Annotated in this window: 53 protein-coding genes (2 of these 53 running past the window's edge); 30 read left to right on the top strand and 23 right to left on the bottom strand. The window is 44.3% G+C overall.

Annotation, left to right across the window (positions count from 1 at the left end; translation table 11 throughout):
* Positions 1-899 carry the 3' end of a methyl-accepting chemotaxis protein gene (locus AYW76_RS00825; protein WP_067214613.1) on the top strand. It extends 988 nt beyond the left edge of the window, so the window shows 899 of its 1,887 coding nt (coding positions 989-1,887); the start codon falls outside the window, past its left edge; it ends in the stop codon at positions 897-899.
* Positions 900-973: 74 nt separating this feature from the next.
* Here the strand turns inward: AYW76_RS00825 and gltX are convergent, their stop codons facing one another.
* Together gltX and AYW76_RS00835 are read right to left on the bottom strand one after the other, a co-directional pair.
* Positions 974-2,455 (bottom strand): glutamate--tRNA ligase, encoded by a 1,482-nt coding sequence (gene gltX, locus AYW76_RS00830; protein WP_067214614.1) that lies wholly within the window; start codon positions 2,453-2,455, stop codon positions 974-976.
* Positions 2,456-2,634: 179 nt separating this feature from the next.
* Positions 2,635-3,426 carry a 5'-3' exonuclease H3TH domain-containing protein gene (locus AYW76_RS00835; protein ID WP_067214617.1) on the bottom strand — a complete coding sequence of 264 codons (792 nt, stop codon included), beginning with the start codon at positions 3,424-3,426 and terminating at the stop codon, positions 2,635-2,637.
* Positions 3,427-3,535: 109 nt separating this feature from the next.
* Between AYW76_RS00835 and AYW76_RS00840 the strand changes: the two genes are divergently transcribed.
* On the top strand, positions 3,536-4,789 hold the full coding sequence (locus AYW76_RS00840; protein WP_067214620.1) for a hypothetical protein: 1,254 nt from the start codon (positions 3,536-3,538) through the stop codon (positions 4,787-4,789).
* A gap of 205 nt (positions 4,790-4,994) precedes the next feature.
* Positions 4,995-6,311 (top strand): TolC family outer membrane protein, encoded by a 1,317-nt coding sequence (locus AYW76_RS00845; protein WP_067214628.1) that lies wholly within the window; start codon positions 4,995-4,997, stop codon positions 6,309-6,311.
* A gap of 67 nt (positions 6,312-6,378) precedes the next feature.
* Here AYW76_RS00845 and AYW76_RS00850 read toward each other — a convergent pair whose 3' ends face one another.
* Positions 6,379-7,680, bottom strand: coding sequence for a M18 family aminopeptidase (locus AYW76_RS00850; RefSeq protein ID WP_067214630.1), 1,302 nt, complete (start codon positions 7,678-7,680; stop codon positions 6,379-6,381).
* 124 nt (positions 7,681-7,804) lie between these two features.
* Between AYW76_RS00850 and AYW76_RS00855 the strand changes: the two genes are divergently transcribed.
* A complete protein-coding gene (locus AYW76_RS00855) occupies positions 7,805-9,823 on the top strand; it encodes a carboxy terminal-processing peptidase (protein WP_067214633.1) in 2,019 nt (672 codons plus the stop codon).
* 28 nt (positions 9,824-9,851) lie between these two features.
* On the opposite strand, the gene AYW76_RS00860 is transcribed toward AYW76_RS00855, so the two are convergent.
* Positions 9,852-10,061 (bottom strand): DUF2788 domain-containing protein, encoded by a 210-nt coding sequence (locus AYW76_RS00860; RefSeq protein ID WP_067097134.1) that lies wholly within the window; start codon positions 10,059-10,061, stop codon positions 9,852-9,854.
* Between the two features lie 33 nt (positions 10,062-10,094).
* Here AYW76_RS00860 and ybfE point away from each other — a divergent pair, with 33 nt between their 5' ends.
* The 4 genes from ybfE to AYW76_RS00880 all read left to right on the top strand — a co-directional run bounded on the left by ybfE (position 10,095) and on the right by AYW76_RS00880 (position 13,185).
* Complete coding sequence (gene ybfE / locus AYW76_RS00865; RefSeq protein WP_067036077.1) at positions 10,095-10,385, top strand: LexA regulated protein; 291 nt, start codon at positions 10,095-10,097, stop codon at positions 10,383-10,385.
* Positions 10,386-10,395: 10 nt separating this feature from the next.
* Positions 10,396-10,974, top strand: coding sequence for a thymidine kinase (locus AYW76_RS00870; RefSeq protein ID WP_067214636.1), 579 nt, complete (start codon positions 10,396-10,398; stop codon positions 10,972-10,974).
* 3 nt (positions 10,975-10,977) lie between these two features.
* Positions 10,978-11,880 carry a recombination-associated protein RdgC gene (locus AYW76_RS00875; RefSeq protein ID WP_067214638.1) on the top strand — a complete coding sequence of 301 codons (903 nt, stop codon included), beginning with the start codon at positions 10,978-10,980 and terminating at the stop codon, positions 11,878-11,880.
* 144 nt (positions 11,881-12,024) lie between these two features.
* On the top strand, positions 12,025-13,185 hold the full coding sequence (locus AYW76_RS00880; RefSeq protein WP_067214640.1) for a cation diffusion facilitator family transporter: 1,161 nt from the start codon (positions 12,025-12,027) through the stop codon (positions 13,183-13,185).
* Here AYW76_RS00880 and AYW76_RS00885 read toward each other — a convergent pair.
* Positions 13,182-14,492, bottom strand: coding sequence for a DNA recombination protein RmuC (locus AYW76_RS00885; protein WP_067214643.1), 1,311 nt, complete (start codon positions 14,490-14,492; stop codon positions 13,182-13,184). The genes AYW76_RS00880 and AYW76_RS00885 overlap by 4 nt on opposite strands.
* A 52-nt stretch (positions 14,493-14,544) precedes the next feature.
* On the opposite strand from AYW76_RS00885, the gene AYW76_RS00890 reads away from it, so the two are divergent.
* From AYW76_RS00890 to AYW76_RS00900, 3 genes are read left to right on the top strand one after another with little or no spacing between them, the layout of a single operon-like run.
* A complete protein-coding gene (locus AYW76_RS00890) occupies positions 14,545-15,162 on the top strand; it encodes a YigZ family protein (RefSeq protein ID WP_067034223.1) in 618 nt (205 codons plus the stop codon).
* A 2-nt stretch (positions 15,163-15,164) separates the two neighbouring features.
* A complete protein-coding gene (rapA, locus tag AYW76_RS00895) occupies positions 15,165-17,993 on the top strand; it encodes an RNA polymerase-associated protein RapA (protein WP_067214645.1) in 2,829 nt (942 codons plus the stop codon).
* Between the two features lie 3 nt (positions 17,994-17,996).
* Positions 17,997-18,614 carry an RluA family pseudouridine synthase gene (locus AYW76_RS00900; RefSeq protein ID WP_067214646.1) on the top strand — a complete coding sequence of 206 codons (618 nt, stop codon included), beginning with the start codon at positions 17,997-17,999 and terminating at the stop codon, positions 18,612-18,614.
* Here the strand turns inward: AYW76_RS00900 and AYW76_RS19610 are convergent.
* The 3 genes from AYW76_RS19610 to AYW76_RS00910 form a co-directional block, all read right to left on the bottom strand.
* Complete coding sequence (locus AYW76_RS19610) at positions 18,571-18,891, bottom strand: cysteine-rich CWC family protein (RefSeq protein ID WP_197467741.1); 321 nt, start codon at positions 18,889-18,891, stop codon at positions 18,571-18,573. The two genes, AYW76_RS00900 and AYW76_RS19610, sit on opposite strands and share 44 nt — an antisense overlap.
* A 53-nt stretch (positions 18,892-18,944) precedes the next feature.
* On the bottom strand, positions 18,945-20,519 hold the full coding sequence (locus AYW76_RS00905) for an alkaline phosphatase (RefSeq protein WP_067214648.1): 1,575 nt from the start codon (positions 20,517-20,519) through the stop codon (positions 18,945-18,947).
* A gap of 521 nt (positions 20,520-21,040) precedes the next feature.
* A complete protein-coding gene (locus AYW76_RS00910) occupies positions 21,041-21,688 on the bottom strand; it encodes a DUF2959 domain-containing protein (RefSeq protein ID WP_067215140.1) in 648 nt (215 codons plus the stop codon).
* Between the two features lie 189 nt (positions 21,689-21,877).
* Between AYW76_RS00910 and AYW76_RS00915 the strand changes: the two genes are divergently transcribed.
* The 3 genes from AYW76_RS00915 (at position 21,878) to AYW76_RS00925 (ending at position 23,239) form a co-directional block, all read left to right on the top strand.
* A complete protein-coding gene (locus AYW76_RS00915) occupies positions 21,878-22,216 on the top strand; it encodes a zinc ribbon domain-containing protein YjdM (RefSeq protein ID WP_067214650.1) in 339 nt (112 codons plus the stop codon).
* Between the two features lie 97 nt (positions 22,217-22,313).
* Positions 22,314-22,790: a LabA-like NYN domain-containing protein gene (locus tag AYW76_RS00920; protein ID WP_067214653.1), complete on the top strand. Its 477-nt coding sequence runs from the start codon at positions 22,314-22,316 to the stop codon at positions 22,788-22,790.
* 128 nt (positions 22,791-22,918) lie between these two features.
* Positions 22,919-23,239 carry a cupin domain-containing protein gene (locus AYW76_RS00925; protein WP_231872513.1) on the top strand — a complete coding sequence of 107 codons (321 nt, stop codon included), beginning with the start codon at positions 22,919-22,921 and terminating at the stop codon, positions 23,237-23,239.
* 13 nt (positions 23,240-23,252) lie between these two features.
* Here AYW76_RS00925 and AYW76_RS00930 read toward each other — a convergent pair whose 3' ends face one another.
* The 3 genes from AYW76_RS00930 to AYW76_RS00940 all read right to left on the bottom strand — a co-directional run bounded on the left by AYW76_RS00930 (position 23,253) and on the right by AYW76_RS00940 (position 25,763).
* On the bottom strand, positions 23,253-23,513 hold the full coding sequence (locus AYW76_RS00930) for a hypothetical protein (protein ID WP_067214656.1): 261 nt from the start codon (positions 23,511-23,513) through the stop codon (positions 23,253-23,255).
* A gap of 170 nt (positions 23,514-23,683) precedes the next feature.
* Positions 23,684-24,613, bottom strand: coding sequence for a histone deacetylase family protein (locus tag AYW76_RS00935; RefSeq protein ID WP_067214660.1), 930 nt, complete (start codon positions 24,611-24,613; stop codon positions 23,684-23,686).
* 43 nt (positions 24,614-24,656) lie between these two features.
* On the bottom strand, positions 24,657-25,763 hold the full coding sequence (locus AYW76_RS00940; RefSeq protein WP_067214666.1) for an HD-GYP domain-containing protein: 1,107 nt from the start codon (positions 25,761-25,763) through the stop codon (positions 24,657-24,659).
* 130 nt (positions 25,764-25,893) lie between these two features.
* Between AYW76_RS00940 and AYW76_RS00945 the strand changes: the two genes are divergently transcribed.
* Entirely contained in the window at positions 25,894-26,355 is a 462-nt protein-coding gene (locus AYW76_RS00945; RefSeq protein WP_067214668.1) for an EVE domain-containing protein, read from the top strand.
* Between the two features lie 3 nt (positions 26,356-26,358).
* Here AYW76_RS00945 and AYW76_RS00950 read toward each other — a convergent pair whose 3' ends face one another.
* Positions 26,359-27,051: a hypothetical protein gene (locus AYW76_RS00950; RefSeq protein WP_067214671.1), complete on the bottom strand. Its 693-nt coding sequence runs from the start codon at positions 27,049-27,051 to the stop codon at positions 26,359-26,361.
* 190 nt (positions 27,052-27,241) lie between these two features.
* On the opposite strand from AYW76_RS00950, the gene miaB reads away from it, so the two are divergent.
* Genes miaB through lnt form a run of 5 tightly spaced genes read left to right on the top strand, consistent with a single transcriptional unit; the run spans position 27,242 to position 32,559 of the window.
* Positions 27,242-28,600 carry a tRNA (N6-isopentenyl adenosine(37)-C2)-methylthiotransferase MiaB gene (miaB, locus tag AYW76_RS00955; RefSeq protein ID WP_067034255.1) on the top strand — a complete coding sequence of 453 codons (1,359 nt, stop codon included), beginning with the start codon at positions 27,242-27,244 and terminating at the stop codon, positions 28,598-28,600.
* An 8-nt stretch (positions 28,601-28,608) separates the two neighbouring features.
* Complete coding sequence (locus AYW76_RS00960; protein WP_067034258.1) at positions 28,609-29,661, top strand: PhoH family protein; 1,053 nt, start codon at positions 28,609-28,611, stop codon at positions 29,659-29,661.
* Positions 29,662-29,663: 2 nt separating this feature from the next.
* A complete protein-coding gene (gene ybeY, locus AYW76_RS00965; RefSeq protein WP_067034261.1) occupies positions 29,664-30,125 on the top strand; it encodes an rRNA maturation RNase YbeY in 462 nt (153 codons plus the stop codon).
* Between the two features lie 11 nt (positions 30,126-30,136).
* Positions 30,137-31,003 (top strand): HlyC/CorC family transporter, encoded by an 867-nt coding sequence (locus tag AYW76_RS00970; RefSeq protein ID WP_067034264.1) that lies wholly within the window; start codon positions 30,137-30,139, stop codon positions 31,001-31,003.
* Positions 31,004-31,005: 2 nt separating this feature from the next.
* Positions 31,006-32,559, top strand: a complete 1,554-nt coding sequence (gene lnt / locus AYW76_RS00975) for an apolipoprotein N-acyltransferase (RefSeq protein WP_082866043.1) — start codon at positions 31,006-31,008, stop codon at positions 32,557-32,559.
* Positions 32,560-32,587: 28 nt separating this feature from the next.
* Here the strand turns inward: lnt and AYW76_RS00980 are convergent, their stop codons facing one another.
* Positions 32,588-32,995, bottom strand: a complete 408-nt coding sequence (locus AYW76_RS00980) for a hypothetical protein (RefSeq protein ID WP_067214674.1) — start codon at positions 32,993-32,995, stop codon at positions 32,588-32,590.
* A gap of 160 nt (positions 32,996-33,155) precedes the next feature.
* On the opposite strand from AYW76_RS00980, the gene leuS reads away from it, so the two are divergent.
* From leuS to AYW76_RS01000, 4 genes are all read left to right on the top strand, one after another.
* Positions 33,156-35,603, top strand: a complete 2,448-nt coding sequence (gene leuS, locus AYW76_RS00985; protein WP_067214677.1) for a leucine--tRNA ligase — start codon at positions 33,156-33,158, stop codon at positions 35,601-35,603.
* A 47-nt stretch (positions 35,604-35,650) separates the two neighbouring features.
* Positions 35,651-36,160, top strand: a complete 510-nt coding sequence (locus AYW76_RS00990; protein WP_067214680.1) for an LPS-assembly lipoprotein LptE — start codon at positions 35,651-35,653, stop codon at positions 36,158-36,160.
* Position 36,161: 1 nt separating this feature from the next.
* Entirely contained in the window at positions 36,162-37,187 is a 1,026-nt protein-coding gene (gene holA, locus AYW76_RS00995; protein ID WP_067214683.1) for a DNA polymerase III subunit delta, read from the top strand.
* Between the two features lie 125 nt (positions 37,188-37,312).
* The gene (locus tag AYW76_RS01000; RefSeq protein ID WP_067214691.1) at positions 37,313-39,328 is read left to right on the top strand and encodes a methyl-accepting chemotaxis protein; all 2,016 of its coding nucleotides are present in this window, start codon (positions 37,313-37,315) and stop codon (positions 39,326-39,328) included.
* A gap of 72 nt (positions 39,329-39,400) precedes the next feature.
* Here the strand turns inward: AYW76_RS01000 and AYW76_RS01005 are convergent, their stop codons facing one another.
* The 3 genes from AYW76_RS01005 to AYW76_RS01015 are packed head-to-tail and all read right to left on the bottom strand — an operon-like array spanning position 39,401 to position 44,180.
* Positions 39,401-40,930, bottom strand: coding sequence for a SpoVR family protein (locus AYW76_RS01005; RefSeq protein ID WP_067214693.1), 1,530 nt, complete (start codon positions 40,928-40,930; stop codon positions 39,401-39,403).
* Positions 40,914-42,209: a YeaH/YhbH family protein gene (locus tag AYW76_RS01010; RefSeq protein WP_067034289.1), complete on the bottom strand. Its 1,296-nt coding sequence runs from the start codon at positions 42,207-42,209 to the stop codon at positions 40,914-40,916. The genes AYW76_RS01005 and AYW76_RS01010 overlap by 17 nt, the downstream gene beginning before the upstream one ends.
* 48 nt (positions 42,210-42,257) lie before the next feature.
* Positions 42,258-44,180 (bottom strand): PrkA family serine protein kinase, encoded by a 1,923-nt coding sequence (locus AYW76_RS01015; protein ID WP_067214698.1) that lies wholly within the window; start codon positions 44,178-44,180, stop codon positions 42,258-42,260.
* Between the two features lie 550 nt (positions 44,181-44,730).
* Here AYW76_RS01015 and AYW76_RS01020 point away from each other — a divergent pair.
* Together AYW76_RS01020 and dapA are read left to right on the top strand one after the other, a co-directional pair.
* Positions 44,731-47,352, top strand: coding sequence for a cyclic nucleotide-binding domain-containing protein (locus AYW76_RS01020; protein WP_067214700.1), 2,622 nt, complete (start codon positions 44,731-44,733; stop codon positions 47,350-47,352).
* A gap of 424 nt (positions 47,353-47,776) precedes the next feature.
* Positions 47,777-48,649 (top strand): 4-hydroxy-tetrahydrodipicolinate synthase, encoded by an 873-nt coding sequence (gene dapA, locus AYW76_RS01025; RefSeq protein ID WP_067214702.1) that lies wholly within the window; start codon positions 47,777-47,779, stop codon positions 48,647-48,649.
* Positions 48,650-48,712: 63 nt separating this feature from the next.
* Here the strand turns inward: dapA and AYW76_RS01030 are convergent, their stop codons facing one another.
* Entirely contained in the window at positions 48,713-50,350 is a 1,638-nt protein-coding gene (locus tag AYW76_RS01030) for an NAD+ synthase (protein WP_067214704.1), read from the bottom strand.
* A 76-nt stretch (positions 50,351-50,426) separates the two neighbouring features.
* Here AYW76_RS01030 and AYW76_RS01035 point away from each other — a divergent pair, with 76 nt between their 5' ends.
* The gene (locus tag AYW76_RS01035; protein WP_067214707.1) at positions 50,427-50,672 is read left to right on the top strand and encodes a PP0621 family protein; all 246 of its coding nucleotides are present in this window, start codon (positions 50,427-50,429) and stop codon (positions 50,670-50,672) included.
* Here AYW76_RS01035 and AYW76_RS01040 read toward each other — a convergent pair.
* From AYW76_RS01040 to AYW76_RS01065, 6 genes are all read right to left on the bottom strand, one after another.
* The gene (locus AYW76_RS01040) at positions 50,666-51,058 is read right to left on the bottom strand and encodes a hypothetical protein (protein WP_067214710.1); all 393 of its coding nucleotides are present in this window, start codon (positions 51,056-51,058) and stop codon (positions 50,666-50,668) included. The genes AYW76_RS01035 and AYW76_RS01040 overlap by 7 nt on opposite strands.
* Positions 51,058-51,957, bottom strand: coding sequence for a hypothetical protein (locus tag AYW76_RS01045; RefSeq protein WP_067214711.1), 900 nt, complete (start codon positions 51,955-51,957; stop codon positions 51,058-51,060). Before AYW76_RS01045 ends, AYW76_RS01040 begins: the two co-directional genes overlap by 1 nt.
* Entirely contained in the window at positions 51,951-52,244 is a 294-nt protein-coding gene (locus tag AYW76_RS01050; RefSeq protein ID WP_197467742.1) for a hypothetical protein, read from the bottom strand. The genes AYW76_RS01045 and AYW76_RS01050 overlap by 7 nt, the downstream gene beginning before the upstream one ends.
* On the bottom strand, positions 52,241-52,741 hold the full coding sequence (locus tag AYW76_RS01055; protein ID WP_067214716.1) for a GspH/FimT family pseudopilin: 501 nt from the start codon (positions 52,739-52,741) through the stop codon (positions 52,241-52,243). The genes AYW76_RS01050 and AYW76_RS01055 overlap by 4 nt, the downstream gene beginning before the upstream one ends.
* A 74-nt stretch (positions 52,742-52,815) precedes the next feature.
* On the bottom strand, positions 52,816-54,099 hold the full coding sequence (locus AYW76_RS01060; RefSeq protein WP_067214719.1) for a DUF5610 domain-containing protein: 1,284 nt from the start codon (positions 54,097-54,099) through the stop codon (positions 52,816-52,818).
* An 80-nt stretch (positions 54,100-54,179) separates the two neighbouring features.
* Entirely contained in the window at positions 54,180-55,040 is an 861-nt protein-coding gene (locus AYW76_RS01065) for an alpha/beta fold hydrolase (RefSeq protein ID WP_067034320.1), read from the bottom strand.
* Between the two features lie 88 nt (positions 55,041-55,128).
* Between AYW76_RS01065 and pabB the strand changes: the two genes are divergently transcribed.
* The 3 genes from pabB to AYW76_RS01080 all read left to right on the top strand — a co-directional run.
* A complete protein-coding gene (pabB, locus tag AYW76_RS01070) occupies positions 55,129-56,523 on the top strand; it encodes an aminodeoxychorismate synthase component I (RefSeq protein ID WP_067214722.1) in 1,395 nt (464 codons plus the stop codon).
* Positions 56,524-56,529: 6 nt separating this feature from the next.
* Entirely contained in the window at positions 56,530-57,180 is a 651-nt protein-coding gene (locus AYW76_RS01075; RefSeq protein ID WP_067214724.1) for an NUDIX hydrolase, read from the top strand.
* 99 nt (positions 57,181-57,279) lie between these two features.
* Positions 57,280-57,671: the 5' portion of a phosphoadenylyl-sulfate reductase gene (locus tag AYW76_RS01080; RefSeq protein WP_067214726.1), read on the top strand. The gene runs 343 nt beyond the window's last position; only the first 392 of its 735 coding nucleotides appear in the window; it begins with the start codon at positions 57,280-57,282; its stop codon lies off the right edge, out of view.

Below are 57,671 nucleotides of genomic sequence, written 5' to 3' on the forward strand. Positions count from 1 at the left end.
AATTTGATTCTCTCTGCGGTTCAGTTAATGAAATGACGACTGGCTTAGGCTCGGTTATTGGCGATGTGGTCCACACGACTGGCGATGTCAGCAATATGGTCAGCCAACTAAACAGTGCCGTGGTCAACATTGCCGACAGCAACCGCTCTGTTAGCGAACAAACAAATTCCTTAGCGGCCGCAACAGAAGAAATTTCGACAACGATCAGCAGCATCTCTCATACCACTGAGGAATTAAGCGATCAATCTAAGAACACGTATGAGTCTGCAAAGGTAGGATCAGAAACCATCAAAGGTGCCCTATCTAGCCTAGGCAAAACAATTGAAGTCGTAAACTTAACTGGACGCCAACTTAACGAGCTGGGACAACTGTCGAAAGACATCGATGATGTTATTGGCATGATCAATGATCTAGCGAATCAGACCAATCTATTAGCTCTGAACGCAGCCATTGAAGCGGCACGTGCTGGTGAAGCGGGCCGTGGTTTCTCAGTAGTTGCTGACGAAGTACGCTCGCTTGCAGAGAAGACCGTCGATGCTACTGCAAAAATTACCGATATCGTCGGCACAATCCAAACGTCGACTCAAACAGCCATTACCACCATGAACAGTGGCCAAGAGAACCTTCGCTCAATTGAAGAGTATAGTGAAAAGGCAGAATTAGCGATTCGTGAAATCGAGCACAATGCTCAAACAAGCTCATTGTCCTCGGTTGATATGGCTCGCTCTATACAAGAAGTGGCCAAAACAGCGGTTCACATGAGTGAAGAAATGGACCGCATTGCTCAGCAGCTTCAACGTGACAGCTCTGACATCGGTAGTATTGAAGGCAATACTCGTGACATTCACGATCAAGTCTCTTCGCTTGAAAAGAAAACCAGCATGTTTACCACTAAGTAAGCCTGCAGTTTTCTGCTAAAACAAAAAAACCGGCTAAGAGCCGGTTTTTTTAGATCAAAACATTATCGGTAAATTCAAAGTTCTGCGAACTCTTTTTCCCAACGTTTTGTTTCTTTCTTAGATGGCCCACCAACCACGTTAACGGCATGACGTAAACGAGCACGAGTCATATCAGGACCTAAGATTGTCATAGAATCAAATACAGAGACAGACGCTGTGGTACCCGATACCGCTACAAACAGTGGCGCAAAGAAGTCTTTCGGTTTCACTTCCATTGCTTGCGCAAGGGATTTCATTTCCGTAAAGATCTTATCTTTTTCCCATGAACGCAGTGCTTCAAGCTTCCAAAGTGCGAACTGAAGGGCTTTACGTAACGTTTCTTCTTCCATTTTAATATCAGAGAAAGAGTCAGCTGTGACATCCAGCTGACCTTTAAAGAAGAAGCCTGCGACATCCGCCACATCAGAGAACGTTTCAACACGCGGAATAATCAATGGCAAAATCGCATTAACGTATTCGCTGTTCAAGCCCCACTCAGAAAACTTCTGAGCAAAATCGGCCACTGACAAGTCTTCGCGAATCCACATGCCGTTTAGCCATTTCAGCTTCTCTACGTCAAAAACTGGTCCGCCAAGAGAAACACGTTGGATGTCAAAGTTATCAATCATCGATGATAAAGTGAACTTTTCACTTTCATCAGGCATCGACCAGCCCATACGGCCAAGGTAATTGATTACCGCTTCAGGTAAGAAGCCCATACGTTGGTAGTAAAGAATCGATGTTGGGTTTTTACGTTTAGATAGCTTGGATTTATCTGGGTTACGCAACAATGGCATATGGCACAATGTTGGAATGTCCCAACCAAAGTATTGATACAACAAGATGTGCTTAGGTGCGGAATTAATCCACTCTTCACCACGGATCACGTGGGTAATCTTCATCAAGTGGTCATCAACAACATTGGCTAAATGGTAGGTAGGTAAACCATCGGCTTTCAACAATACCTGCATATCTACTTGCGCCCAATCGATTTCGATTTCGCCACGTAGCATGTCTTGCACAACACAAGTACCCTCTTCAGGTACTTTCATGCGAATCACGTAAGGTACGCCAGCATCAATCTTCGCTTGCACTTCTTCTTGGCTCAGATTTAAAGCGCGCCCGTCGTATTTTTGCGCTAAGCCTTGCTCTTTTTGCTCAACACGCATTTGATCGAGTTCTTCGGGGGTTTCAAAGGCATAAAAAGCGTGACCTTTTTCAACCAACTCTAGCGCATAGTCTTTGTATATATCGCCTCGTTCGCTCTGGCGGTAAGGGCCATGTGGGCCGCCTACATCCGGGCCTTCTGACCAATCCAATCCTAACCAACGTAACGCATCAAGGATCATCTTCTCCGATTCAGGCGTACTGCGTGTCTGGTCAGTATCTTCGATACGTAAAATAAATTCGCCGCCCATTTTCTTGGCAAAAGCCATATTAAACAGTGCGATGTATGCAGTACCAACGTGAGGGTCGCCCGTTGGAGAAGGCGCGATTCGAGTTCTTACCTCAGACATATCCTATCTCATTAAATTGGGGGTGAGTGATGGGCGTTATTATATGCCTGTTGCCAAACATCGGTAAGAGCTATTCGCGATCTTTTCTGAGTTAGCATGCAACTAATTTGAATTTATTACGCTGCGGCATTTCAAACAAAAAACGCAAACAGATACATTGCTGATTTTTTGATCAATACTTAAATTGAAGTACTACGTCTGATTTCAAGCTGCGATAGCCGTATGCCAATTTCAACATCCAGCTTTAGCGTCACCATAGAACGTGCAAACTGGCAATGACTTAACTGCCCATCTAATAACTTTTGAAATTTAGCAGGATACTCGCTCAAACAATCAAAGACCTGCTCGAGACTGCTTTTATTTTTAAGAATCTCCACCGACGACTTCGGACCTATCCCTTTGACGCCTGGAATATGATTCGTTGTATCCCCTACTAATGCCCAATAATCTGGTAGTAATCGGGGGATGACACCATATTTTTGTTCGACCCAATTGGCATCGTAGCCAAGTTTTGCAAAGTAGTCATATTGTAAAATATGTGGGTATTGCAGTAGCTGCGTATAGCCTTTGTCAGTAGAAACAATCATCGAGCCTATGCCATGTTGGCTGGCTTTAAACGCTAATGTGGCCACTAGGTCATCCGCTTCCCATCCGGTCATGCGTAAGCACGGCCAACCATTAAAGCGAAACACCTTGGCAAACCGCCCCATGGACTCTAATAACGCATCATCCATTGGTGGTCTTCCTAGCTTATATTCAGGAAAGGCTTCGTGACGCCACGTTTTCGCCGGTGAGTCAAAAACGATCGCCATGTAGCTTGGCTCAAATTGATGCACTAGCTTCGCTAACGCATCAATGCATAGACTTTGAGTACGCTCTATTCGACGCTCGCTGTCTGGCTCACTTTCTAACGCCGCATGTAAGCGTCGTATCAGGTTTAAGCCATCAATCAGTAAAAGCCCATTTTTCACTGTCACCTTCCACTTTGTGTCCTACATATAACGAAGCATTCTACGTTATTCTGAAAGCTAATTGGGAATTTGCCAGCTCACGTTTTCCATGTTTAACAGAGGAATGCTTATGGACACTAAAACAATTCTAACCAACGCGACAATGACAGGATTGCTACTCACTTCGATCTCTAGCTTTGCGGCAACTCAAAGTATCGTTATTGAACAGCAAGGCAGCCAAGTAACCGAAGATCTAAAACAAAAATCTGAATTGAGTTTTACTCCGATGGAAGGCTCTATCATTCCAATCGGAAAAAACTATGCACCATTTCAGTTACCCGATTTTTATAATAGTGAACGCCGTGATTGGAGCAATCACTTAGGCCAGCCCATTCGTGTTGAGCATAAAAGCCGTAATTTGTCTTTAGAAGGCACCTTAGAGGCTGTAACCGATCAATACTTCACATTAAGTGTTAAACGCGTCGCAGCAAACTATCCTATTAGTGATTTTTATCTTATACCAAAACTCGCGGCATCAAACACTCGCACGGAATTAAACTATCAAGGCCTACTCACTTACCAAACATCTGATATTCGTTGGCACCCCGAACTCTCAATGGTCATAGACGACCGAAAAATCACTTTGGTACAACAAGCCAGCATTCAAAATAATGCGTCTCAAGACATTGAGCTGGACAGCGCCCTACTGCATTACAGCCAAAACCGAAATATCGGCCGTCCGATGATGATGAAAAGTTCGATGGCAAGCGATATGGCATTAGAACGCTCAGCACCAGAAACAGATTACAATGACAGCGAAATCACACTGGAATTAACTAAACTATCGCTGCCTGCGGCATCAATGACATTAGTTGATCTTGGTAAACACAGCAGTGACATTACCAGTCGTCGTAATGTGAGTAAGGTATTCAGCTACCAGCATTCATCAAAATTGAATTTGAGCTTTGATCAACAGATTCGCTTTGACAGCCCGAAAGATTTGATCCCCGGTACTTATCAAACTCTTTGGCACAAAAGCCCCTACTTCATGAAAGGAAACGCAGTTTCATTAAAAAATATGCGAGAGGGTGCTGAAGTCGAAGTGCTTCTAAATAAAAGCTTGGATTTAACCGGTGACATTACTTTAATCACGGAATCAAAGGCAAAGAAAGGCGCAACTCAGACATGGGAGCTGACATTGAAAAACGTTTCTAAGCAGCCTCAGGATTACCAAATCACTCATCAGCTACAAGCCCCAATTCGGGAGCTGTCTCTGCGCTCTTTGGAGCAGGTCAATGCCAACAGCGTGTCTCTGCATGGAACCATTGCCCCCAACACCACGTATCAAATCCGATACACGGTTGAGCTAGATAACCCTTCATAAAACATTGCCTCAAATCATAAATAACAGCCCACTCTATGTGGGCTGTTTCATTCATACTGTATTTTTACACAATAAGTCAGACTGACTTTAGGATTGATTGTGATATGGTCAGGAGTCATAGAAGTTATAGCAAATTAGGTAGTATTCACTGCCTTTACCGTCAGGTAATATAAATTTATTTCATATCGAGGCAAAAAAGGAACCTATGAAAAAGCATATTATCGCATCGTTTATAGCTGCAGCGGTGGCATTACCGGCTGCGCAGGCAGAAACACTTAACCAAGTATATGACTTAGCTAAAGCACACGATCCTAGCTTGCGAGCTGCCAACGCCTCTTTTCGCGCTGACAAAGAACAAGTTGAAGTGACTCGCGGTAATTTGTATCCCAACATTAGTTTCAGCGGCAACCTTGGCTACACAAAAACCGATCCAGATAATGCTGAGTCGTTTAATAACACGCAGAACCAGCTCGCTTTAAACCTAGATTACCCCATTTACTCTCCGGCATTGGATTACGGTGTTGATGCGGTTGAGCTGACGTTTGCAAGTTCTGGAATTGCTTTAGAACAAGCTCAGGAACAACTCATCTACAACACACTGTCTGATTTCTTTGCGGTCTTAACCGCGCAAGCGACTCTCGACACAACCCGCTCCCAAGTTAAAAGCTACGAAGGCCAGTTAGATCGTGTTAAGAAACAGTATGAAGTGGGTTTGGTTTCTATAACTGACTTACATGATGCGCAAGCGGCCTATGATTCCGTACTCGTAGATGAATTAAGTGCTGAATCGGACCTAACGATTGCCCTTGAAGCCTTATATCAGCGTACCGGTCAAAGTATCGAAAGTATCCCACGTCTATCTGAAGACTATCCGATTGTTGTTGACTCAAGTTTGAATACCGACAACCTTGTTCAAAAAGCGATGGCTGCAAATAAAGACGTTAGAATTTTGGATCTGTCTGTCGACTCGGCCCAAAATAACATCAATATCCAAAAAGCCAGTGGTCGCGTCCCTACCGTTGCAATTACCGGCTCTTTAGCGCGTACAGACAATGACTATTCCGTTGAATCTCAGTCTCGATCAGATGGCGTAACCAACACCTCCTCTATTGGCATTGGGGTATCGATTCCTCTTTATAGCGGTGGCGCAATCAATGCCTCCGTTCGCCAAGCGGTTGCAAGCGCGGAGTCTGCTGTGGAAACACGTGCTAGCTCTATCCAAGATATCGAGTTAAATATTCGTAGTGCTGTATTGAAGCTTAAAACGCTTGCTGCGCAAGTTAGGGCTCAGCAACAAGTTATTCGCTCATCTCAAAGTGCATTAGAAGCAACCCAAGCCGGTTATGATGTAGGGACACGTAATATTGTTGAACTGTTAGACGCCCAATCAACGTTCTTCAATGCTAAAAATACTTATGAGCAGCTTCGCTATAATTTCGTAATACAGCAGATTACGCTTGATCAGCTAACGGGGGATCTAGGCGAGGAAGATATTCAGGCGCTGAACAAATGGTTAATCTAATTTAATCACTTGTATAAAACTTAATAAAAAGCCCAGAATGCTGGGCTTTTTATTAACAAATGCGCATCTAAGCTGAAATCAATTGATCACGTTTTGCAAACGCCACTAAAATCTTGTAAAGATTAAAAGCGTCTACACTGCCTGCAAGCTCTCGGATCGAATGCATAGCAAACGTGGGCAAACCTATATCCAAAGTTGCAACGCCAATCTCTCCGGACGTTATCGGGCCAATGGTACTGCCACACCCCATATCACTGCGCACAACAAATGTTTGTGCAGGTAAACCAAGTTCATTGGCAATGTCTTGGTACACCGCCGCTGTTTCACTATTGGTTGCATACCTCTGATTGTTATTGACCTTAATGACCGCACCTTGGTTGATCAATGGCGCATGCAGTTGATCGTGTTTTGCCGCATAGTTTGGATGCAAGGCATGCGCATTATCTGCAGAGATCAGCATGGATTGCTGAATAGCCTGAGTGTACTGTTCCGGCACAGGCGATAATCGGCGTAATACATCCTCTAAAAATGGACCATTAGCACCACACGATGACTGACTGCCCACTTCTTCGTGATCAGTACAAATTAATAATGTCGGCCGGCTAGCGTCGGCATTCAATAAAGCCTGTATACCAACATAGCAACTTAGCAAATTATCCAAGCGCGCAGCACTGATATAATCACCATGTAAGCCTGTAATCGCCGCTTTCTGTACGTCATATAGACTTAATTCAAAGCTTAAAATCGAGCTGACAGAAATGTCATCGTATTCACTCTGAATTTGCGCAATTAACAACTTTTCTAGATCCAACGTATGTTCTGCACCACACAAAATCGGCAAGATTTCTTCCTGCGGATTTACTTTAAAGCCGTCCGTGTTCACGCCTCGACTAAGGTGGATTGCCAAGTTTGGCACCAGTGCGATAGGGTCTTTAAAGTCAACCAGACGGCTTTTCAAGCTGCCATCCTTTGCTTTAAACGTCACTCTTCCTGCTATCGATAAATCACGATCTAACCAAGTATGGAGCAATACGCCACCATAGACTTCAACGCCTAACTGATGATACCCAAAGCGCTCCACGTGGGCATTTGGCTTTAATTTCAAGCAAGGACTGTCGGTATGAGCACCGATCATGCGAAAGCCTTGATGAGCAAAATCTAACGTGGGTGTGGTGAATGCGATCACTGACGAGTCGTTTCGCGTGACAAAATATTTTCCGCCCTCACTGATGACCCACTCTTGTTGTTCAACAAGCTCTTCATAACCTGCTGCAAGCAGTTCGCGCTTCATCGTTGAAACGGCATGGAACGGTGTCGGGGAATCATCAAGAAATGACAATAAAGAATGATTAAAACTGGCTTGATTCATAGTTTCCTGCTGGGTCAATGATATAAAAAAATGACTTTTTTGCCGCTGGACTGGTCTTGTTGATACGAGTCTAATATGATTTTAGCCAATTAAAGACAAATCAGTTTAAGGGAACCAATCGCGGATGATCTACAAACGCCTGTTGTTAAGTCTACTTCCATGTATCGCGCTAGCCAGCGGTTCCGTTTCGGCGTATGAAAAACTCGAACCGCCACATGACTACGACCGTGTTGCACAAGAGATTGTCGCAACGTTAGAAAACGTCCACTATAACAAAACCCTGATCGACGACGAAGTATCAGAACAAGCATTTGAAAATTATCTCGATGCTCTAGACCCTTCCCGCAGCTTTTTTTTGAAAAGCGATGTGGACACTCTGTCAAAATACCGCAATGACTTTGATGATGCCTTGCGTGACGGCGACTCGCAAGTTGCTTACGACATTTATAATGCCTATTTAGATCGAGCTGAGACACGACTTGAAAAAGTCTTAGCGGGTATTCCAGAGATGGTAAAAAGCTTTCAATACACAGTCGATGAAAGCCTCAACGCAGACCCTGACAAACTAGAATGGGCTGAAACCGATGCTGAGCTCGATGATTACTGGCGCAAACGCATCAAAAACCGCGCATTAACACTCAAGCTCAATGGTGAGTCTGAAGAAGACATTATCAGCGCCATCGAGCGCCGCTATAAGAGTCAGCTTAAACAGATCGATCAAACTAATGCGACCGATGTATTCCAAAGCTTTGCCAACTCTGTAACTTCTGTACTGGACCCACACACCACTTATTTCGCTCCACGAGCGTCAGAAGCCTTTAATATCAACATGAGTTTATCGCTCGAGGGTATTGGTGCAGTCTTGCAAATGGAAGACGACTACACAAAAGTCGTTCGTCTAATCCCTGGTGGGCCAGCTGAAGCGCGTAAAGAGCTGGGGCCCAACGATCGCATCATAGCGGTGGGCCAAGAAGGTGAACCGATGATTGACGTCGTTGGCATGCGCCTCGACGATGTCGTCGATATGATTCGCGGAGAGCGTGGTACCAACGTTATTCTAGAAATCATTCCTGCTAACAGTAACACTCAGAACAGCAAGAAAATCACGATTACTCGTGAAAAAGTGAAACTTGAAGATCAATCCGCGCAGAAAAAAATCGTTGAGGTTGAACGCGGTGGCGAAACCTTTAAAGTGGGGGTCATTGAACTGCCTACATTCTACTCAGACTTTGCCGCGATTCAACGTGGTGACCGTGATTACAAAAGCTCAACACGTGACACAAAAAAACTGATTGAAGAACTGCAAGCAGAAGACATTACAGCTCTTATTTTAGACCTTCGTAACAATGGCGGCGGTTCCCTACAAGAAGCCAACTCGTTAACAGGTCTCTTTATCCCAGCCGGTCCTGTGGTGCAAATTCGTGATGCCTCTGGCCGTGTCAGTATTCTTGGCGACCAAGACCGTGAAGTCACGTACAGTGGTCCTATGGTGGTGTTAGTGAACCGTATGAGTGCATCGGCTTCAGAAATCGTTGCTGGTGCTCTGAAAGACTATGGCCGAGCTATTATTGTCGGCCATCAAACATTTGGCAAAGGCACTGTTCAAGTACTACAAGAAATGGATAAGGGACAACTGAAGATTACTCAAGCCAAATTCTACCGAGTATCGGGTGAGAGCACTCAACACAAAGGCGTGATGCCAGACATTAACTTCCCGTCTCTGCTGGACACCAATCAAGTGGGCGAAAGCGCCCTTGAAAACCCCCTACCATGGGATAAAATTCACGATACTCGTTACCCAGTGTATTGGGAATTCGCTGACTATGTAGATGAACTGACCAGCTTGCATGACAAACGCATCAAACAAGATGCTAACTTTGTTGCGTTAGAAGACCAAATCAACTACGTCAAAGATCAAAGTGAACATTTTAAGTCGATCTCACTTAATGAAAACACTCGTGAAGCACAGCGAGAAGAAAGTGAGCAGAAGCAGCTTGATCGAGAAAATAAACGTCGTAAGGCTTTAGATTTGCCAGTCCTTGAAAACGTAGAAGACATTGAAGCTCCGGAAGATGATGTCTATGCACACGAAGCGGCCGAAGTAGTACTCGACTTTATTGGCTTATATCAGAAAAACCACTAAACCCATCTGGCTAGACAGTCATCACTGTCTAGCCAGATCCCCCTAATATCAGCTCAATCACCACACCTTTTAACACAAAGGCTAGCATTCCTAGGCCTAAACCACCGATAATAATAAAGGTCCCTAATTTTCCGGCATTTGATTTACGAGCTAAGTCCCACATGATGAACAGCATAAACATACAAAAGCCGCTAATAAGTACCGTCAGCATTAAAGATTCAAATTCTTCTATTTCCATTTCAACCTACTGATTAGACATTCAATTTAAGTTATGGCCAAAGCTTCCTCAGACCGCAATACCATTGACCTATTTGGCACGGTACGCGGCCGTCCTCGTACCCACCCATTACCCCGTAAAGACCAACTAAAGGCCAACAAACGAGCACAACGTGAAAAAGAGAAATCGCTAGGGATGAAGCGTGTCGAACTAGTCGTCGATGAGGATACCGTAAAAAAATTGGACATGCTGTGTGAAATGTCAGGTATTAAGCGTGCAGACTGGCTGACCATGCAGGTAGCATTGGCGTTCAATAAAGCTAAAGTGTCAAACAAAGACAGCTAGAGGACCTTTTATGGCGAAGCTCTACTTCTATTACTCTGCAATGAATGCAGGTAAGTCTACGACACTGCTACAATCGGCGCACAACTATCAAGAGCGGGGCATGAACACCCTTCTATTGACCGCTGCACTGGACGATCGCTACAGCCAAGGTACTATTACTTCGCGGATTGGCATTGAAGCCGAAGCGGAATTGTTTAAAGAAAACACCAAGCTCTTTGAACTCATACTCAAACGCCACCACCAAGCCAGTATTGGCTGTGTGTTAGTAGATGAGTCACAATTTTTGACAAAAGAGCAGGTCTATCAATTATCCGAAGTGGTCGACCGGCTGGACATTCCCGTTTTAGCCTTCGGTATTCGAACCGACTTTCGCGGGGAGCTGTTCCCGGGCAGTCAAGCCTTGCTTGCTTGGTCTGACAAACTGATTGAACTAAAAACCATATGTCACTGTGGCAGCAAAGCCAATATGGTGATTCGAGTGGATGCAGAGGGCCGTGCTATAAAAGAAGGCACTCAAATCGAAATTGGTGGTAACGATCGATACATTTCGGTCTGCCGCAAACATTTTAAAGAAGCGATGAAGGATTGATACATGTGGTTTAAGAACTTACAAATATTCCAACTCAAAGACACGGAAAATTTCAGCAGTACTGATCTTATCGCCAAACTTCCTGAACACCCATTACGAGAGTGTGGTTCACAGGATGAATTTACATTTGGTTGGATGCCGTTGATCCGAAGCAGTGAGCAATGGGCAATCAGCAGTAACCAGTGCATGTTGATTCGTGCGGGGAAAGAAGAAAAAGTACTGCCTACCGCCGTCGTTCGCGAAGAGCTTGAAGCCAAAGTCGCTGAAATCGAAATCGTTGAAGGTCGTAAAGTCGGCCGCAAAGAAAAAGCCGACATCAAAGAAGAATTAGTCTTTACACTGCGCCCTAGAGCGTTCTCGAAACGTTCTGACATTTGGGCCTATATTGATACAAAAGCCAAACTGGTCGTATTAAACAGCACGAATGCAGGCATGACCGAGCAACTGTTTAAACTCTTGCAAACGACACTCGGCAGTTTTGCGATGGTTCCACTTCAAGCACAGGTGTCACCCGCCGCTATCATGACGGACTGGCTAATGAAAAACGACGTGCCAGCGAGCCTCGAAACTGGCGATGAATGTGAAATTCAAGATGCCTCAGAGGATAAAGCAAAAATCCGCTTTAAGTCTTTAGAGCCGCTATCTGAAGACGTCACTCGTCACCTTTCTCAAGGTATGAGCGTTAAAAACTTAGCCCTTCGCTGGAGCGAAAAAATGTCTTTTGTTCTTAATGATGACTTAACACTGAAGAAAGTAAAATTCGACGACACACTAAAAGAGAACGCCTTTAACGATTCTCAAGGCGGTACGTTATCCGATATGGATGCGAACTTCGCACTTATGTCATTAACCATTAGAGACTTTTTTGAATCTTACCAACTATGGTTTGAAATCGCCGACGAATAACAGTTTTCCACAGATTGGGTGGATAACACTGGGGAGAAAGATGGCAACACCAGCAGCGGCAGGCAACCACCTCTTTCTCTCCAAATGAACCAATACACGCCTATTATAAACAGCACACTTAACGACACACCCAGGGCTTAAAAAATGTCAAAAATGCAAGAAGAAAGGCAAATAGCTCAACGAGTTACAATCGTTGGCGCTATTTGGGATGCACTGCTAGGTATTGCTAAAATCATCGCAGGTTGGTTTTCGCAATCTCAAGCGTTAATAGCCGACGGTATCCATTCGTTATCAGACTTGGTTACTGACGTGTTCGTCGTGGTTGCCTCCAATAATGCCCGCCAAGCACCCGATAAAAATCATCCCTATGGACATTTGCGCTTTGAGACCCTGACTACTGTCATTCTTGGTATCGTGCTAATCATTGTCGCAACGGGCATTGTTTTAGAAACATTCAACAGTGATCGAACTCCGTTTGCAACTTGGTATGGTGCTGCCGCAGTCATTTTAACGATTGTCATAAAAGAGGCTATTTTTCACTACACACGCCGTGCTGGTGAAAAAATTGGCAGCAAACTGTTGATTGCCAATGCTTGGCACAGTCGCAGTGACGCCTTATCTTCAGTAGCTGTTTTAGCGGGGTTAGTCGGGGTCTATTTTGGCTACCCATGGGCAGATAAAGCCGCCGCAGTAGTCGTAGGCCTTTTAATTGCTAAAATCGCCATCGAAATGATTTGGGATAACTTAAAAGAGTTAGTCGACACCGCACCCGACCAAAAAACGCTTGACCAGATAAAAGACACCGTAGACAGCCTTAAAAACATTATGGCGCCGCACGATATCCGAGCTCGTTCAATGGCTGGTAAAATTTTCTTGGACATGCACATCCATGTTCCTGCTCATGCCACTGTCAGTGAAGGGCACTACTTGAGTGACTTAGTTGTCTACACCATCAAGAAAGCCCATCCGCAGGTGCAGGATGTAATGGTGCATGTGGACACAGATGATCATATACAATCTGATACAACAGATCACGAACTCGTAGGCAGACCGCCCTCACTGCAACTACCTGCTCGCGATCAAATTCTAGCGGACCTTGGTTATATGCTGCGCAGTCACCGCAACTACGTGGATATCGAAAAAACCCAACTGCATTACTTAAATAAGACACTCCATATTCACTTGATTGCTAACGCAAATAAAGCACCGTCGACTGATCTGACTAAAGTTACAAATAGCATCTTATTTGATCTACAAAACTTGCCTTACGGTCAAGATCACAAGGTTTTGTGGCTGATTAACTAGCTCTCCTGACCGTCTAAATCATCCTCATCACTGTCTGGGAGTGAAAGCTGCTTATTAGTTTTTGCTCCCATGACTCTTAACCGCTCCGCTCTTGTTAACAAGTTACCTCGCCCAATCGTCAGCTTCTTCATTGCCTGTTCGTGACTGCGAGTCAGTGCGTCAATGCGTGTTCCGATCTCATCCATATCCTGTACAAAACCAGCGAATTTATCGTACATAGCGCCCGCTTGACGGGCGATCTCAAGTGCATTTTGACTTTGTTTTTCATTACGCCAGATGTTTTGCACTGTGCGCAATGTGGCAAGTAAGTTCGAGGGCCCCGTAATAATGATATTTTGCTCAAACGCCTCTGAAAACAAGCCATTCTCCCCTTGTAGTGCCAAAGCATAGGCGGCTTCGATTGGGATGAACATGATGACAAAGTCGAGTGACGTGATGCCGTTTAAATCGTGATAATTTTTCGCACCAAGCTCTTTGATATGGCGACGTACAGCCTCTAAATGCTGACGTAAGGCTTGTTGTTTTTGCAATTCATCTTCAGCTTCAACATAGGCAAGGTAGCTGACCAACACCATTTTTGAGTCGATGATGATTTGTTTGTTTTCAGGTAGATAAACAATCACATCAGGCTGATAACGCTTTCCTTCTTCGGTAGTCAGTGAGACCTGAATCTCATATTCGCGTCCTTTTTCTAATCCAGAACGCTCTAAAATACGCTCCAGAATAACCTCACCCCAGCCACCTTGAATCTTATTCTGGCCTTTTAGTGCCTCGGTCAAGCTCATCGCATCATCGCTAATTCGCTGGTTAAGCAATTGCAGATTTTTAATTTCCTTTACCAAAGAGAAACGCTCTCGCGCTTCTTGATCATAGCTCTGCTCAACACGCTGCTGGAACTCATTGATTTTTTGCCCTAACGGAGACAATAAGGCATGCAACTGACGCTCGTTTTCAGTCGCAAGGCGCGCGCCTTGTTGCTGTACGATGTCTTGAGCCAGTTGCTTAAACTGCACCTCGTTTTGATGCTTTTGCTGCTCAAAGAAATGTTCTTTTTGTTGCCAAATTTCCTGAGCCGCGGCGAACTGTTGCTCCAACGTTAGCGCTTCTTTTTCCAATTGATGCACTTCTTGCTGGGAACGTTGCAAAAGTTGCCGTGTTTGAAGCAATTCCTGCACAGAATTTTCATGCTCAGCCTGCCACTTACGCTGGATTCTCTGTACAATACCCCCCGCGATGGCGGTCGTGATGACAACACCTACAACACATCCCAAAGCAATCCACACAGATTGTTGCATCCAGTCTGTCATTTATTTAAACCCGCCATTTTCGTTGAAAAAACAATCGCTAAGCGAAGTTTACATGGATTACTACCAGAGCCCAACACACGAACAACGCTTTGATCTGGAAATTAAAAATAGCCAGTTCATTACGACGATCCGGCGCACCCGTGGACGAGATGAAGCGAAAGCTTTTATTGCCGATATGAACATGCGCTATCCAGATGCCAATCATAACTGCTGGGCATTCGTGGCAGGGCCACCTAAGAATGTTCATTTATGGGATCAAAGTGATGATGGCGAGCCAAAAGGCACAGCTGGAAAGCCCATGCTAAACGTTTTACAACATTCAAATTTTGGCGAAATCACGGTCGTTGTAACGCGTTACTTTGGCGGCATTAAGCTGGGTGCAGGTGGATTAGTCCGTGCTTACAGTCAGGCCGTTGTCGAAGCGCTTGATCAACTAGAATGGCAAGAGATATACCCACGTGAAACGGTTTCCATAAAAATCGCCTATCCTATGTTAGGTAAGGTTGAGTATTGGTTAGAAAACAGTGATATCGATGTTGAGGACAAACAGTTCTCAGAGAGCATTGATGTTTCACTTGCCGTCATTGAACGTACGTGGCCAGAACAGAAACAGGCTCTGATCGATTTATGTCAGGGTAATATTACGATTATTGAAAACGACAAAGAGTAGTTATGTACCAAATAGGACAACGTTGGAGTAGCCGAAACGAACCAGACTTAGGTATCGGCATGATCATTGAAAAACAGCCTAAATCCTTTGTCTTGTATTTTTCAGATGCGGAAACTGAGCGTAATTACTCAGTGGAACAGACGAGTTTAGTTCGTCGTACACTTACACCGGGAGACGAGTTATTTTTTGAAGACGAATCCTACAAAGTGCAAGCCGTGCGCGAATATGATCTATTAATGGAATATAACATCGGCGACGAATGGGTGGATGAATCAGAAATTCAATTCCCACGTAACGATAAGAACGAATTGGATTCGATCCTCGCTCTGTCCCCTGCTCGTCGCATGTGGTTTGATTTGCGCCGTAAAACCCTTGAACATCAAGCAATTCATTCAGCGAGTCCTGTTCGTGGCTTGATGGGATTGAAAGCCGAGTTACTACCGCACCAAATGTATTTAGCTCATGACATTGCTAACCGCCCCGCTGCGCGAGCTTTGTTATGCGATGAAGTTGGTATGGGTAAGACCCTTGAAGCAGGTTTGATTCTTCACCATCGAGTTCTAAATGGCCTATCGCGCAGAGCCTTGATTCTAACGCCTACAAACTTGCAGCATCAGTGGTTGGTTGAAATGCTACGACGCTTCCATCAGCCATTTTCGTTGATTAATGAAGCTGTTTACGAAGACTACATGGATGGCGATGACAACCCATTTGACGCTCAAGCGTTTGTGATCGCCCCCATTGATTTTGTCTCAACCCATAGCAAAGCGGCACAACACATGCTGCAATCTGAATGGGACATGGTCATTGTGGATGAAGCTCATCATTTAGCATGGGATCCAGAAACGCCAAGCATTGCTTATCAACTGGTTGAACGCTTGGCAGCGGCTTCCGAGTCCTTATTGCTTTTAAGCGCGACACCGGAGCAAACCGGTGAACGTGAGCATTTCTCACGCCTACAACTGATTGATCCTGAGCACTATCATAGCTTTGACGTCTACCAAGCTCAGCAACAAGAATTCAAACAAGCCGCTGAATTAGCAGAACAGATTCTGCCATTTACCGAAGTTGATCATGGGCTAACACAGCCGGATTGGCGCGCTGTTTTTGTCGACTACCTGCACGATGTGCAATCCAAAGAGTGGTTCGACAACCTAACGGCGGCCGATAAAGACAAGCAAGTCAACGCTGCACAAGATGCGATTAACTGGCTAATTGACCGTCATGGTACTGGCCGTGAAATGTTCCGTAACACGCGCGCCGCTATTGGTGGTTTCCCTGAGCGCAACTTAAACGTTTACCCTCTTGCAGGTAACGACACATACGCAAGCGCGGCCCATCATGTTCTACCTGAGTCGGGTATCGACCATGGTTTATGGGAAGCAGACCCGCGCTGGCATTGGCTAAAAGAGTTCTTGGGCGATCAAAAAGTTAAAACCAAAGTGCTTGTCATTTGTCACACGGCCGACACCGCTCGTTGGTTGAACGATCAACTTACCTTTGCTGGTTTCCAAAGTGCTGACTTCCATGAACAAATGCCTCTGATCCATCGTGACCGAGCGGCCGCCTATTTCGCCGATCCGAGCGGCGCTCAAGTGCTCGTCTGTTCCGAGATTGGTAGTGAAGGTCGCAACTTCCAATTTAGCCATAATTTGGTGATGTTCGACTTACCTGAACACCCAGATTTACTAGAACAGCGTATTGGGCGCTTAGATCGTCTTGGCCAACGTAACATCGTTCAAGTGCACGTCCCTTATATTGAAGGCAGCGTACAAGAGCGCTTGTATCAGTGGTATCACCTAGCATTGAATGCTTTTAACCGTACCACAGGGTCTGGCGATAAAGTGAATGCTGCGTTTAAAGAGCCATTGCATGCATTTCTATTTGGTAATGATGATGATCAGTCATTGTTAGATGAAGCACGTGTATATCACGAAGCCTTGCTAAAACAAATGGAAGAAGGTCGTAACCGTCTATTGGAAATGTCTTCCTGTCGCCTGAACGTTGCCAAATCGCTGATTGAGCAAATTAACGACCAAGCATCACACGGCCTGCATGATTACATTGAACAAGTGACGCACGCGTTTAACATACATGCAGAATGTCACAACGACACTCCCGATCAAGCCGCATGGTTTATTCGCCCTTCTACAGACATGATGCTAGAAGCACTACCTGGCATTGAAGAGGAAGGCAAAATGCTGATGTTGGACCGCCGCCAAGCCAGCCAACGAGAAGATGTAGCCTTTGCGACGTGGGAACACCCATTAATCACCATGCTAATGGACGAAGTGCAAGGCTTTGATTCAGGCAAATTAACTTCTGCCATTTTACCTATTGCTGCTCTGCCAGAGGGTACGGTATTGGTTGAAAGTATGTTTGTCATAGAAACCGCTGGCCATCCGCGTTTGAAACTGGCTCAGTCACTGCCCATGACACCTATTTGGCAATTGTCTGATGCCAATGGCAAATTCCTTCACAGCCAGTTTACCGCGGACAAGTGGGCAGAAAAGTTGAAAGGCGTGCCTAATCGTGTGGCCGAGCAGTGGGTCGCAGCCCTACGTCCACAGCTGCTTGAGATTCTTCAAGCGCATCAACTAAGCGCTCAAGATCAAGCTCGCCCTACAGTGCATGCGGCAAAAGAAGCCTACCAGCGTAAGTGGCAGTCTGAAATTGATCGTCTGCGTGAGCTGCAACAGCAGAATTCAGCGGTAAAAGATGAGCACATAGAACTGTACGAACGCTATCTAGTAGAAGGCCTAACTCGTATCGATGATCACCAAATTCGTTTGGATGGCATCCGCATTATTTTGACCACTAAGCCAGAATAATAGATGTTAGAGATACTCTATGAAGATCAATGGCTGGTTGTTGTGAATAAACCAGCCAACACTTTGTCTGTGCCCGGTCGTGGGCCGGACAAATACGACTCTATTTTAACGCGGGCGGAGCAACTGTTTGGCGAAGCCCATGCTATTCATCGCTTAGACTGTGCCACGTCTGGCTTGATTTTGATCGCTAAAGATTTGGAGTGTCAAAAGCGCATGTATGCGCAATTTCGTGAGCGCCATGTTGAAAAAGAGTACCGAGCGATTATTCGCGGCGAGCTTTTAGGACAATGGGGAGAAGTGCGTAAACCGCTTCGCTGCGATTGGGATCGACGCCCTCGCCAGATGATTTGCACGCAGTGGGGCAAAGATTCTATCACTCAATGGACGCTTCTAAGCATTGAAGGCGGCCATACACGGGTGAGCTTAAAACCTATCACTGGCCGTTCTCATCAGCTACGCGTACACATGCAAAGCCTTGGGCATCCTATTTTAGGGGATGAGTTTTATGATTCTGTAGAAACATCAGATAATGATCGACTGTTATTGCACGCGTATCGAATTGAGTTTTTCCATCCGTTTACCAACGCTTGGGTGAAATTTGTTGCACCCTGCCCGTTTTAATTGAACTTTCTTCTACGCATTTCTGGCAGATACAAACCTTGCCTTTCAACACATCTGGAACCTTAGCAAGCAAATTGGCTGGTACTGACACATTTGGATCATGGCACCAGCAACTGTCAGCTGAATGCCCTAACGTTATGGCACACTGATTTTGCGCTCGGCACAAAGGGCAATAACTCAATTCCGTAACGAATAGACGATAACTCAATTTACCACACTTCTTAATCAGGTAATAACCGGTGCAATATAGCCCAGCATTTAAAAGATGATGAGACAAAAAACCCCTATTTCTAAAAATAGAGGTTTTTTATCTATAACTATACCGCTATTTTACTCAACAGAATCTTTCAAGAATTGGCCGACTTTTGAATGATGCTGTATTGAAGAGATTGGTAATATAGCTTCTGCCGGACCCCAAGCAAACACATTGACTGGAGTACTGGTATGCGTCCCAGTTCCCCAAACGGTATTTTGCGCTGTTGCTTGGACACGACCTAGCAGATTTCCTCGATCGTTGTATGGGAAAAATGCGTCAAAATCTTGAATCGCAGGAACCGTTTCCGCTTCTAGGTAGCTGTGGCCATGTGTGTGGTAAGGGTTTGGCTTGTCGTGCAGTACTTCTTCCGCTTGCGCAAGCGTAATATCAAAGTCTGAGTTCTGGTTCACTACTTTACGCAGATTTTCGGCATTATGATCAGCCTCTGGTAATTTTTCAAAATCCGCTAAAATATCATAATAACTCTTCTTCTGGTTATACAACCCATCAAGAATATCGAAGCTGCCGAAATTGAAATTTGGCGCGTAGTCTGCGGCTTGGAAAGCAACACCCGGCTTCTCTTGTGGCGCTGGGATATTGTCAGATGAATAACTGAAACCAAATGAGCCCGTTTCATGATCGGCTGTCACAACAACAATTGTGTCATCACGGTCTTTCGCCCAGTCATAAACAACTTGAATGGCCTCATCAAACTTCAAAAGTTCATGCAACATAGTACCAGCATCGTTTGAGTGAGCAGCCCAGTCAATCTGGCCGCCTTCGACCATCAAGAAAAAGCCATCTTCGTCTTTCTCTAAAATAGATAACGCTTTTTCAGTCATTTCTTTTAAGGAAGGCTGCGTTCGTTCTGATGAGTCTTTTGAATTACTGTAACGAATACCGTCCATCATGCCTGAGTACGCAAATAGACCAAGCAATTTGCCAAACTCTGATGCTTCTAATTGATCTTTATTAAACGCTAAACCATAACCTTTATCTTGCGCTTCTAATAGAAGATTTCGCTCGTCTTTACGCTTTGATTTCAGATAGACATCACCACCCGTAAGTGTTTCTAATGCAGTGTAAGTGTCACCTTTTTCATTGGTAGATTCAGGTATCCAATAACGTAAACCACCAGACAGCATGACATCAGGGCCAGTATTTAGCATGTCTACTGCAATTTCGTTTTCTAGAGAACGATGAGGTTGATGTGCAGCAAAAGCAGCAGGTGTCGCATGCGTTAATCGAGTATCAGATACCAATCCTGTTGATTTACCTAAGCGCTTCGCTTTTTCTAATACGGTTTCAACAATATTACCGTCTGCATCAATACCAATTACTTCTGAACCAGTTTGTACGCCAGTAGAAAGTTGAGTGGCAGAACAAGCAGAGTCAACGACAATTGCGTCACTAGGGTACGTTAATGATGAACCGACAACGCCATCATGCGCTAAATTATGTAATGCGGTTGATCGACCTTGATAAATAGAATGAGGCGCTTTTTGTGCGTAGGTCTCAAGCATACCGACTTGTTGCGGCCCCATACCGTCGCCAATCATTAAGATAACGTTTTTAACTTCTGCTGCAACAGCACTGTATGAAGCAAGGCAAAGACCGCCGACAAGAAGTGATTTATTAATAATATTCATGCTATTCCTTTTTTTAACTAAACGTTCAATTAAAAACACATTAACACCGTAACATTACAGTTTCTTTAAAAAAAGACGTAATGCTTGTAGTTTGAAATCGGAAGCATTTGCTAAAAAAACATCAAGTCACTGATTATTAAGTATTTTAAACAGAGTATGGAGATTTTCACCCATCACATATAACAAAATAGAATATGTTTACACTCACTTTGAGACTGTGAATTCGGAGCACACGCTCGAGCAGGACCCTAGAATTAGCGGTCAAATTCGCCAATCATGTAAGCCTATCAGTGTTTGCTGAGTTGGAAATAAAGGTGATCTCTCGTGAATTAAAGGGCGGTTCACAATACGAATAATTGAGGCACAAAAAATGGCGAATATCGGTATTTGACTTGAACAAGCCATGGCCTTTGCTTTGATAAGCCTTGTCAGGGACTGTGTATTTGGCCTTATAATGCGGTATGAATTTTAAATGACATTTTCATTTGGTGAAGCGCCATGCTCCACCAAATGATTTAACGCTACTGCTTTAGCGTTGCGATAAAGGCATCTGACTCTTCAATCGCTTCACTCATTTCGTTAATTAAGCCAGAAATATCGGTTTTTAAACTGGCAAACTCACCTTTTATGGCACTAATCGCTGACGCGTTCAAATTATGCTTCAGATACAAAACATTATCATTTAATGTGGCCAAAACCGGTGCCATTTTCGCTTCCGCTTGATGCATACTACGTAATAACTGACTAAATTGACGCTGTGTCGCCTTTAGTTTGGCTTCGCTTGTACGACGTAATTTTTCGTTCGAGTACTGGGATAATTCGTCTTCCCACTCATCAAACAGATCATCTGCGACGTCTTCCACGTCATCAATTTTTTGCGAGACACGATCCGCCGCTTTTTTACTACTTTGATAGTCGCTGTTCAATTGATCGTATACGTCTTCAAAATCACCGCCATCAAAATCCGTCAACACAACCAGACGTTGATAAGCCGTTTGAAACTCTTCTTGGCTATCTTTTTGACTGTCTCGAACATTCTCTACGCGATCTACTAGGATATCTCGCTTATCGATACCAATTTTTTCCATCGCACCGTAATACGCGGTTTGACAGCCTGCTAATGTCATCAACACCGTTGCGCCAATTAATTTGAGTGAAACAGATTTCATAGGGCTTCCTTTAAATAAACGTTTTAAGCATTGTTGCGTCTCATGTACACGAATACAACCTTGATCTATGAATAAAGCGTGCATACCTCATGCTTCACCTTTCAATCCCCATTGGATAAGCAGACACTCGATCTAAAGCTATTAAGCGATTAAAATACAAGCTTCGTAAATTTCAAGAAGTCACCTCTCATGCCCTTACCGCCCTGCCCTAAATGCGAAGACGCTTATGTCTATCAAGACCAAGAGAATTTAATTTGCCCTATGTGCTCTTACGAATGGAATCCAGACGAGCCCAATAACAGTGATGATGAAATAGTGGTAAAAGACGCCAACGGCTCTCTACTATCTGAAGGAGATAAAATCACGCTTGCGAAAGATGTAAAAGTAAAAGGCAGCTCGCAAGGCATCAAAATAGGCACAAAAGCCATCATTAAACGTATCCGAGAAGGTAAGGATCACCAACTGGACTGTAAAGTAGATGGTCATGGTGAAATGTACATTACTGCAAAGTTCGTAAAGAAAGCCTAATTAAAAGCGTCTGCCCCAACCTCTTGAATTAAAACCTACTAATAAGCGCCATACGGTTTATCATGAAGGTCTACTGGATTACTTTTAAGAGCCTTAAATGCAAAAAGTTGCACTGTTCGTCGACGTTCAAAATGTCTACTACACTACTCGCCAAGCTTATCAACGTAACTTTGACTACAACACCTTTTGGGCGATGGCAACCAAGGGGCGAGAGGTTATTACGGCCATCGCTTATGCAACAGATCGAGGTGATCCAAAGCAAAAGCAATTTCAAAATATTTTAAAAGCGATTGGCTTTGACGTGAAGACAAAGCCCTTTATACAGCGTTCTGATGGTACTGCAAAAGGCGACTGGGATGTTGGTATCACACTGGATGCAATTGAGTTTGCAGAGCAAGCAGATGTCGTTGTTTTAGTATCAGGTGATGGCGACTTTGATTTACTGGCTGAGAAGATTCGTACCCGTCTGGGCAAACAGGTTGAAGTCTATGGCGTCCCTAAATTAACCGCTGCTGCGCTTGTAAACGCAGCCGATATTTATATCCCAATAGAGCATGAGCTACTCCTAAATTAGAAATTATTGACCACCCTTTCAATACATTAGAATTGCATAATATCCTTTAGTGTGATCAATTTGTAAAGATAACGCATTAATATCGCGAAAATTTCTTTCATGAAGAATATAACAACAAAGGATAGGCCGTGAAGATCGAGAATATTTTTGGCAACTTGCCGTTAGATCCGTCTCAGGAGCATCTTACTGAAATAACCAACACTGACTCGGTTCGAATCGAACGAATCGTTTCACCAGCTGGCTGCGAGCTGGACGGAAAATGGTATGATCAGACAGAAAACGAATGGGTGACAGTACTACAAGGATTTGGAGCCATTGTTTTTGAAGACGCAAGAGTTGTATCCCTGAAACCCGGTGATCATATTTTAATATCTGCGCATGAGAAACACAGAGTTATTAAGACATCAAAAGAAGAACCAACGGTTTGGTTGGCAGTATTCTACCCATAATCCGCATGGGACTTTAAACCTTTAAGTCAATCAAGGTGCCAAGCATGTCATCTGCGGCACCAATTACCTTTGCATTGGCTTTCGCGTTTAACTCGCTGGTCTTAACATCCACTAAACTTTCACGGATAACATTATCACTATTGAGTCCCGTAGAGTCTTTAAGAGAAGCAACACTCGCATTAGCAATGTTTGCACTGGCTTGCTCTAAGCTGTTTTGACTTCGCTGCAAGCCCAACTGACCGTAACCAAAGCTGGCGTTATTTGATATCTGCATCGCGCTCACCTGTTCATTATATGATCATAAATACATTTTAGCGCTTTCTGCTAATCAATACATGAATTTTACAAAACTAAAACAAAAGAATGATCTGATTGACATCATGGTGCCGTACATTCCCTGTGCGATAACTTAAGCCGAGTTATCTTTACAGCGCCGAACACCCTTTACAGAGTGTTCGGCATTTTTTTATTGGCAAATACACAGTCTGCTGCTTGATGAAGTAGGCCATGCCGAGCGGCCACTACACGGTTGTCGTGGTCATATCCGCCCCAAATAACACAAGCAATAGGTATGGCAAGTGACGTGATTTGCTCTAAGACATATTGATCTCGCTTAAAAATGCCAGCATCGGTTAACTGAACGTATCCTAACCGATCATCTTGATGAACATCGACACCAGCATCATAAAGAACAAAATCAGGACAATGCTCACTCAAAAGCTTAGGTAAATGTTGCTCTAATAGCGTCATATAATGTGTATCTTGAGCGCCCTTTGGGATAGCAATATTAATACCGGCAAGCTGTTTCTTAGGTGGAAAGTTCTCCTCACAATGGAACGATATCGTAACAACACTTGGATCGTCCTCAAAAAATGCAGCCGTACCATCTCCTTGGTGAACATCGCAGTCAATGATCATCACCTTGCTTGCCTTACCCGAATACACAAGCTCTTTCGCTGTTACTGCCAAATCATTAAAGATACAAAAGCCAACACCGCGGTCAGGAAAAGCATGATGCGTTCCTCCCGCTAAATGACAAGCAAGTCCATACTGTAACGCTAGTTCTGCTGTAAGCAAGGTTCCTGAGACGGCACGCAATGTTCGCTCAACCAGCCAATCACTCCAAGGTAAGCCGATCGCCTTTTCCTCATCTATCGTGAGTTGACCTCGAATAAAACGCTGTACATAAGTTGGAGTATGAGCCCTCATCAAAACACTAAGAGACAAAGGAGAAGGTTCATAACAGTTATCATCGGTTAACACACCTAGCTCACGTAAGTGCTCAGCGAGAAACTTAAACTTTGCCATCGGGAAGCGATGGCGGCTCGGGAAAGGAATACTGTAATGCGGATGGTAAACAAGCGGTATTTTCAAAGCAATTCAATCTAATGACGAGCAACATACCGGTACTTTAACGTTATCGTTGTTTTGCTACCAGTAGTTTTCTAACCGCACGATTGAAAGCATCTACTAGATGCGGAGGAATCCCTTTAGCACTCTCAGAGTTCACTTTTTGAATCGCGCGCATGGCGCTTTTCTTGTACTCGTCTCCGGATTTCCCCCATACCACATCGATAAAACGCACCGCCATGGATAAAACAAAAGCCCCTTGCGGTATCATGCCGCCCACTAACCCCTCTGGATAACCTGAACCGTCAAACCGCTCTTGATAACTAATAACCATATCAGATGCTTGATCCCAGCCTTCATGTTTACTAAGAAGTTGAGCCCCTACCATTGGGTGATTGTGCTCAGCTCGCTGCTTTGCCGCTTCGTCGTCTCCACATTTTAGGATCATTGCCATCCCCATATTGTGCATATAAGCAGCTGCAGATAGCTGAGCTTTATCAACAGGCGCTGTACACTCTTGATTGATCAGCTGACTGAGCTTCAGGATGCGCTCACCCCGCTCAGGAGAATACCCTAGCAGTTTGTTAAGTCTCTGGCTTAACAGCCTAAAGTGATCGATGTCTGCTTGCTGGGCATCATCGTATTCCACTTTCACGACCAAACTATCGGCCCCTTCTTTGGCTTTTTCTTGTGCCGCGGTCGCATCGTCGCCCATTTGGGCCAGAAATCGCTCAGCTAACGCCACTCGAGTTGAAGGCTCTTCTTCCGCATAGATTTTATCCAGATTAGACTGCATAAAATTAAGCAGTTTGGTATCTGCACCATGGTATTGATGTAGCTGCTTAAGCAGTAGCAGGACTTGATCCAATACTTGATTAATTAACTCACCAAGCACTGAGTCATAAGGAATATAGCCACCTCGCATGCCATCCACTATTTCTTCTAGGCGATGTAATGCCCCCACAAGTGGATCAAGAAAACAAACTGAACAGTTTCCTTTCATGCTGTGCAAAGAACGAAACAGTGTATCGAGCTTTTCATGGGTAAAACCCGAGGATTCGATATCGTTAACAATCGCTTCTATTTCTTGCTGCGCTTCTAGATAGCATTCAAGCAAGTCATCTTTTAATTCTTTGTCCAAAGCAGAAAAATCTTTACAAGCAAATTGCTCCATATTTCTTCCAACCACACCTTTACAAATGGACTATTCCATACAAGCATCTTAATTGTAGAGGCTATCCTTAGCTTAATGAACAAAATCTATGTATCTTTCTGCAAAATCAGCAACATTGTGACGAGGAAAAATGGCTATTTGGTTAATGAAATCGGAGCCGGATGCGTTTTCGATTAACGATTTGAAACATCGCCAGCGTGAAAGCTGGGATGGTGTTCGCAACTTTCAAGCACGTAACTACATGCGTGACATGAAACAGGGGGATGTTGTGCTTTTCTACCACTCGAGCTGTAAAGTTCCAGCCATTGTCGGCACAGCGACTGTCTCAAAAACTGCCCACCCTGATCCCAGTTGCTGGGACCCCAAAAGTCCATACTTTGACTCTAAGTCTACGGCCGAAACACCGCGCTGGGATCAAGTAGAGCTCACTTTTGAATCTATATTAAAAAAGCCACTGACTTTAGCTGTATTAAAAAGCTGGCCTGAGCTAGACGGCTTTCCGCTGATTCAAAAAGGTAGCCGGTTAAGTGTCATGCCCGTTGAGGAGCACTACTGGCATATATTAAAGTCACGTATACTCTGCGAAAAATAAAACTTAATGGTACGAACGATCACGATCTTTGATCTTGATCGCTCGATCAAAGTAGTACCGTGCTTCCATTCCTAAATAAGGAAATCCTGGCCCCTTCCCATCGCGAACAATGACACCAAAGGCGAGCTGTTGGTTATACTTTTGTGGCTGAATAAAGCCTTCTAAACGCCATCCTGTGCCTCGCTCTTGCTCTTCTATATAGAGGCCAATACGCCGAATCATATCGGGGTACCACAAAACGCCTGTTTCCATGGACACAGCACGATCAAAATCGTTGTCATATCCCGAAAATTGCCAGTCCAATGTTAAATCATCCCAATAATAGGCCGCCAACAAATGACTGACGACCATGGTGTCTTTTTCAAATGAGTCATCTCGGGATTTTTTCTCTAAATACCCTAGGCCTGCACCCAGCCGCCAATCATCTTTACGATAAAAGCCAAGCACATTAAATTCTGACATGGAGTAATCCTTGAAGGTAGGATCATCAAAGATATAGTCACTGTCTAAGTTGATTTGCCATGAAATCCTTTGGTTAACTGGAATATTCACTCTTAAATCAATATTGAACGCTGGTTCATCTTTTGCCACACCAGCGCCTAGTGCCACCTCAAAGTTTGGCAGCTCAGACGCCGCATAGGTATTCAAAGTTAAGGCTACTAAGCCAGCTAAAATAGAGGGTTTGAAGTACTTCATAAGCAACTTTATTCATCAAGGTTTATGGTGACAGCATAGGTTATTTATTCATGCCTGCCATCACTAATTCGCAATAGATTTTGAAAATCCTGCTCCTGCATTTCCACACCCTATGGGAATCAGACCAAAACCTCAATATAATGTGCGCCAAAGTCACATGACTCACATTTTTACTAGGTTTACTTTTTACATGGCTAAAAAACTCTTTATCCAAACGCACGGCTGCCAAATGAACGAATACGACTCTTCTCGTATGGCAGACCTTCTAGGCGATTCTCATGAGATGGAACTTACTGACAACGCAGAAGAAGCAGATGTATTGCTGCTTAACACCTGTTCTATTCGTGAAAAAGCACAGGACAAGGTGTATCACCAACTGGGCCGTTGGAAGAAACTAAAAGAGAAGAATCCAAACCTGAAAATTGGTGTGGGTGGCTGTGTTGCGTCTCAAGAAGGCGACAACATCCGCAAACGCGCAAAACACGTGGACATGATCTTTGGCCCGCAAACGCTGCATAAACTTCCTCAAATGGTCGATGCCGCGGCAAACTCTATTCCGATTACGGATGTCACTTTTCCTGAAATAGAGAAATTTGACCACCTACCTGCGCCGCGCGTTGACGGTGCCGAAGCCTTTGTATCCGTTATGGAAGGTTGCAGTAAATACTGTACATTCTGTGTTGTACCCTACACACGTGGTGAAGAAGTGAGCCGTCACTTTGAAGACATCATGGTGGAAGTGACGCAACTTGCTGAGCAAGGCGTACGTGAGATTCACCTACTAGGCCAAAATGTGAACGCTTACCGTGGTGAAAACGCTGAAGGCGATGAAATGGATTTAGCGGACGTTATTCATGCCACGGCGAAAATACCTGGCGTTGAGCGTATTCGCTTCACAACGTCCCACCCGGTTGAGTTCACGGACAGTTTAATCGAAGCATTCAGAACTGAGCCAAAGCTGGTCAGCCATCTTCACCTACCAGTACAAAGCGGCTCTGATAATGTTTTGTCTGGTATGAAGCGTGGCCACGATCGTCAATTCTATATTGATAAAATCAACCGTATTAAAGCTGCGCGACCTGGTCTAAGCTTATCGTCTGATTTTATTATCGGCTTCCCAGGTGAAACCGATGAAGATTTCATCGATACTATGAACTTAATCCAAGAAATTGGCTTTGATCACTCATTCAGTTTTGTCTACAGCCAGCGTCCAGGCACGCCAGCGTCTAACTTAGAAGACGATACACCGGAAGAGGTGAAAAAAGAGCGCTTAGCGATTCTTCAACGTCGCATTATCCAGCAAGCTTATGATATTAGCTTAAACATGGTGGGTAACATTGAACGTATTTTAGTAAGTGGCTACTCTCCTCGTGATCCAGGTCGACTTCAAGGTCGTACTGAAAATAACCGTATCGTCAACTTCCCTGCCGACGATCCTAAACTGATCGGCAAATTTGCTGACGTGGTCATCACGGATGCCTATCCGAACTCATTACTCGGCGAATTCGTCGGCTCTGAGTTGGATGCAGATTTCGAATTAACTAAATAAGGTCTATTTTGGACACATCATCTGTAACATCACAACAAATTCGCTTGGAGCCCTCTGAGGCTCCAGCTCTTGCCGCTTTATGTGGTCAATTTGATGATCATTTAAAACAGATTGAACAGCGCCTAGATGTGACAATTTCTCGTCGTGGTGAGCTGTTTGAAATTTCTGGCGAAGACAGTGATCGCGTCGCCGCGACGAAAATGCTGCTGCAAAGCATCTACCGTGAAGCGTTAGCGCAAAAAGAAATCACCAAAGAAACCATTCACCTATACCTGCAAGAGTCGGCTATTGAAGCACTCTCAAAAGGTAAGGCAGAAAGCGGCCAAGTCGTTATTAAAACCCGCAAGGCCTTCATAAAGCCAAAGGGTAAAAACCAACAAGGCTACGTTCAAGAAATTCGCAAAAACGACATTAACTTTGGTGTTGGTCCTGCGGGTACTGGTAAAACCTACCTAGCGGTTGCCTGTGCTGTAGAAGCGTTGGAAGCGGATCGAGTCGAACGCATCATGCTGGTTCGTCCTGCCGTAGAGGCTGGTGAAAAGCTTGGTTTTTTACCCGGTGACTTATCACAAAAAATCGATCCTTATCTACGCCCTCTATACGATGCCTTGTATGAAATGCTGGGCTTTGAGTTGGTGGATAAATTAATTGAAAAAAACGTCATTGAAATCGCACCGTTGGCATTTATGCGCGGTCGTACTCTGAACAACTCTTTCATTATTCTGGATGAAAGTCAGAACACCACTCGCGAACAGATGAAGATGTTTTTAACGCGCATTGGCTTTGGTTCTACTGCGGTCATCACAGGCGATAGAACTCAGGTTGACTTACCGCGCGGCACTAACTCAGGCCTCGCGCACGCTCTACATGTGTTAGACAATGTGAAAGGCATCAGCATGACTCACTTTGACTCGTCTGACGTCGTTCGTCATCCATTGGTTCAACGCATCGTTGAAGCGTACGATAAATTCGATGAGGAAGCCGAAGCTGAGCGCAAAGAGAAAGAAGCTCAACGTCGTGCCGAACGAGAAGCGCAACAGCAAAACGAGCAAGGCCAATAATCGTGTCAGACTTCTATCTAGATTTACAGACAGCGACCGAGCAAGAACATGGCTTACCCTGCGAAGCCGACTTTCAACGTTGGGCAGAAGCCGCCCTGCCTGAGAATGGCGAGTTTGAAATGACTATTCGTTTAGTTGATGAAGCGGAAAGTCGCGAATTAAACTCTGAGTACCGTGGAAAAGACAGTGCGACTAACGTATTGTCTTTTCCATTCGAAGTACCAGACGGTATCGAACTGCCGCTATTAGGCGACTTGGTGATTTGCCGCCAAGTGGTTGAACGTGAGGCAGAAGAGCAACAAAAGCCACTACTGCACCATTGGGCGCATATGGTTGTCCACGGCGTATTGCATTTACGCGGTTATGATCATATAAAAGACGATGAAGCAGAGGAAATGGAAGCACTCGAAACACAAATTCTTGCAACGCTTTCCATTCCTGACCCTTATTTAGATAACGAGTGAGTTTCACCACTATGAGCGAAGACCGATCGGGAAGTTCTAACGATCAACAGAAATCTTGGTTTGAACGTTTGGCCCAAGCCTTTCATGACGAGCCGCGTAGCCGTCAAGACATTATCGAACTGCTGCAAACGGCGGTAAAATCCGAAGTCATTGATCGGGATGCATTCAGCATTGCCGAAGGGGCTCTGGCCGTTTCTGAAGTTCAGGCACGCGACATTATGATTCCGCCGTCTCAAATGGTGGTTATCAAGTCTGAAGATGATCCTAAAACCTCTATTCGAAAAGTGATTGACTCCTCTCATTCTCGCTTTCCTGTTGTGGGAGAAGACTCGGATGAGATTCTTGGCGTCTTGCTCGCAAAAGACCTATTGCCTTTGTTGTTTAAAGACGGCGACATCACCATCGAAGACATTTTGGATCGCTTACGTCCAGCGAACTTTATCCCTGAAAGTAAACGCTTAAATGTACTGCTTAATGAGTTTCGCACCAAGCGTTACCACATGGCCATCGTTCTAGACGAGTACGGCAGTGTGTCAGGCTTAGTCACCATTGAAGACGTACTCGAGCAGATCGTCGGTGAGATTGAAGATGAAACAGACCGCTTGGAGAACGAAGATATTCAAACAACAGCTGAAGAAGGTGTCTTCTCTGTTCCGGCGTTAGTCTCCGTTGAAGACTTCAACGAATACTTCAATTCGAGTATTAGCGAAGAAGAATTTGACACCATTGGTGGCATCATCGTGCAGCAATTTGGGCATGTACCATCACGTGGAGAGGAGCTAGCCTTCGAGAACTTCCATTTCAAAGTGGTTAAGTCCGATGGCCGTCGCGTTAAAACCTTGCAAGTCTCAAAAGTCACGGAAGAATCTTCACAGTAATTATGAACATCAACGCCACCTTACCAACGAACGTAACAGGGTGGCGTTTACGCCTCCTGCAGTCCTTCTCGAAACACCCAAAAAAACAATCAGCCGCCCTATTTTTACTCGGTGCGTTGTCTACACTGAGCTTTGCTCCGTTTTATATTTGGCCTATTTATCTACTTGCGATGAGTTATCTAGCATTCGCATGGCAAGGCGCGCAAAGTAACAAGCAGTCTTTCGCATTTGGCTTATCGTTTGCGCTTGGGCTATTTGGCACAGGGATATCTTGGGTCTACGTCAGCATTGCGAATTTTGGCCAAGTAGGCTTGCCCATCGCCATCGGCATTACGTTAGCATTCATCACTGCAGCCTCTTTGTATTGGGGCCTTGCCGGCCTCGCCTATTTCCAAACCATGAAACGCTTACCCAAGGTCTGGGCGATTCCCGTTTTCGTTTCCATGATTATGGTATTTGAATGGTTGCGCAGCACTCTTTTTACAGGCTTTCCATGGCTTTTGCCTGGCTATATTAGTGAGTTGAATTGGTTATTCGAATTATTGCCTGTTGGCGGCATCTGGTTAGTCAGCACGATAGTCGCTTTAACCGCTGCAGCATTCGCACATACGGTGTTTTTGAAGCAGCACTACCGATTTGCAATATTTACCCTATTCTTATGGGTCATAGCAGGCTATCTAGCGATGACGCCGCCTAACTATGTCACGCCAAATGAAAAGCACTCCGTGACATTAGTACAGGGCAATGTGCCACAAGACGAGAAATGGCTAGCGGAAAATTCGGGGCCGACTCTTACTTACTATCAGCAGGCGACCATCGAAAATATCAATAGCGACATCGTTGTCTGGCCTGAAACTGCGATTACCTATGTTCTCCACCAAGTTAAACCCTACTTGAAACCTTTTTCAGAAGATCTTGCTAAACAAAATACCACTCTCATAACAGGCGTACCTGTTTGGGATGAGGCTCGTAATGGTTACTTTAATGGCGTTTGGGCAACAGGCAATGGCTTTGGTCTATACGAAAAGCAAAAATTGGTTCCCTTCGGTGAGTACGTCCCTTTAGCAGAATGGTTTGGGCCAATCTTCGACTTATTTGGCATGCCGATGTCACAGTTTCGTAAAGGCCCGGTGAATCAGCCTACACTTCAGGCCGGTGAACTGAGCATTGCCCCGTTTATCTGTTACGAAGTAGTGTACCCAAGTCTCGTTCGGGCTATGGTACGAGACAGTGACATATTGCTTACCATCAGTAACGATGGCTGGTTCGGGGACTCTATTGGCCCACTACAACATTTGCAGATCGCTCAATTTAGAGCAAAAGAATCCGGTCGCTACATGATTCGCGCCACCAACACTGGCGTTAGTGCCATCATTGATGAAAAAGGCCATATCAGCAGTAAATTACCGCAGTTCGTTCGCGCCACAATGACAGGTAACGTTTCGACAATGTCAGGTAATACGCCGTATGTCATGCACGGCAATCTCAGCCTTTGGGGATTATTACTGCTGTTATTTATGCTAGCTCTATTACCTTATCGCCGCTCCCAAGCCTAATGGCTGGGAGCATGCGGATGAACAATGGTCACTCACCTTGGAAATATAAAAGTCCATAGTGACATACGTCACAGGTACTTAACGCACCGCCTTCATGTGCATTCTCATGACCACAGTCCATACATATATAACGTCCTGCACTGGCTTCTTGACCAGCCACAGAACACTGCTCTAATGGCACGGGGTTGTTATTGGCATGATTAATCAACCACAGCAAAGCAATGTCTTCTTTCTTGTCAAGGTCTCCAACAAGCTCTTCACTTTCATCTTTGACCAAATGCCAATTCGCATCTACCCAAGCTTCTGTGTAGCCCATTTGGTCATGCCAGTAGGCTTTCATTAATTCAACATCCTCTAGAAACCAATTCTTGGCGCCTGCTAGAGTTTTCTTCGCTTCTTCAACCAAATCTAGGTCTTGATCAGTATCTTTTTTCATAGATTGTACAACTCCATCGTTATGCGCCTTCTATTGTGCGCCCCATCTATATAAAATAGCGGATATTTCATTTTTATGTTGGCGAAACTCGCTTCAAAGCGATGTACAGTATAATCGTCGCCAAACAAACTTAACGCCTATTACGGGATGATCAAAGCACATGCAAGAACAATATAGTCCGCAGCAGATCGAAGCTGCTGCACAACGCTTTTGGGACGAAAACAAAGTATTTAAAGCAGTAGCCGATAACACCAAAGAAAAGTACTACTGCCTATCCATGTTCCCTTACCCAAGTGGCCGTCTCCACATGGGTCACGTGCGTAACTATACCATCGGTGATGTGATTTCTCGCTATCAGCGTATGCTGGGTAAAAACGTAATGCAACCAATGGGTTGGGACGCATTCGGCATGCCAGCAGAAAACGCGGCAATCAAAAACAAAACGGCTCCTGCCAAGTGGACCGATGAAAACATCGCCTACATGAAAGGCCAGCTACAAAAGCTTGGTTTTGGCTATGACTGGGACCGCGAAATTGCCACGTGCAAACCAGAATACTATAAGTGGGAGCAATGGTTCTTTACTCAATTGGTTGAAAAAGGTCTAGCGTACAAAAAAACCTCTGCCGTAAACTGGTGTCCAGAAGACCAAACCGTGCTGGCTAACGAGCAAGTTGAAGACGGTGGTTGCTGGCGCTGTGGCACACAAGTGGTGCGCAAACACATTCCACAGTGGTTCATTAAAATCACTGACTACGCAGAAGAGCTGCTTAATGATCTAGATAAATTGGATGGCTGGCCTGAAAAAGTAAAAGCCATGCAGCGCAACTGGATTGGTCGTTCTGAAGGCCTTGAATTTAGCTTCGGTGTCGAAGGCAAAGACGAGCGCCTATCCGTTTACACGACACGTCCAGACACTATCATGGGGGTGACGTATGTTGCTGTAGCAGCGACACACCCTCTTGCACTTGAAGCCGCAGAAACCAATGCTGACCTTGCGGCATTTGTTGACGAGAGCAAAAATACGTCTACAACTGAAGCAGACCTTGCAACGGTTGAGAAAAAAGGCATGGATACGGGCTTCAAAGCTATCCACCCTGTTACCGGTGAAGCCGTACCAGTCTTTGCAGCAAACTTTGTTTTGATGGATTACGGTTCAGGTGCCGTTATGTCGGTACCAGCCCACGACCAACGTGACTTTGAGTTTGCCGAAAAGTACGGTCTACCCGTTAAGCAAGTTATTCAACCGGCTAACGACGAAGCCATTGATCTCAGCGCTGCTGCTTTCACTGAAAAAGGTATTCTGTGCAATTCCGGCGAATTTGACGGGTTAGAGTTTGCTGCGGCATTTGATGCGATTTCGGCGTTCATGACTGACAAAGGCATTGGTGAGCGTAAAGTTAACTACCGTCTACGTGACTGGGGGGTTAGCCGTCAACGTTACTGGGGAACGCCTATCCCGACGATCAACCTTGCAGACGGCTCAGTTGTCACAACACCACACGACCAGCTACCCGTTGAACTGCCAACAGATGTTGTTATGGATGGTGTGAACTCACCTATCAAGAACAATCCTGAGTTCTCTGCAACAACATACAACGGTCAGCCTGCTGAGCGCGAAACAGATACATTTGACACCTTTATGGAATCGTCTTGGTACTTCGCGCGGTACTGCTGTCCAGATTCTGATGATGCCATGCTAACTGAAGAAGCCAACTACTGGCTTCCAGTTGACCAATACATCGGTGGTGTTGAACACGCTATCTTGCATCTATTGTACGCACGCTTCTTCCATAAATTGCTGCGTGATGCAGGCTTGGTAACCTCTGACGAACCCTTCAAGCGTCTACTAACGCAAGGTATGGTAAACAAAGACGGTACTAAGATGTCGAAATCTAAGGGCAACACAGTTGACCCTCAAGAGATGATTGAAAAATATGGTGCCGACACCGTTCGCCTATTCATTATGTTCACTGCGCCACCAGAGCAATCTCTAGAGTGGAACGATGCTGGCGTAGACGGAGCATCTCGTTTCCTACGTCGCCTATGGGCACTTGCTTACCGTCATAACAATGCTGGCACACCGGGCAAACTGGATGTTGAAGCATTGAATGGCGACCAGAAAGCTCTGCGCCGTAAAACGCACGAAACCATTAGTAAAGTAAGCGATGATATTGAGCGCCGCCAAACCTTCAATACGGCAATCGCCGCAGTAATGGAACTGTGTAATGAGGTGAGCAAGTTCGAAGATCAATCTGAGCTTGGCCTTGCAGTAGAACGTGAAGCACTTGAAGCAGCGACGCTTCTACTTGCACCGATCGTACCTCATATTTCACACCAGCTTTGGAGTGAACTCGGTTACGAAGGTAACGTGGTAGATGCTGGCTGGCCTTCAGTCGATGAAGCCGCATTAATTAAAGATGAACTGACTATCGTAGTCCAAGTACTGGGTAAGAAGCGTGCTGAAATTACGGTTTCTGCTAACGCAGACAGCAAAGATGTCGAAGCTCAAGCCCTTGCTAATCCTAACGTTCAGAAATTTATCGACGGTAAAACCGTCCGTAAAGTAATTGTTGTACCGGGACGCTTGGTAAACATCGTCGCAAACTAAGTGACTCAAGGGGTGGCTTAGGCCATCCCTTTTTTTATGGGAATTATATGTCTTTGCAACTCCGCTCACTTTGGTTCATTCCAATACTCGTTGTAACTCTGCTGTTGTCTGCATGTGGTTTTCAACTACGTGGCGAACTTAATGTCCCTGCGCAACTGCAAACCTTAGTTGTATCACTAAGTGATCATTCTCAAGACTTCAACCGAGATTTACGTATTGCTTTGGCACAAGCAGGTATCGAGACCATTGATGCCGAACCTAGCGCTAATTTATACGAATTGAAAGTCAATCCATTGAACACCGAAGACACCGTCATGGCTCGCGCCACAGATAATGACATCACCCAAGTCCAACGAAGAATCAGTGCAACTTACTTCATTCGCAATGAAACAGGTAAAGCCCTATGGGGTCCTCGTACAGTCAGTACGTCTATCATGTTGAATAACCAAGATGCGGAACAAAGTATTAAGGCCGCTTACAATGCCGAACAAATGCAACGCGTCAGCAGTCAGCTTGCCGAAGAGCTGGTATACGACTTAAATTACGCGCCGTTCTAATATGAAAATTCGTCCTGATCAGCTTAACCAGTCTTTAGAAAAAGGGCTGCAGCCTATTTATATTGTCTCGGGTGACGAAGTATTACTGTGCCAAGAGGCCTGTGACAGCGTACGCCTGTATGCAACACAACACGGCATAGAAGAGCGCCTAAGATTCGTCGCAGACGCCCAGTTTGACTGGCAAGATGTGATCAATGAAATGCAGGCTTTATCTTTGTTCTCCACAAGACGTTTGTTTGATATCCAAATTGATAAAATGTCTGAAAAGCACAGCAAAGCGCTTGCTCAAGTTGCTCAACATATGAATCTCGATAATATGGTTCTGCTGTCATTACCTAAGGTCGACGCCAAAACTCAAAAAACCAAATGGTTTAGCTCACTGGAGCAAGCTGGGACTTTCGTTCAAGTTTGGCCAATTGATGCCAGCCGATTGCCTACTTGGGTACAGCAACGCGCTAAATCTTTGAACTTACAATTAGACAAAGAAGCGGCTGCCATCCTATGCGAACGCGGTGAAGGTAACTTATTAGCACTTTCGCAAGAGCTGGAAAAATTACTCTTGAGCCATGGACCAGGTGCTCAATTATCACAGCAGACCATTGCTGAAAGTGTGGCCGATTCCAGTCGATATTCCATCTACGATCTCAGTGATCGTTTGTTAACAGGTAAGCTAAAAGAAGCGCTTCACTGCCTTAACCAGCTGCGTGCCGAAGGCGTGGAAGACAGCATTATGCTTTGGCTTTTTAATCGTGAACTGACCACTTTGGCGCAGCTGGGCCATTTAGCCCAGCAAAAAGGGCTACGTGCTGCCTGTCAACAATTACGCATATGGGACAAGAGAGTTCCCATTTATGAAAGCGCAAATCAAAGGCTAGCTCTTAATAGTTTAGCTTACATGCAGCGTTATATTGCGCTGTTAGATCAAAGCATTAAAGGGCTAGATGGACCGGACATAGAGCTAGGCTTTCGAAATTTAACACTGATGTTTTGCGGCATTAAGCCAGTTGCAACCGAGTTAGACGTCTAACCCTCCTTCAGTTATGTCATTGACGTGTATCAAAAAGCCACCTAAATTTACATAAACACAATAGGTTTACATTTTAGAGAAGCATACACTGGAGTCAAAGCAACGCTTATATTAGGAAACAACACATGGCTTGGTTTAAACGCGAAAGACTCTCTGAACAAGGGCAATCAAAAAGCGAATTTTCTAATGTAATACAGCTTAACTCAGGACAAATCTCTTCGGAGTCACTGGCTCCTTTGTCTTTTAAGCATGCCGAAACACGTTTGATTCTTGCCTATATATCACCCAATCTGAATTTTGAATCCACCGTCAATAAAATCAAAAGTTGCGCGCCATTCTGTTCAAAAATCATCGGTATCATGACCGCTGGTGAATTGAACAGTGGTCAAAGTAATATGTATCAGCAAGCAAATGGCCAGTGGGATAATATTGTATTACAAAGCTTTAGTAGCGACCTTTTTGACGAAGTAAACATTCAGTCTATTCCTCTGCACTGTGATGACTTACGCTCAGGTGAGATTAGACTGTCCAAAAAACAACGTATTAAAGCGATTGAGAAGGAGTTCAATCAAGTAAAGCTGCCCTTCCCTGTCCACTTCAACGATACCATCGCTCTTACCTTTATCGACGGCTTATCATCTTCAGAAAACTTTTTCATGCAAGCTATGTACGCCACTGGCGAGTTTCCTTGCCATTTCTTAGGTGGCTCTGCTGGAGGGAAGCTCGACTTTCAACAAGCATTAGTTCATGACGGTAAGAAAGTCGCGCACAACTGTGCTGTGGTCGCCTTTGTTAAAATGAAAACAGATACTCGATTTGGAATTCTTAAAACTCATAATTTCGAGTCGACTAATGAATCGTTTGTCATTGCTGAAGCCGATGCGATGCGACGTAATGTCAGCAGTGTTATTTCTAAAAAAACAGGCAAAGTGATCAATATCATTGATCACTTGTGTCACTACTTTCACTGCCAGCCTTCGGACTTAGAAAGCAAGCTAACGGGACACACTTTTGCAGTCAACATTCGCAATGAGCTATTTATTCGCTCAGTGGCTGCAATAGACACCAGTGCAGGACTGATTCACTTCTTCTGTGACCTCGATTTTGGTGACGAGCTCGTCTTAGTGAAAGCAAAAGATTTCGCTGGCAGTACCGAACGCGCATTTCAAAACTTTATGCAAGATAAGCCATCCAAGCCTGTGGCCATGATTGCCAATGACTGTATTTTGCGTCGTCTTAACAACCCAAACGATCTCAACAAAGTCACCAGTTTCAAAGACATTAAAGCCGCTGGTTACTCAACTTTTGGGGAGATTCTAGGCATACACATGAACCAAACCCTTACAGGGTTGTTCTTTTTTAAAGTCAATCAAGGGGATCGCTTTAAAGATTACTTTGTTGATAAATTCCCAGTGCACTATGCGAATTTTCGTGAATACTTCCTATTAACCCAGCTTAATAGCAGCCAACAGCTGAATAAACTTCAAGAGAACCTTATTCATCACTTATCTGAATACCGTCCGCTATTACAAGAAGTAACGGCCAGTTTTGAGCGGGTGACAAACTATTCAAGTTCGACACAAAATGTCGTAACTGACGTAACCTCTGAATTCTCACAGTTTAGCCAAGCCATCCAAGCACAAGAGAAAGACCGAACTGAAATGGTCTCTAATGTAAAAGAATTAAAAGAAAACGCTGAACGTGTTCTGAGTATTTTAAAAGTCATTTCGGGTATTGCTGACCAAACTAACTTACTTGCTCTCAATGCTGCAATTGAAGCCGCACGAGCAGGTGAAGCTGGTCGAGGCTTTGCCGTTGTCGCAGATGAAGTTCGTCAGTTGTCACAAAACACGCAAAAAAGCTTAGACCAAACCGGCGAAACGATTCATGCAGTGGACAGCTCAGTTGGCTCTATTGAGCTTAGCATAGACAAAATTGATTCATTTATGGGTAAATTACTAGAAAGTACGACAACTCTTTCGAATCAAATCAGTAGCCTGAGTGAAATGTCTGAAATGGCTACTCAAGATGTACAAAGCAGCATTTCTTCTATTGAAGGGATGAATCATCGCGTCGAAGAGATCGATAACGAGGTAGAAATGATTGAACGCTTAAAAACCAGCAACAAGCTCAATATCTAACCTTTCAATGCATTTTATACACTATTCGCAAGGGCTATCAATAGATAGCCCTTTTTTGCGCCCTATGACTGACTAAGAGTGAGTTTCTTCAGAGTTAATTTGACTGGTGTAGGTTTGTTCTAGCTGATCGCCATCCCAAGATTCTAGTCGCACATCAAACCCCCATAAACGTTTGAAATGCTTCACAACTTCAATCGTATCCTCATTAAGCGGACGACTATGGTCCATCGTATGTTTAAGCACTAAGCTCCGATCACCATAGATATTGACTCTCTGCACTTGAATATTTGGTTCTCGATGACTGAGGTTGTATTGCTGTGCCAGACGCTGGCGTAACCCTTGATAGCCACTACTGTTATGAATCTCTTTCACCTCAACGTAGGTATCTAAGACATCATTTTCTACGCCAAAGAAACGAAAGTCCCGCATCACTTTAGGGGACAAGAACTGCAAAATAAAGCTCTCATCTTTGAAGTTTCGCATAGCGAAATCCAACACCTCAACCCATGGTTTACCAACAATATCTGGAAACCATTCCCGATCTTCATCGGTAGGGTTTTCACACATACGCTTAATATCCGTGTAAATCGCAAAACCAAGCGCGTATGGGTTAATGCCTGAATAGTAAGGTGAATCAAAGCTCGGCTGACTCACGACATTCGTATGGGATTGCAGGAACTCTAAAATAAAGCCCTCTTCAACTTTCCCCCGGTTATACAATTCATTCATGAGTGTGTAATGCCAAAACGAAGCCCAGCCCTCATTCATAACTTGAGTTTGCCTTTGAGGATAAAAGTATTGTGCCATTTTACGCACAATACGAATGATTTCACGCTGCCAAGGTTTTAGTAATGGTGCATTTTTTTCAAGAAAATACAGCAAATTTTCTTGAGGCTCACTGGGGAAGACAAACTCATTTTTGCTCTGCTGCTCCGCTTTATCCATGATAGGAATGGTTCGCCACAGATCATTGACCTGCTGCTGAAGAATCTTTTCTCGCTCATCCTGACGGGCTTTTTCTTCAATCATAGAAATTGGAACAGGACGTTTATAACGGTCGACACCAAAGTTCATCAGCGCATGACATGAATCTAACGTTAACTCAACTTCTTCAATGCCATACTTCTCTTCGCACTCTAAAATGTATTTTTTAGCGAACACTAGATAATCAATAATGGCGGTTGCATCGGTCCATGTTTGAAATAAGTAATTGCCTTTAAAAAATGAGTTGTGACCATAGCAAGCATGGGCGATGACTAAGGCCTGCATCATCATATTGTTCTCTTCCATAAGATAGGCAATACAGGGAGAGGAGTTAATAACAATCTCATAGGCCAATCCCATACGGCCACGCTTATAGTTTTGTTCGGTTTCTAAAAATTGCTTACCGTAGGACCAATGATGGTATCCGAGTGGCATACCTACCGATGCATAGGCATCCATCATTTGTTCAGAACTGATGATTTCGATTTGATTCGGATACGTATCCAGACCAAAATCAGCCGCGATTTTGCTAATTTCTTCGTCGTACTTCTGAATTAATTCAAACGACCAATCAGGCCCTTGAGACAGAAGGTCGGACTCTTTATTGGTTCGACTCATGTTGCCTCCTTTGGAAGAGATCTCGGAATACAGGGTAAATATCACCTACCTCTACTATATTTCGCATAGCAAAGCTTTTAGGATGATTCGCTTGTACTTGCTCATAGGAATGCCACAAGCTTTGATGTTCTCTTGGTGTGATCTCGATATAGGTAAAATACTGCACTAGATCCACAATGTTCTCTTCCATGATTTTTCGACAAATGCGTGAGTCGTCGTCCCAGTTATCGCCGTCGGAAGCTTGCGCCGCGTAAATATTCCATTGCTCAGGCGAATAGCGATCTTTGACAATTTTTTCCATCAGCTTCAATGCACTGGAAACGATGGTGCCGCCGGTTTCCCGAGAATAGAAAAACTCTTCTTCCGATACCTCTTTAGCACTGGTGTGATGCCGTATAAATACCACATCAATTTTTTCATAATTTCGTGTTAGGAACAGATACAGCAGGATAAAGAATCGCTTGGCGACATTTTTGGTTTCTTGCGTCATGGAACCTGAAACATCCATGATACAAAACATCACGGCTTTAGTACTAGGAAGAGGCTCTTTGACATGATGGTTATAGCGCAAGTCGTAAGTGTCTAAAAAAGGTGTTCGCTCAATTTTTTGTTTCAATAATGCAATCTGCTCATCTAGCCATTCAAGCTTGGCTTTTTCTTCTGGCGCGGTATCACTCGCTAAGGCTAAGATGGCATCACGCTCGGCCTCCACTTCGGCTAACTTCTTACGTGAACCACTACTCATGACCATACGGCGAGCATATGCATTACGCATTGAGCGCACTATGTTTAGTTTTGAGGGCGTCCCTTCAGACACCACGCCAGCATGCTTTAGGCTAAATTCTTTAATTTCTTTGAGGTTCTTACGTACCAAATTTGGTAATGCCAAATCTTCAAACACAAAGTTGAGAAACTCTTCTTGAGAGATTTGAAAAACGAAATCGTCTTCCCCCTCACCTTGATTCGATGCATCACCTTGACCAGAGCCCTGACCGCCGCCGCCCTCTGGTTTCGGTATACGATCCCCGGAAGAAAATTCTTTATTACCAGGATGGACTATAGACCCAATTCCCCCTTCACCATGACCAAAGTGAGGCTCATGAATGTCACGCTTAGGGATCGTGATTTGTTCACCACGATCTAAGTCTTGTATGCTGCGCTGATTTACCGCTTCCTCCACTGCTTTACGAATATGTTCGCGATAACGGCGCAAAAAGCGTTGACGGTTGACGCTACTCTTGTGCTTCCCATTTAGGCGGCGGTCAATTATGTAAGACATGCTCGCACCTCCTCTGACAATCTAGTTTAGGTAACAACTCAATTCTACCTACTGAGATTTGCGCACACGTAGATACCATTCAGACAATAAACGCACTTGTTTTTCAGTGTAGCCACGCTCAACCATTCGTTTCACAAATTCGTTATGCTTACGCTGATCCTCTGTGGAAGACTTGGCATTGAAAGAAATCACTGGTAACAAATCTTCTGTGTTAGAGAACATCTTACGCTCTATCACGACACGTAGTTTTTCATAGCTCAGCCAACTAGGGTTTTGGCCGCTATTATTAGCCCGTGCGCGTAGGACAAAGTTCACCACTTCATTCCGGAAGTCTTTTGGATTACTGATGCCGGCTGGTTTCTCGATCTTCTCCAGTTCATCGTTAATTGCTGAACGGTCTAAGATATCGCCCGTTTCTGGATCACGATATTCCTGATCTTGAATCCAAAAATCAGCATACGTCACATAACGATCAAAAATATTTTGGCCGTACTCTGAATAAGATTCTAAGTATGCGGTTTGAATTTCCTTACCTATAAACTCTACATAACGCGGTGCGATGAATTCTTTTAGTGCCCGTAAATATCGATCATGACGCTCTTGATCAAACTGCTCTTGTTCAATCTGCTGCTCTAACACGTACATTAAATGTACTGGGTTAGCCGCAACCTCTGTTGGATCGAAGTTGAACACTCGAGATAGAATCTTAAAAGCAAAACGTGTCGATAAACCGTCCATACCTTCGTTCACACCCGCTGCATCTTTATACTCTTGAAGTGATTTAGCTTTAGGATCAACGTCTTTGAGTGATTCCCCGTCATAAATACGCATTTTGGAGAAAATACTGGAATTTTCAGGCTCTTTAACACGAGACAATACTGAAAACTGAGCCAGCATTTTTAAGGTATCCGGCGCACACGGAGCATGATTTAAAGAAGAGTGTTCAAGTAGTTTCTGATAGATACTCATCTCTTCAGTAACACGTAAACAATAAGGCACTTTGACGGTGTAAACACGGTCAATGAAGGCTTCGTTGGTTTTGTTATTCTTAAACGCTTGCCACTCTGACTCATTCGAGTGAGCTAAGATAATACCGTCAAAAGGAATTCCCCCAAGCCCCTCAGTACCGTTGTAATTACCTTCTTGAGTCGCAGTCAATAGTGGATGCAAGACCTTAATTGGCGCTTTGAACATCTCCACAAATTCCATAATGCCGCGGTTACCACGGCATAGACCGCCGGAATAGCTGTACGCATCGGCATCATTTTGTTCAAAGAATTCCAGTTTACGAATATCGACTTTACCGACCAGCGCTGAGATATCTTGGTTGTTCTCATCACCTGGTTCTGTCTTAGAAATAGCAATTTGTTTGATTGCTGAAGGATAGATTTTTACAACCCTAAACTTCTGTATGTCACCGTTAAACTCCCTTAGACGTTTCGCCGCCCAAGGGGACATGGCACTTTTCAAATAACGATTCGGGATACCATATTCTTCTCGCAAGATTTCACCGTCTTCGTTCACATCAAACAGTGACAGAGGTGATTCAAAAACAGGGGAGTCTTTAATGGCGTAAAATGGCACAGATTGCATCAGCTCTTTTAGCTTTTCAGCTAAAGAAGATTTACCACCACCCACAGGTCCTAATAAGTACAGCACTTGCTTGGATTCCTCTAATCCCTGCGCCGCATGCGTTAAAAACGCGACAATTTTTTCAATTGAATCTTCCATGCCATAGAAGTGTTCAAATGTTGGATAGCGTTTAATCAACTTATTAGAAAAGATGCGACTGCTTCTGGAATCTTTTGATGTATCGATAACTTCAGGGTCACCAATAGCCATCAAAAGACGCTCTGGAGCGGATGCATACGCAGCAGGGTTGTCTTTGCATAAGGTTAAGTACTCGTCGAGTGACAGTTCTTCTTCTTTTTGAGCATCAAAACGAGATTGGACATGATCAAAAATACTCATCGCGGGATCCCCTTATATACAGTCTGTGGGCACGCACACGTCACAACGGCTACCCAGGATATCAACTAAGCGCTCTGTCAGAAGAGCCACTAATAGTCTCTGAAGATATTTAAGGTTTAGCATAGTCTGACGACTACTCAAGTAAGATGTTGACTGTTTTACAAAAATAAATCTTTGGTAAAACAAAGTGATAAAACTTTAACTGTCTGATAAATAAGCGTTTCAAATGAGGATAATGTACATTAGGAATGTATTTACTAAGAGATCAATAAAATCCCACTCATCGTTTTCCTAAAGACAATAAAAAAGCGTGTCGTCAAGCTTACACCCTTCCCTAACGAGCAACCTTTGTAGTAATTTAACGAAAATAAAGTAGCAATCAGAAAGACTTAAGCCGCCTTATTTAAACGGCAAGAGGAATACATTTTGCATCTTTTCAAGACAGCGTAACTATCAAGGTACGGCGAACATCGTTCTATTTGTCACAATTATTAGTCAATATGTTCGTCAGCAAATTTCAACACCAACATGTCATCATCAAGGTGGTTTAATGGATTTATCGAATTATGTGAGTGCACTTCCTTTTGCAGAGAAGGCCTCTAAACAAGTCATTCAAACCCTAAATGAGCTTGTCCAACTGAAGGAGTTACATGCGGGTGATATGCTGGCTCAGCAATTTGAGGTGGGACACTCTCTTTATTTTTTAATGTCGGGTGAAATTTCAATTTCCATTCCTCTTCAAGAGTCAGGCAAGTCCTATCATGTAGGTCTCATCAACCAAGAATTTGCACCTATCGGCTGGTCAGCTTTTCGCCAACCGTCTCGCTACGCAACCAGCTTTCAGGCAACAAAAGCCTGTAAATTGATTAGTTGGCCTATCGCAGAATTACAAAAAATATTGGATTCTGATACGGAATTTTCAGACCACTTTTTAACATTTCTGTACTGCGAATCTCTACCTGTTCTAACTTCAATTCAAAATCAGACACGCCCTTTTTTCTCCAATGAATCGTTGGCATTTGAAGAAACACGACCTCTAATTAACCCAGAACTACAACAGCAACCGATCAAACAGTCCGTTGCTTTTTTATCTGACACCGCCTTCTGCGAAGGCTTCACCCAAAATGAAATACATGCGATCGCAAAAAAATCTCATATTATTTTAGCGCATCAGGGAGACATCCTTTCACAACAAGACCAGCCTGAAGATGGCCTGTATTTACTTGTCCAAGGAAAAGCCGTTGTCAGCTATCAGACCGAAGCTGGCGACATCATCACCACTCGAACCATTTCTCGAACAGGAACCGTATTAGCTTGGTGCACTAATCCTTCGGGCCAACGCAATCGCGCCACGATTATCAGCTCTCGTGATTCAACGGTGCTGTATGTTAGCCGTGACGATTTACTCGAATTGTTTGAACAAACTCCGAAGCTAGGCATCAAATATTGGTACCGCTTAATTTGGTTGATCGGTACTCATCTGGTTTCTGCACGCATGCGCTACTTATCGCAAATCGCTGGAGATGAAGTCTTAGCGGTCAACAGCATGATTGAGCAAAATGCAGCCGTGTTACCCGTCAGCTCACCCCTTTACAAGGTGGGCTCACTGTTAAAGAACACCGTAACAACGGATGAAGCCTTTGGTGTTTTGTACCGCTGTCTTCATTACGGGACGCGTATTGAACGAACGGTAGCGGGTATGAGCCTAGATATTCTCAAAGACCTTCAGCGTGAGAATGCCTTCTACAATAAATTGGCTCACATTTACGATAGCGTTAATACTCTCCCTGAAGAACAAAACGATACCGATGTGCGCCGTTTTGCGACCGAACAATTTAAACAAGCCTTTAAACAAGTCCCGTACATTATCAAAGGCATGGAAAACTTGCCTAAAAAACAAGGCTGCCTGTTTATCTATAATCATTTATTAGGTTCGGGGAGCACTCAGTTAGCAAATGGTTTCCGCTACTCACTAGATGCGCAGTTCATTAGCTCCATGGTAATTTATAAACAGTACGGCACCGCAGCGCAGCGCGTTGTCCGTCGTAGTAAGGAATTTGAATACTGGCGCGATGCGTATTACGAGCGGTTTGGAAATATTTTTGTGGATAGCTGGGGAGCGCTGACACCTGGCACCGATGTTTACGATAATTTTATTGCGGATGGTCAAGCGACGCTGCGCTCTGATACGCCTTTGTTGATTTCTCCAGAAGGCAAGAGCTTCGCAACGGATCAGTCTCCAGGTGAATTACTGCCTTATGTCTTTGAACTTGCGGGCTCTCTTCCCGAGGATGAGGAACCCTGGATTGTTCCAATTGCGGTCGCAAACTTTGATAAACGCGCGGATCATAATATCTACACAGTTGTAATCAAGCCTGCTTTTCGCATTTCGGAGCGAGTCGATATTCATGACAAAGTCGCGTTGAAACAGTTTTTAGCAGACTACCAAGAAGAGTTTCGTAAAGTGGTCATTGAAGCTCAAGAGCTGGCTCAAGAAATCAAGAAGCATCCAATACTAAGCCGCCGCGAAGGCTGTATTTCAAACGTAAGGAGCGTTAATCAGATCGACGTAGAATTTGAGTCTGATGTTCGAGAATTGGAGTTCCGGTCTGCTCATCGACGTTTTGAGAAACGCCCTGTGGCTTTTTATGGCAGCTCTACCATTAAGTTTTGGTCTGACTACGACGCACCATTTGATAGCAATGAAACCGTTAACTTAGGCTTTAATGGTGCAACCATTGATGCATGCGTCTATTACTTTGAACGCATTATTTTACCCTACCAACCACGTTCTCTAGTGCTATATGCCGGTGACAATGACATTGGTAACAAGCATAGCAGTAATAAGGTTATAGACCGTTACGTCAGTCTACTGGAAAAAGTGGATCGTCATTTACCGGGAATTCCCGTTACTATTTTAGGGGTAAAACTTAGCCCAACCCGCTTAGCGATGAGCAGCACTGTTGAAAACACGAATAAGATGCTGAAACAACTGGCACGAACTCGACCTAATACGCTTTACGTAGATACTAATAACGTTATTTTAGACAAACAGGGCAACGTAGATGAAAGTTTATTTGAGGGTGACCGACTGCATTTAAATCGCAAAGGGTATCAAAAACTCAGCGCTGAACTAGCGCAATTCAAAGCACATATTTTTGATCAAAACTAGCATTTTCCAACGTATAGAAAGGACGTATTGGAATGCCAATACGTCCTTTATAAACCTTCTAGAAGAGCAAAACTCGCTAATTAAACATAATCGTAATCAATGATAGTACACCACTGAAACAGTCCGTTATTTACGCGCTAGAAACTCCCCAATAAAAGCGAATAAAAATACTCAAACAATAGCAATTCACCGTTGACTAACTCAGTAAAAACCTTCAGCATAATCCCCATCAATATTTATAGTATGAACAATTTTAAATGACTCAGGTTACAATCACTTCTAAACACAACGGCGATAAACGTAAGGGTAAGAAACCTTGCGACGCTGACGTGTGGATGTAATCTAATAAAATCCCCGGCAGCATGTTTGCCGACGGGATACCTTCAAGCCAACATGCTGTTTACACAATAAATGAGGTAACAGTATGTTTCACGGTGCAATCACTGCTTTAATCACGCCCTTTTCTAATAATCAGCTTGATGAAGATGCGTTACGTCGCATGGTTCGCTGGCAAATTGACTCTGGCATTAATGGCTTAGTACCTGTTGGCACAACAGGCGAAAGCCCTACCCTGAGTGAAGCAGAGCATAAACGTGTCGTTGAAATAACCGTAGAAGAAACCAATAAAGCCGTCCCAGTTATTGCTGGAGCAGGCTCAAACAACCCAATTGAAGCGGTTGAATATTCGAACTTTGCGACACAAGCAGGAGCCGATGCAACCTTACATGTTGCTGGCTATTATAACCGCCCTAATCAGCGCGGTTTATTTGCTCACTACGAACATGTTCACAACAACACTGAATTGCCCATTATTTTGTACAATATTCCTCCTCGCTCAGTGGTTGGTTTAGAGGTCGCAACCTTAGCAGAGTTGGCGAAATTAGAGCGTATCGTCGGGGTTAAAGATGCAACAGGGGATCTAACACGCCCGATTCGAGAACGCGCGTTAATTAACAAGCCTTTCAGTTTTTTAAGCGGCGATGATGTGACCTGTGTCGCCTACAATGTTGGAGGTGGCAACGGTTGTATTTCAGTAAGTGCCAACGTAGCACCAGCGCAAGTCGTTGAACTTCACCGTCTGTGCCGTGAAGGAAAGTTTGTCGAAGCTGCTGCCTTACAAGACAAACTGTTCGCGTTACATGCCTCACTTTTCTTAGAACCCAACCCTGCGGGAGCAAAATACGCCCTATCTTTACTAGGCCTTTGCTCAGAAGAAGCACGCTTTCCTATGATGCCACTTGAGCAAAGCAGTAAAGCCGCCATCCGTACTGCTATGCAACATTTAGACTTACTTTAACGATAAAAAAATAGGCAGCCAAGTGGCTGCCTATTTGTCTACACTTAATGGTTTCATCGAACGTTAATCGCCAATATGCCAACCGTTGGTCATTGGATAGCGGCGATCTCGACCAAAGCCACGCTCAGTAATTCGCACCCCTGTTGGCGCTTGGCGTCGTTTGTATTCGTTCAAATCTACTAATCGCAAGACACGATAAACGGTTTCACGATCGAATTCATTTGACGCTAAAATCGCCTCTGCACTCATGTCCTGCTCAATGTACTTATGTAAAATTTCATCCAGTACATCGTAGCTAGGCAGCGAGTCCTCATCAATTTGATCGGGTGCTAATTCGGCGCTTGGCGGGCGTGTAATAACACGCTCGGGAATCACATACCCTAACGAATTACGGTAACGACAAAGACGAAACACTAACGTTTTGAAGACGTCTTTCAGTACCGAATAGCCGCCCACCATATCGCCGTATAAGGTGGCATAGCCAACGGCCATTTCGCTCTTATTACCCGTGGTTAACACCATATAACCTTTCTTATTCGAGATGGCCATCAGTGTTACACCACGCGTACGAGCTTGTAAATTCTCTTCCGTCGTATCACGTGCGTACCCCTCAAACTCCGGTGCTAACGTGTCCATAAAAGCGGCTACCATGGGTTCGATAGGCAATACGCTATACTCCACTCCCAGCAATTTGGCTTCTTCCTGTGCATCTTCAAGACTCATAGAAGATGTGTAGGTATAGGGCATCATAACCGCCTGTACGCGATCCGCACCGATGGCGTCTACCGCTACAGCTAGTGACAAAGCCGAGTCAATACCGCCACTCAAACCTAAAACAATGCCTTTGAAGCGATTCTTTTCTATGTATTCACGCAGCCCTGTTACCATCGCTTGATAAACACTGGCTTCAACATCAAGCGTTGATGCGATGTCGCCTCGGATCGGCTCTAAACGTGGCTGGCGGTCTTCCGCAATAGTGAAGTCGACACAATACAAACCAGTTTCATACCAAGGGGCCTGTCTTACTTTGACACCTTGTGCGTCAACCACAAAGGAACCACCTTCATAGACCAACTCATCTTGTGCGCCCATGTAATTCACATACACAATTGGCAACTGGTTTTCACTGGCACGGCGATGAAGCAACTGTTCACGCACGCCCATCTTCTCGATATGGAAAGGCGAGGCATTCAGATTCAATATCAGCTCAGCACCGGCCTCTTTCGCTTGTGCAATAGGTTCTGGATGCCAAATATCTTCACAAATGCTTAGGCCGACTTTGATGCCTTTGATCCCCACAATACAAGCCGTATTACCCGCTTGAAAGTAGCGCTTATCATCAAATACTTGGAAATTAGGCAGTTTCTGCTTGCAGTACTCACCTAATATTTGGCCTTGATAAAATACACCAGCACAGTTAAATAGCTCACCGTCAATGTCCCTCGGGTAACCTACCACAACATAGATGTCATGAACTTGCTCTAAAATTTGTGCCAATGCAGCTTCGATGCGTGGCCTAAGGCTTGGACGTAGCAGTAAATCCTCTGGTGGATAACCTGTTAAGGTTAATTCGGGAAAGACAATCACATCTGCATTTTGCTCGTCTCGTGCGATAAGAGACTGTGCAATTACAGATTCCGTGTTATTTTTAATGTCGCCAACCAGCATATCCAGTTGGGCCATGGCTACTCGAATGGTCATTTCGTTGCTATCTCAGACGCTCTGTTAGATTATATGAGTGTTATTGTCGTGGAATTACAAGGCGAAGGTAAAGAGCATGATTGTACGTTTATTATTTTTTATTCTGGTTTTTGCTATTGGCTGGGTGATTTATCGACAATTTGCCAAAGCAATCATGGCAAAATCGAAATCAGTCAAGAAAACTAAAGACACCAACCATGAAGAACCCATGGTGAAATGTTCGACCTGTGGCACCTTTGTTCCAAAGAGTCACGCGGTGTATGACCATAATCAAACACCGTTTTGCTCTGTTGAACATAAGCTCGAACACAAATCTCAATGATTCAAGACTAAGGTTGAATAGCGCCCGTCATCGTGTATCCACCAGCAACGTATGCGTTGCTGGTCTCGAGTCACACACCAACGCTCCACCGCCAAATGATTGACGCGCTGCTTTTGTAACCACACGTGACCCACAGACGTATTATTTTTAGTCCAATGACCACTTTCTGGTGAACAAAAATCACTGCACAGGCTCACTGAAGCTGACATAAAAGAGAGCAACACATAGCTTTCATGCCAAATCGTATTTTCACGAGACAATTTCTGTTGAGTTCGCCACAGCTCATTGCTTTGAAGACTGGTTTGATAGCGCACCATCAACATTCCAAATACGATCACCAACATTAACACCGGTACTGACACCCATCCGCGATACACTTTGCTCATCAGCGTTCCCCCCTCACATTGATAAGCAATTTGCCTACGCGACTGCAGACGCCATCGTATTGCCACGTATCGCCTCGTAAGGTGTCGTATGAAAACAACCTATCGGTTACCGTACAGTTCAACTGATAATACTGATATTCAAGCAATAAACCGGCTAATTTACGAACGGGCATGACCCCATAGTCAACACGCACTTCATCCGCCACACCATCTTCGTCGTAATCGAGTATGGGGTACACTCGCATACGCGAAACATTTGGTGAAAGCTCTAAAGCATTTCCGGATAAGGCTGGGCGACGCCACAGAGCATTGGCTCCTGATTTACCTTGTTTAATGAACCAATAAAATGGCATATCCCTGCTTACTAGCACACTATCCGTAAGTACTTGAGATGGTATCTGAACCTTAAAGTCAGATGCAGACATTGACAGCACTTGCCCCTGCTCAATGTAAGAGCAGTTGCTGACCGACATCCAATCCCCCACGTTTAACCCATCACAGACATGGTCCACTTGTACTAACGAACCAGAGACAGAGCCATAACTTGCACAGGCACCGATATCACTCGCTTGAAGCCAATCAGACTCTGCATCCAAAGAGTAGTGGTTGAGCCTTATGGGTTTCAATGCACTAGAGCCAACTTCGACTTGAGACATACCCGCTAAACACCCATATCCACCTAGACGAGAAAACTGAGCTATAAACTGATCTTGAACAAAGGTTTCTAACTCAGCAAGCTGAAGAACCTGCTGGCGGATCGTTAATTGGGCTTCAAATCGATGAATGGCAGGGAGTATTAACAGCATCAGGCCCATTAAAATAGCGATTGCTACAAGCACTTCCAATATCAGAAAACCTTGCTTAGCTCTTTTGCTATTGAGTGCTCCAGTCATTACCATTGGTTCAACTCATAACTAAGTAAAGCACGAAGCTCCCCTGCGCGACACTGCTGACACAAAGGCCGATTGAAAGCGTTTTCAGAGATCGGAATATCTAATTCAAACAATTCTTTAGCCTGATACTGAAAGCGGTTTTTAGACGTATCTTCGTGTTCGTTTAACAATGTATGCAGCTGTTGATCAAGCTGTGCCTGTTGCCTTTGCGCTGCCGACAAAACGAATGCTACGCAGGCTGATACAATAAGCACTTCAAGCAACACCCAACCTCTTTGTTTTCTATGATTCAAAGGCACTTGCTTACCTCATAGCTTTGATCATCCAGATAAGCGCGACCACTTTGATTCATTAATAATCGCTGCGCCTGACTGTTTTCATTGCAAATGTAAAAAGAGCCATTTTGATAACTGGATAAGCCAGTTGGTAAAAATAAGATATAACGCCTTTGAGGAGGGAAACCTTGCCAGCGTATGCGAGTATTTTGCTGAAAGAAATGACGCTCAATCGTCGACGATGCAAAGCGCAGTGACGCTTGTTCAGACCAATTGCCATCACAATGCTCGCCACCACATAGGCGAACCTCTTTACCGGACTGGACAGATAAACTTCGAGCACGCTCGATAAGCGTTAAAAGCCCGTCGACTTCTTGTTGATTGGCCTGCCTTGCTAACCAGATATCAAAGAAGTTGGAGGAATCACTGTTTAGAAACGCAGACGATATGATTGAGATCATCGCAATCACAATCAGTAGTTCTGGAAGAGAAAATCCATGGATAGAACAGCGCAAGACACACTCCTTATGTCTAAGCAAGCCAGCATCCTTGCCAGCTTATTGCATCATTTTATTGGGTAAAACCGAAATCAAGCGTTACTAGAAGGCTCCTCATTTGTACCTTCAACACCTTCAGATTCAGCGGTTTCAGTACTGTCAGGCGCCGTAGTTTCTTCAGGCATTAACCATTGGCTAATTCGCTCAATCATTTCTTTCTGATATTCGAATACTTGTCTCATATCATCCATTTTCTGCGATTGTTCTTCACGCATACTCATAATGTCTGTCATAGTGGACTCTACAACATTACGAAAGTCATCGAATAAATCCGAAGCTTTTTTAACCGTTTCCTCTAAAGCTTGACGGTAGTCAGACAAAGGTTCCTGAATTGAGCGCATGCCTGGGTTTTGACCGTAAGCAGACACGGCTTGAGAGGATTTCATAGTTTGGCTGGTTTGCAGTGTCATCGAAAAGTTGGCTAACTGAGTCGAGTCAAAGCCCATCTCAAAACCACGCTGTAACGCCCCCGCCACATCACCCTCAAAGAACAGGTCCGACACTTCCCCTGCAGAATTCATCATATCTTTAATGGCCGCAAGTTCATCTTCATTCAAATCACCCTCAACACTGAAATCAAAAGCGAAGGCTTGATTGGCGCTTTCATAGCGCGCATAACTCATACCATTGTCACTAATGCTTGCCGCCTCGCCTTGCTCGCTTGCACTTAACGAGTACAAGTTAAGACTTACAACATCCCCTTCCTGAGTCGTCATTTGAATCTGAGAATAGTCTTCACGACGATAGCTTGATGAAGTCGTCATAGCAGCCACTTGGGAAACGGCCTCAGTGTCAGCAAAAAACGCTTTATCCAATGCATCAAAGCCTTCGGATAACAGATCTTCTGTTTCAGTGATGCCTTGCTCTACCCCTGAATTCATCAGCCAGCCTAGCGCATCCAACTTCTCTTTTGCATCTTCCATCCCTTTTTTTACCGCTTCTTTGGCGGTTTCTAGTACCGATGCTAAACGCTCGTCATCCGCGCCTTTGTTTTGCAAATTTTCCATGTAATTGCCAACATGAGACAAAATGCGCTGCGCTACTTTTTCGGGAGAAAAATCGTTTTCCGAGCGTTCTTTCGCATTGGTCGCTTGCTCGGCAGCATTCGCATTAGGAGAACCAAAGGATGCGGTAAACCTAGCAGACAGAGATTGCTGAACAATGCCCATTGAGCGAAATGATGCAGAAGAAGGACTATAGCCGTCTGAACCCCACTGTTTCAGTGCTGTCGCGCCACCAGATTGAGTCTCTTGACTGCGATGGTTTGGTGTATAAGTAGGCACCGAGCTACCTAAACCTTTTAATGGATCAGACATAATCCTTCCTCGTATAATTTTTACCGTTGCTTAATTATCGACCAAAATCTTTTAAACTTGAGCAAAAAAACAACATTCTTTTACGAAAACCAGGCCTCTATCTCTTTTGCGATCTGTCTTGGCTTTTGAAACGGTAATGAATGGTCACAACCTGAAAGAGATGTATGCTGCCAACCCTCATTTCTCGCAGCTAACACATCATAATGCTGGCGCAATAATTCATGACTTAATTTCCCTGATAACAAATACACCTGATCCGCAGCGTTTAGTAAATCATCACGCAGGCTGACATTAGTAGACACTTTTTCGACCCAATCAGTCACTGCATCCAAAGCATAACTAAAACCCAAAGGTCGATGCGCCAAACGACTTTGAGTGGTTGCTTCAGCCACTGGGTGCTTGCGACGATTAGGTGAGACCCCCTCCATGAAGTGCGCAATACCCAATTCTACATCCCCTGTTTCACGTATGGTTTGAGACGCAAGACGATAGCGCTGTCGAACCTCGGCTAGAGTTTCCACACATTCACGCTCTAATGACGCAGGCTCCATCAACGCTAATTTATGAGACGGCCTGTGCCCAGCTCTTAATTGAGCATTCAGGTACAAAGCGACTAATCCACCAAGCGAGTACCCAATAATATCGAATTCGTACCAATTCAAATCTGCCAGTAAGCTTTGAATATCCCCAGATAAAGACTCTATCGTTAAAGGTCCTTCAGAGGGTCCATGATAAAAAGATTCTCCCATACCGTTCAAATCGGGTATGAGAACCCAACGCCAATGAGTGAGATACTCAAGCATTGGACCATACGTCAACTCGCCAGCGACACCAGCACCATGAAGCATTAAACAACAGCCATCTGTTTTACTATTGGGCACCTCAATTAATCGATACGACAGTTTTGTATCAGACAATTGCAGTTTTTTTCTCTCGGACACTTTAAATCTTCCTACTCAATCCCAGATTTCGGGTAAAATAGCGATACTAAACGCTTGAAAACTCTTTAAATATACGTGGTTCTTAATTATGGCAGAAGTCAAACTCATTAGTTTGCCTTATGAAAGCACTCTTGCTCGACTGTTCCCAAAGTTCAGCGATCTTTCTTATCCTATTTTATTTGATAGCAATCATGCGTCATTCAGTGACACACGCTGGGATATTTTAAGTGCCGCGCCGTTGGCGGTGGTAAATGCGCAGGGTTCAGATTTCTCCTTAGAATGGTTCGTTGAACCATTGGTGCAAGCAAACGTAACAGACAACCCGATGAATCTATTGACTGAGCTTGTTGAGTTTATTACCAGCCAACCGTGGTCAACAGACACATCTCTTGCATTCAATGGTGGCCTGCTAGGCTACTATAGCTACGAAGCAGGTCGTTACGTTGAAACATTGCCACAAAATGTGATTGAAGATGTTCAACTGCCACATATTTTATTAGGTTTATATGGTTGGGCACTGGTTACTGATCATCATAAACAGCTCACGACACTTATCGTCACACCATGGTGTCAATTCAGCGAAGCAGAACTCACAGAGCGTCTGACAAGAGATGATGATCCAACACTGAATGCTGAATTTTCTTTAAATAGCACCTTCAAAGCAAATATGACGGCTGAAGGCTACGCCAAACGCTTCCAGAAAGTACAAGATTACATTCAAGCTGGCGACTGCTATCAAGTAAACTTAACGCAACGCTTTAGCGCCTCATACCAAGGCCAAACTTGGCCAGCTTACTTAGCGCTAAAAGAAAGCTGTCCGACGCCTTTTGGCGCTTACTTTCAGCTACCGGATGGACGCGCGGTCTTATCTCACTCTCCCGAGCGTTTTATTCTGTGCGATAACGGCCGAGTTGAGTCAAAGCCAATTAAAGGAACTCGACCACGTGGCGCCACAACGGAAGAGGATCAAGCTTTAGCCGATGAACTTTTGGTCTCCCAAAAAGACCGTGCCGAAAACTTGATGATCGTCGATTTATTGCGAAATGACTTAGGCAAAAACTGCGTAACAGGAAGTGTAAAAGTACCAAAGCTATTTGCACTCGAAAGCTACGCCAATGTTCACCATATGGTATCAACCGTTGAAGGTAGTATTGAGAAAAAAGGTGATGCGTTAAAAGTCTTTCAAGAAAGTTTCCCTGGCGGCTCTATCACTGGCGCGCCCAAAGTACGAGCTATGCAAATCATCGATGAACTAGAACCCCATGAGCGCAGCGTTTATTGTGGCTCAATGATCTATTTTGGTTGTAACGGTCAAATGGACTCCAGTATTACTATTCGAACCCTCATTGCGGATGGGCAAAAGATACACTGCTGGGCAGGAGGTGGTCTTGTTGCAGACTCTGTCTGCGAAGAAGAGTACCAAGAAACCTTTACCAAAATAGGCCGTTTAACTCATACTTTAGAAAAGCTATTCCTTAGGTAATAATACATGGTTGACGTCTCACGCTTTTTAAATTCCCCTGCCATTACACCGACGATTGATGAAATTCGAGCGGCTTTGAATGGTGAGGCGCCAACTAAAATCTATAACCCAGACCAAAAAATTGCGCCACATGCCTATCGTCATGATTACCGTGCCGCAGCCGTACTCATTCCTATTTACCATTGCCCGATCGATAATCAGCTTCAAGTACTACTGACACAACGCTCTTTAAATATGCGAAACCACCCCGGCCAAATCGCCTTTCCGGGTGGCAAACACGATGCGGAAGACGCCAGTATTCAATACACGGCATTAAGAGAAACGCTGGAAGAAGTTGGCCTTGCACCTGATTGCTTTGAATTACTCGGTGATCTTGGAGAATACTGCTCGATTTCGGGTTTTTGTATCAAACCCGTGGTCGCTGAAATGACTCGAATGAGTGAATTAAGTTTAAGTGAAGAAGAGGTTGAGCAAGTACATTGGGTGCCTTTAAATCATTTATTGGACCCGAGTAACTTTAGCTATGTTGAAAGAGAAATAGGCAATTTAAAACGTGGCTATTTTGAGATTTCCTACCACGGTTTGCGCATATGGGGTGTTACAGCGGGTATTATTTCTGGACTGTATCAAGCGATTGAAAATCATTCTCACGACTAGCCTGATTGCATTATAAGGATAGGCGGCATTTGTATTTTATCTCCCCTAATTTACTTGCTATGGTACAGCCAAATTTGATCAAGACTAGGATAGGAAACGATGTCCAACTTTGACCTAGAAGCTTTCATCGATAGCCACAAAGCCGATGAAGCTCAAAAGATTATTCATAGCGCGTTAAAAGAATTCGATAATATTGCCATCTCTTTTAGTGGTGCAGAAGATGTTGTACTAATTGACATGGCTGTAAAAGCCAAAAAAGACGTGCGTGTATTCTCTCTGGATACAGGCCGTTTGCATTCAGAAACTTACCGTTTTATTGAACAAGTACGTAAACATTACAACATCGAAATCGACATCATGTCTCCTGATGCAGAAAAGCTAGAAGCCTTTACCAAAGAAAAAGGGTTGTTTAGTTTCTTCGAAGATGGCCACAAAGAATGTTGCGGTGTACGTAAAGTAGCACCTCTTCGTAAAAAGCTTGCAACATTGGA

The organism is Marinomonas gallaica, from assembly GCF_001639745.1.
GTDB classification, from domain to species: domain Bacteria; phylum Pseudomonadota; class Gammaproteobacteria; order Pseudomonadales; family Marinomonadaceae; genus Marinomonas; species Marinomonas gallaica.

Coding starts and splice junctions, on each gene's coding strand:
- AYW76_RS00910 (WP_067215140.1), bottom strand. CDS start 21,688: ATGAAATCTGTTTCACTCAAATTAATTGGCGCAACGGTGTTGATGACA.
- holA (WP_067214683.1), top strand. CDS start 36,162: ATGAAAATTCGTCCTGATCAGCTTAACCAGTCTTTAGAAAAAGGGCTG.
- AYW76_RS00930 (WP_067214656.1), bottom strand. CDS start 23,513: ATGCAGATATCAAATAACGCCAGCTTTGGTTACGGTCAGTTGGGCTTG.
- leuS (WP_067214677.1), top strand. CDS start 33,156: ATGCAAGAACAATATAGTCCGCAGCAGATCGAAGCTGCTGCACAACGC.
- AYW76_RS00900 (WP_067214646.1), top strand. CDS start 17,997: ATGTTAGAGATACTCTATGAAGATCAATGGCTGGTTGTTGTGAATAAA.
- AYW76_RS00920 (WP_067214653.1), top strand. CDS start 22,314: ATGCAAAAAGTTGCACTGTTCGTCGACGTTCAAAATGTCTACTACACT.
- AYW76_RS00950 (WP_067214671.1), bottom strand. CDS start 27,051: ATGAAGTACTTCAAACCCTCTATTTTAGCTGGCTTAGTAGCCTTAACT.
- AYW76_RS00840 (WP_067214620.1), top strand. CDS start 3,536: ATGGACACTAAAACAATTCTAACCAACGCGACAATGACAGGATTGCTA.
- lnt (WP_082866043.1), top strand. CDS start 31,006: ATGAACATCAACGCCACCTTACCAACGAACGTAACAGGGTGGCGTTTA.
- gltX (WP_067214614.1), bottom strand. CDS start 2,455: ATGTCTGAGGTAAGAACTCGAATCGCGCCTTCTCCAACGGGCGACCCT.
- pabB (WP_067214722.1), top strand. CDS start 55,129: ATGGCAGAAGTCAAACTCATTAGTTTGCCTTATGAAAGCACTCTTGCT.
- AYW76_RS01015 (WP_067214698.1), bottom strand. CDS start 44,180: ATGAGTATTTTTGATCATGTCCAATCTCGTTTTGATGCTCAAAAAGAA.
- AYW76_RS00905 (WP_067214648.1), bottom strand. CDS start 20,519: ATGAATATTATTAATAAATCACTTCTTGTCGGCGGTCTTTGCCTTGCT.
- AYW76_RS00885 (WP_067214643.1), bottom strand. CDS start 14,492: ATGACAGACTGGATGCAACAATCTGTGTGGATTGCTTTGGGATGTGTT.
- AYW76_RS01010 (WP_067034289.1), bottom strand. CDS start 42,209: ATGTCTTACATAATTGACCGCCGCCTAAATGGGAAGCACAAGAGTAGC.
- rapA (WP_067214645.1), top strand. CDS start 15,165: ATGTACCAAATAGGACAACGTTGGAGTAGCCGAAACGAACCAGACTTA.
- AYW76_RS01030 (WP_067214704.1), bottom strand. CDS start 50,350: ATGACCATTCGAGTAGCCATGGCCCAACTGGATATGCTGGTTGGCGAC.
- dapA (WP_067214702.1), top strand. CDS start 47,777: ATGTTTCACGGTGCAATCACTGCTTTAATCACGCCCTTTTCTAATAAT.
- AYW76_RS00890 (WP_067034223.1), top strand. CDS start 14,545: ATGGATTACTACCAGAGCCCAACACACGAACAACGCTTTGATCTGGAA.
- AYW76_RS00850 (WP_067214630.1), bottom strand. CDS start 7,680: ATGAATCAAGCCAGTTTTAATCATTCTTTATTGTCATTTCTTGATGAT.
- AYW76_RS01040 (WP_067214710.1), bottom strand. CDS start 51,058: ATGAGCAAAGTGTATCGCGGATGGGTGTCAGTACCGGTGTTAATGTTG.
- AYW76_RS00940 (WP_067214666.1), bottom strand. CDS start 25,763: ATGGAGCAATTTGCTTGTAAAGATTTTTCTGCTTTGGACAAAGAATTA.
- AYW76_RS01035 (WP_067214707.1), top strand. CDS start 50,427: ATGATTGTACGTTTATTATTTTTTATTCTGGTTTTTGCTATTGGCTGG.
- AYW76_RS00915 (WP_067214650.1), top strand. CDS start 21,878: ATGCCCTTACCGCCCTGCCCTAAATGCGAAGACGCTTATGTCTATCAA.
- AYW76_RS00855 (WP_067214633.1), top strand. CDS start 7,805: ATGATCTACAAACGCCTGTTGTTAAGTCTACTTCCATGTATCGCGCTA.
- AYW76_RS01000 (WP_067214691.1), top strand. CDS start 37,313: ATGGCTTGGTTTAAACGCGAAAGACTCTCTGAACAAGGGCAATCAAAA.
- AYW76_RS00980 (WP_067214674.1), bottom strand. CDS start 32,995: ATGAAAAAAGATACTGATCAAGACCTAGATTTGGTTGAAGAAGCGAAG.
- AYW76_RS01075 (WP_067214724.1), top strand. CDS start 56,530: ATGGTTGACGTCTCACGCTTTTTAAATTCCCCTGCCATTACACCGACG.
- AYW76_RS01020 (WP_067214700.1), top strand. CDS start 44,731: ATGGATTTATCGAATTATGTGAGTGCACTTCCTTTTGCAGAGAAGGCC.
- AYW76_RS00970 (WP_067034264.1), top strand. CDS start 30,137: ATGAGCGAAGACCGATCGGGAAGTTCTAACGATCAACAGAAATCTTGG.
- miaB (WP_067034255.1), top strand. CDS start 27,242: ATGGCTAAAAAACTCTTTATCCAAACGCACGGCTGCCAAATGAACGAA.
- AYW76_RS01045 (WP_067214711.1), bottom strand. CDS start 51,957: ATGGTAATGACTGGAGCACTCAATAGCAAAAGAGCTAAGCAAGGTTTT.
- ybfE (WP_067036077.1), top strand. CDS start 10,095: ATGGCCAAAGCTTCCTCAGACCGCAATACCATTGACCTATTTGGCACG.
- AYW76_RS00990 (WP_067214680.1), top strand. CDS start 35,651: ATGTCTTTGCAACTCCGCTCACTTTGGTTCATTCCAATACTCGTTGTA.
- AYW76_RS00875 (WP_067214638.1), top strand. CDS start 10,978: ATGTGGTTTAAGAACTTACAAATATTCCAACTCAAAGACACGGAAAAT.
- AYW76_RS00845 (WP_067214628.1), top strand. CDS start 4,995: ATGAAAAAGCATATTATCGCATCGTTTATAGCTGCAGCGGTGGCATTA.
- AYW76_RS00860 (WP_067097134.1), bottom strand. CDS start 10,061: ATGGAAATAGAAGAATTTGAATCTTTAATGCTGACGGTACTTATTAGC.
- AYW76_RS00880 (WP_067214640.1), top strand. CDS start 12,025: ATGTCAAAAATGCAAGAAGAAAGGCAAATAGCTCAACGAGTTACAATC.
- AYW76_RS00945 (WP_067214668.1), top strand. CDS start 25,894: ATGGCTATTTGGTTAATGAAATCGGAGCCGGATGCGTTTTCGATTAAC.
- AYW76_RS01060 (WP_067214719.1), bottom strand. CDS start 54,099: ATGTCTGATCCATTAAAAGGTTTAGGTAGCTCGGTGCCTACTTATACA.
- AYW76_RS00870 (WP_067214636.1), top strand. CDS start 10,396: ATGGCGAAGCTCTACTTCTATTACTCTGCAATGAATGCAGGTAAGTCT.
- AYW76_RS01005 (WP_067214693.1), bottom strand. CDS start 40,930: ATGAGTCGAACCAATAAAGAGTCCGACCTTCTGTCTCAAGGGCCTGAT.